41 protein-coding genes, 1 tRNA gene, 2 pseudogenes, 1 riboswitch and 1 other annotated feature are annotated in these 48,702 nt (G+C 33.3%); of the genes and pseudogenes, 2 read left to right on the top strand and 42 right to left on the bottom strand.

All coding sequences use genetic code 11. From position 1 onward, the window contains the following. The 14 genes from tuf to BO51_RS05460 form a co-directional block, all read right to left on the bottom strand. On the bottom strand, positions 1 to 1,018 hold a 1,018-nt coding region (gene tuf / locus BO51_RS05525; RefSeq protein WP_496484742.1), incomplete at its 3' end, for an elongation factor Tu. A gap of 65 nt (positions 1,019 to 1,083) precedes the next feature. Continuing rightward, positions 1,084 to 1,159, bottom strand: a tRNA-Thr gene (locus tag BO51_RS05520). A 47-nt stretch (positions 1,160 to 1,206) separates the two neighbouring features. Then, a complete protein-coding gene (gene sigH, locus BO51_RS05515) occupies positions 1,207 to 1,851 on the bottom strand; it encodes an RNA polymerase sporulation sigma factor SigH (RefSeq protein WP_496484740.1) in 645 nt (214 codons plus the stop codon). 20 nt (positions 1,852 to 1,871) lie between these two features. Continuing rightward, positions 1,872 to 2,411, bottom strand: a complete 540-nt coding sequence (locus tag BO51_RS05510) for an NYN domain-containing protein (protein WP_496484738.1) — start codon at positions 2,409 to 2,411, stop codon at positions 1,872 to 1,874. Next, positions 2,374 to 3,129, bottom strand: coding sequence for a 23S rRNA (guanosine(2251)-2'-O)-methyltransferase RlmB (rlmB, locus tag BO51_RS05505; protein WP_496484736.1), 756 nt, complete (start codon positions 3,127 to 3,129; stop codon positions 2,374 to 2,376). Before rlmB ends, BO51_RS05510 begins: the two co-directional genes overlap by 38 nt. 13 nt (positions 3,130 to 3,142) lie before the next feature. Beyond that, complete coding sequence (gene thyX / locus BO51_RS05500; RefSeq protein ID WP_496484734.1) at positions 3,143 to 3,913, bottom strand: FAD-dependent thymidylate synthase; 771 nt, start codon at positions 3,911 to 3,913, stop codon at positions 3,143 to 3,145. Beyond that, the gene (locus BO51_RS05495; protein ID WP_496484732.1) at positions 3,910 to 4,356 is read right to left on the bottom strand and encodes a Mini-ribonuclease 3; all 447 of its coding nucleotides are present in this window, start codon (positions 4,354 to 4,356) and stop codon (positions 3,910 to 3,912) included. Before BO51_RS05495 ends, thyX begins: the two co-directional genes overlap by 4 nt. After that, complete coding sequence (gene cysS, locus BO51_RS05490) at positions 4,341 to 5,741, bottom strand: cysteine--tRNA ligase (RefSeq protein ID WP_496484730.1); 1,401 nt, start codon at positions 5,739 to 5,741, stop codon at positions 4,341 to 4,343. Before cysS ends, BO51_RS05495 begins: the two co-directional genes overlap by 16 nt. 58 nt (positions 5,742 to 5,799) lie before the next feature. Further along, positions 5,800 to 7,281, bottom strand: a complete 1,482-nt coding sequence (gene gltX / locus BO51_RS05485) for a glutamate--tRNA ligase (RefSeq protein ID WP_496484728.1) — start codon at positions 7,279 to 7,281, stop codon at positions 5,800 to 5,802. Positions 7,282 to 7,296: 15 nt separating this feature from the next. Continuing rightward, a complete protein-coding gene (locus tag BO51_RS05480; protein ID WP_496484727.1) occupies positions 7,297 to 9,021 on the bottom strand; it encodes a proline--tRNA ligase in 1,725 nt (574 codons plus the stop codon). A gap of 48 nt (positions 9,022 to 9,069) precedes the next feature. Continuing rightward, positions 9,070 to 9,277, bottom strand: a binding site (T-box leader). 9 nt (positions 9,278 to 9,286) lie between these two features. After that, on the bottom strand, positions 9,287 to 9,784 hold the full coding sequence (gene ispF / locus BO51_RS05475) for a 2-C-methyl-D-erythritol 2,4-cyclodiphosphate synthase (protein WP_496484725.1): 498 nt from the start codon (positions 9,782 to 9,784) through the stop codon (positions 9,287 to 9,289). Further along, positions 9,781 to 10,518 carry a 2-C-methyl-D-erythritol 4-phosphate cytidylyltransferase gene (ispD, locus tag BO51_RS05470; protein ID WP_496484723.1) on the bottom strand — a complete coding sequence of 246 codons (738 nt, stop codon included), beginning with the start codon at positions 10,516 to 10,518 and terminating at the stop codon, positions 9,781 to 9,783. Before ispD ends, ispF begins: the two co-directional genes overlap by 4 nt. A gap of 15 nt (positions 10,519 to 10,533) precedes the next feature. Beyond that, positions 10,534 to 11,619 (bottom strand): PIN/TRAM domain-containing protein, encoded by a 1,086-nt coding sequence (locus BO51_RS05465; RefSeq protein ID WP_496484721.1) that lies wholly within the window; start codon positions 11,617 to 11,619, stop codon positions 10,534 to 10,536. A 61-nt stretch (positions 11,620 to 11,680) separates the two neighbouring features. Next, positions 11,681 to 12,169, bottom strand: coding sequence for a CarD family transcriptional regulator (locus tag BO51_RS05460; RefSeq protein WP_496484719.1), 489 nt, complete (start codon positions 12,167 to 12,169; stop codon positions 11,681 to 11,683). A 217-nt stretch (positions 12,170 to 12,386) separates the two neighbouring features. Between BO51_RS05460 and BO51_RS05455 the strand changes: the two genes are divergently transcribed. After that, complete coding sequence (locus tag BO51_RS05455; protein ID WP_496484717.1) at positions 12,387 to 12,791, top strand: nucleoside triphosphate pyrophosphohydrolase family protein; 405 nt, start codon at positions 12,387 to 12,389, stop codon at positions 12,789 to 12,791. Positions 12,792 to 12,809: 18 nt separating this feature from the next. Here the strand turns inward: BO51_RS05455 and radA are convergent, their stop codons facing one another. From radA to BO51_RS05345, 22 genes and pseudogenes are all read right to left on the bottom strand, one after another. After that, the gene (gene radA, locus BO51_RS05450) at positions 12,810 to 14,177 is read right to left on the bottom strand and encodes a DNA repair protein RadA (protein WP_496484715.1); all 1,368 of its coding nucleotides are present in this window, start codon (positions 14,175 to 14,177) and stop codon (positions 12,810 to 12,812) included. A gap of 15 nt (positions 14,178 to 14,192) precedes the next feature. Continuing rightward, positions 14,193 to 16,628, bottom strand: a complete 2,436-nt coding sequence (locus BO51_RS05445) for an ATP-dependent Clp protease ATP-binding subunit (RefSeq protein ID WP_496484713.1) — start codon at positions 16,626 to 16,628, stop codon at positions 14,193 to 14,195. A 13-nt stretch (positions 16,629 to 16,641) separates the two neighbouring features. Beyond that, positions 16,642 to 17,658, bottom strand: coding sequence for a protein arginine kinase (locus BO51_RS05440; RefSeq protein ID WP_496484711.1), 1,017 nt, complete (start codon positions 17,656 to 17,658; stop codon positions 16,642 to 16,644). After that, positions 17,642 to 18,145, bottom strand: a complete 504-nt coding sequence (locus BO51_RS05435; protein WP_496484709.1) for a UvrB/UvrC motif-containing protein — start codon at positions 18,143 to 18,145, stop codon at positions 17,642 to 17,644. The genes BO51_RS05440 and BO51_RS05435 overlap by 17 nt, the downstream gene beginning before the upstream one ends. A 9-nt stretch (positions 18,146 to 18,154) precedes the next feature. Next, the gene (locus BO51_RS05430; protein ID WP_496484707.1) at positions 18,155 to 18,616 is read right to left on the bottom strand and encodes a CtsR family transcriptional regulator; all 462 of its coding nucleotides are present in this window, start codon (positions 18,614 to 18,616) and stop codon (positions 18,155 to 18,157) included. Between the two features lie 67 nt (positions 18,617 to 18,683). Then, positions 18,684 to 19,463 (bottom strand): transglutaminase-like domain-containing protein, encoded by a 780-nt coding sequence (locus tag BO51_RS05425; protein ID WP_496484705.1) that lies wholly within the window; start codon positions 19,461 to 19,463, stop codon positions 18,684 to 18,686. Between the two features lie 13 nt (positions 19,464 to 19,476). Continuing rightward, a riboswitch (cyclic di-GMP riboswitch) is annotated at positions 19,477 to 19,550 on the bottom strand. Positions 19,551 to 19,672: 122 nt separating this feature from the next. Beyond that, a complete protein-coding gene (fusA, locus tag BO51_RS05420) occupies positions 19,673 to 21,742 on the bottom strand; it encodes an elongation factor G (protein WP_496484746.1) in 2,070 nt (689 codons plus the stop codon). A 156-nt stretch (positions 21,743 to 21,898) separates the two neighbouring features. Beyond that, on the bottom strand, positions 21,899 to 22,381 hold the full coding sequence (locus tag BO51_RS05415) for a YfcE family phosphodiesterase (protein WP_496484703.1): 483 nt from the start codon (positions 22,379 to 22,381) through the stop codon (positions 21,899 to 21,901). Continuing rightward, positions 22,359 to 22,976 carry an RdgB/HAM1 family non-canonical purine NTP pyrophosphatase gene (gene rdgB / locus BO51_RS05410; protein ID WP_496484701.1) on the bottom strand — a complete coding sequence of 206 codons (618 nt, stop codon included), beginning with the start codon at positions 22,974 to 22,976 and terminating at the stop codon, positions 22,359 to 22,361. Before rdgB ends, BO51_RS05415 begins: the two co-directional genes overlap by 23 nt. Continuing rightward, positions 22,973 to 23,713 carry a ribonuclease PH gene (gene rph / locus BO51_RS05405; protein ID WP_496484699.1) on the bottom strand — a complete coding sequence of 247 codons (741 nt, stop codon included), beginning with the start codon at positions 23,711 to 23,713 and terminating at the stop codon, positions 22,973 to 22,975. Before rph ends, rdgB begins: the two co-directional genes overlap by 4 nt. Positions 23,714 to 23,776: 63 nt before the next feature. Further along, positions 23,777 to 24,298: a DUF2179 domain-containing protein gene (locus BO51_RS05400; RefSeq protein ID WP_496484697.1), complete on the bottom strand. Its 522-nt coding sequence runs from the start codon at positions 24,296 to 24,298 to the stop codon at positions 23,777 to 23,779. Between the two features lie 50 nt (positions 24,299 to 24,348). After that, on the bottom strand, positions 24,349 to 25,665 hold the full coding sequence (locus BO51_RS05395; protein WP_496484744.1) for an N-acetylmuramoyl-L-alanine amidase: 1,317 nt from the start codon (positions 25,663 to 25,665) through the stop codon (positions 24,349 to 24,351). Positions 25,666 to 25,941: 276 nt separating this feature from the next. Then, positions 25,942 to 26,295: pseudogene (locus BO51_RS05390) on the bottom strand (copper amine oxidase N-terminal domain-containing protein); the annotation flags it as partial. Positions 26,296 to 26,544: 249 nt separating this feature from the next. Further along, entirely contained in the window at positions 26,545 to 27,540 is a 996-nt protein-coding gene (locus tag BO51_RS05385; RefSeq protein ID WP_496484695.1) for an AIR synthase family protein, read from the bottom strand. An 81-nt stretch (positions 27,541 to 27,621) separates the two neighbouring features. Further along, entirely contained in the window at positions 27,622 to 29,658 is a 2,037-nt protein-coding gene (locus BO51_RS05380) for a methyl-accepting chemotaxis protein (RefSeq protein ID WP_496484693.1), read from the bottom strand. Positions 29,659 to 29,755: 97 nt separating this feature from the next. Further along, a pseudogene (locus tag BO51_RS05375) lies at positions 29,756 to 29,971 on the bottom strand (DsbA family oxidoreductase); the annotation flags it as partial. A 155-nt stretch (positions 29,972 to 30,126) separates the two neighbouring features. After that, positions 30,127 to 31,377: a dicarboxylate/amino acid:cation symporter gene (locus BO51_RS05370; RefSeq protein ID WP_496484691.1), complete on the bottom strand. Its 1,251-nt coding sequence runs from the start codon at positions 31,375 to 31,377 to the stop codon at positions 30,127 to 30,129. Positions 31,378 to 31,422: 45 nt separating this feature from the next. Further along, positions 31,423 to 32,853 carry an Asp-tRNA(Asn)/Glu-tRNA(Gln) amidotransferase subunit GatB gene (gene gatB, locus BO51_RS05365; RefSeq protein ID WP_496484689.1) on the bottom strand — a complete coding sequence of 477 codons (1,431 nt, stop codon included), beginning with the start codon at positions 32,851 to 32,853 and terminating at the stop codon, positions 31,423 to 31,425. Next, positions 32,853 to 34,292, bottom strand: coding sequence for an Asp-tRNA(Asn)/Glu-tRNA(Gln) amidotransferase subunit GatA (gatA, locus tag BO51_RS05360; protein WP_496484687.1), 1,440 nt, complete (start codon positions 34,290 to 34,292; stop codon positions 32,853 to 32,855). The genes gatB and gatA overlap by 1 nt, the downstream gene beginning before the upstream one ends. Before the next feature lie 13 nt (positions 34,293 to 34,305). Then, positions 34,306 to 34,590, bottom strand: coding sequence for an Asp-tRNA(Asn)/Glu-tRNA(Gln) amidotransferase subunit GatC (gatC, locus tag BO51_RS05355; protein WP_496484685.1), 285 nt, complete (start codon positions 34,588 to 34,590; stop codon positions 34,306 to 34,308). After that, positions 34,587 to 36,599: an NAD-dependent DNA ligase LigA gene (gene ligA / locus BO51_RS05350; protein ID WP_496484683.1), complete on the bottom strand. Its 2,013-nt coding sequence runs from the start codon at positions 36,597 to 36,599 to the stop codon at positions 34,587 to 34,589. Before ligA ends, gatC begins: the two co-directional genes overlap by 4 nt. Before the next feature lie 9 nt (positions 36,600 to 36,608). After that, on the bottom strand, positions 36,609 to 38,831 hold the full coding sequence (locus BO51_RS05345; protein WP_496484681.1) for an ATP-dependent helicase: 2,223 nt from the start codon (positions 38,829 to 38,831) through the stop codon (positions 36,609 to 36,611). A gap of 178 nt (positions 38,832 to 39,009) precedes the next feature. Here BO51_RS05345 and BO51_RS05340 point away from each other — a divergent pair, with 178 nt between their 5' ends. Then, a complete protein-coding gene (locus BO51_RS05340) occupies positions 39,010 to 39,912 on the top strand; it encodes a GGDEF domain-containing protein (protein WP_496484679.1) in 903 nt (300 codons plus the stop codon). Positions 39,913 to 39,932: 20 nt separating this feature from the next. On the opposite strand, the gene BO51_RS05335 is transcribed toward BO51_RS05340, so the two are convergent. The 6 genes from BO51_RS05335 to BO51_RS05310 form a co-directional block, all read right to left on the bottom strand. Further along, positions 39,933 to 41,321 carry a glycosyltransferase family 2 protein gene (locus BO51_RS05335; RefSeq protein WP_496484678.1) on the bottom strand — a complete coding sequence of 463 codons (1,389 nt, stop codon included), beginning with the start codon at positions 41,319 to 41,321 and terminating at the stop codon, positions 39,933 to 39,935. Positions 41,322 to 41,337: 16 nt separating this feature from the next. Further along, the gene (locus BO51_RS05330) at positions 41,338 to 42,474 is read right to left on the bottom strand and encodes a HEAT repeat domain-containing protein (protein ID WP_496484676.1); all 1,137 of its coding nucleotides are present in this window, start codon (positions 42,472 to 42,474) and stop codon (positions 41,338 to 41,340) included. A gap of 9 nt (positions 42,475 to 42,483) precedes the next feature. After that, a complete protein-coding gene (locus tag BO51_RS05325) occupies positions 42,484 to 43,644 on the bottom strand; it encodes a response regulator transcription factor (protein ID WP_496484674.1) in 1,161 nt (386 codons plus the stop codon). Between the two features lie 5 nt (positions 43,645 to 43,649). After that, positions 43,650 to 45,773 carry a hypothetical protein gene (locus BO51_RS05320; RefSeq protein ID WP_496484672.1) on the bottom strand — a complete coding sequence of 708 codons (2,124 nt, stop codon included), beginning with the start codon at positions 45,771 to 45,773 and terminating at the stop codon, positions 43,650 to 43,652. Between the two features lie 28 nt (positions 45,774 to 45,801). Beyond that, positions 45,802 to 47,703 carry a type I glutamate--ammonia ligase gene (locus tag BO51_RS05315; protein WP_496484670.1) on the bottom strand — a complete coding sequence of 634 codons (1,902 nt, stop codon included), beginning with the start codon at positions 47,701 to 47,703 and terminating at the stop codon, positions 45,802 to 45,804. Positions 47,704 to 48,111: 408 nt separating this feature from the next. Beyond that, a complete protein-coding gene (locus tag BO51_RS05310; RefSeq protein WP_496484668.1) occupies positions 48,112 to 48,420 on the bottom strand; it encodes a YerC/YecD family TrpR-related protein in 309 nt (102 codons plus the stop codon). Positions 48,421 to 48,702: the final 282 nt, after the last annotated feature.

Below are 48,702 nucleotides of genomic sequence, written 5' to 3'. Positions count from 1 at the left end.
CTGTTGTTCCAAAGAAAAATTGTGGTCTGTATCCGTTGAAGAATGGTGTGTGTCTTCCGCCTTCTTCTTTGCTTAATACGTATACTTCTGCATCAAATTTCTTGTGGGGTTTTATTGTCTTTGGTTTTGCTAGTACTTGTCCTCTTTCGATTTCGTTCCTTTGTACTCCTCTTAATAGTACTCCTATGTTGTCTCCTGCTTGTGCTTCGTCTAGTAGTTTCTTGAACATTTCTAGTCCTGTTACTACTACTGTTCTTGATTCTTCTGTTAGTCCTACTATCTCTACGCTTTCTCCTACTTTGATTGTTCCTCTTTCTACTCTTCCTGTTGCTACTGTTCCTCTTCCTGTGATTGAGAATACGTCTTCTACTGGCATTAGGAATGGTTTGTCTATTTGTCTTTGTGGTTCTGGAATGTATTCGTCTACTGCTTCCATTAATTCTATTATCTTGTCTCCCCATTCTCCGTCTGGATCTTCTAGGGCTTTTAGCGCTGAGCCTACTATGATTGGTGTGTTGTCTCCGTCGAATTCATATTCGTTTAGTAGTTCTCTTACTTCCATTTCTACTAGTTCGATTAATTCAGGATCGTCTACCATGTCTGCTTTGTTTAAAAATACTATTATCTTTGGTACTCCTACTTGTCTTGATAGTAGTATGTGTTCTCTTGTTTGTGGCATTGGACCGTCTGCTGCTGATACTACTAGTATTGCTCCGTCCATTTGTGCTGCTCCTGTGATCATGTTCTTTACATAGTCAGCGTGTCCTGGGCAGTCTACGTGTGCGTAGTGTCTTTTTGGTGTTTCATATTCTACGTGTGATGTTGAGATTGTTATTCCTCTTTCTCTTTCTTCTGGTGCTTTGTCTATGTTGTCGTAGCTTACGAATTCACCTGAACCATATCTTTTATTTAATACTAATGTGATTGCTGCTGTTAGAGTTGTTTTGCCATGGTCTACGTGTCCTATTGTCCCTATGTTTACATGGGGTTTTGTTCTTTCAAATTTTTGTTTTGCCATTTTATTATTCCTCCTTGAATTTTTAATATTTTTATAGAAAACTCGTCCTAGTGTGTCTTACTTTTTGGAGCCCGCGACCGGATTTGAACCGGTGACCTCTTGCTTACCATGCAAGTGCTCTACCTACTGAGCTACGTGGGCTTACAGTATTTAATTGTACTATAAAATTAAATTATTGTCAATACCAGTTAACTGTTTATCGGTCTTAGATAAGTTTCAATTTTCTTTTTTATTCTTTGCAATGCATTGTCTACTCTTTTTACTTTGCAATTCAGCTTATTTGCCATTTCACTATACGAATGTCCGTCGATATACATTAGAAATATTTTTTTCTCAAAATCACTCAAAAGCGCATCAATTTTCTTTTCAATATTTCTTATTTCTTCTTGCAAAATGTAAATTTCTAAGGGATCGCGATTGTTTAATGAAGATATCACCTCTTCATATTTCCTGTCTGTTTCTTGGCCAAATATTTCTCTATTTAGTGAAACATAATTATTAAGTGCTCCATTTTTAGGTCTATTTGCAGCATTAAAAGCTGTGATTATTTGCCTTGTGATGCAAATATTTGCAAAGTACTTAAAAGATGTGAATTTTTCATGATTAAATGATTTTATAGCTTCGTATAATCCAATTAAGCCTTCTTGGATTATATCGTCTTTATCAGCTCCGCAAATATAGTAATTTTTTGCCTTGTATTTTATGTTTTCAGCGTATTTTTTTATTATAAACTCAAGCGCTTCTTTGTCTCCTTCTTGCGCAAGCTTTACTATTTGTTCATCTGTCATCTTGAAGTAATCAACCAAATTGCCGCTCTTGATGTTTAAATCCATTAAGAAGCCTCCTGAAGTTGTTAATCTTTTTCCCATTCTTTTAATGCTTTTTTTAATACATCTTCTAACTTTCCAACTTGAATGTCATTTTGCAAGTTCATCTTTTTACGCTTTCTCTCAATAGTCTTTTTAGCATTTTCAATTTCTGCTTTCAGTTCAAGCGCAGATATTCGTATCCCTCCTTTTTGCATGATTATGTCTTGCTCTATCCGGTCAGATGTAGCTACTGTAACTTTTTTCACTCTGCCAATATCATCGAGAATTCTTTCAATGTAGTGGTCTGCCAACTCATTTTCCTTAGTGTAAACTACTTTTACGCCTTTGTATTCATCTACAGTTGTGATGTTGCCTTTTACCATGTAAGCGTCAAATACAACAGTTATGTCTATGTTTGAGTAGTGAAGGTATTCTGAAAGGATTTCTAGCAATCTAATTCTAGCATCTTCTAAACTGATCTTAGATAGTTCTTTTAACTCTTCCCATGAGTTTATTATATTGTATCCATCAACATATAGGTATTCTTCATTCTTTGCTTTCATTTCTCTGTCTTTCCACTTCATAAATCAATACAGCAGCTGCCGCTGAAGCATTGAGTGACTCAATGTTGCCTTTAATAGGTATCTTTACCAATCCATCACACTTTTCTCTGACCAGTCTAGATATTCCTTTCCCTTCAGCACCTATTACCAACCCTACAGGACCTCTTAGGTTTGATTTATAATACAGGCTCTCGCCAGCCATATCAGCTCCATATATCCAAAGTCCCTGTTCTTTTAACTCATCTATTACAGTGGATATATTGGTGACTTTTGCTACTCTCATGTAAAGAGCCGCTCCTGCAGATGTCTTTAACACAGTCTCATTTATTGTTGCTGCCCTTCTCTTAGGTATGATAATGCCATGTACTCCAGCACATTCTGCAGTCCTTATTATTGCACCTAAATTATGTGTGTCTTCTATGCAGTCTAAAATCACAACGAAAGGGTCTTCTTTCTTTTCTTTGGCGTATTCTAATATTTCGCTTATTTCACTGTATTTATATCCCGTTACTAATGCAACTACTCCTTGATGAGCAAGTCCATTTGCGAGATAATCCAACTTCTCCTTTTCTACATATTGAATGATGATATTTCTTTCTTTTGCTTGATTTATTATCTTAATTATAGAGCCTTTGTTTTCTCCTTTTAGAATATAGAGTTTGTCAATTTGCTCATCGGTTTTTAACAATTCAAGTACTGGGTTTCTGCCAACTATATAATTTGTATTTTTCTCGTCCATTTTCTATCTCCATTTAACCTATATTGTTTAGTTCGCTAAAAAACTGTCTTACTTCGTTTATCTTGCCACAAGTCATATTTCCCTCTTTGCAAGGTCCATTTATGCAATTAGGTCCTGCATTTTTAAATAATACTGGATATACTTTTTTCACTTCTTTTAGCATCTCTATAGCCAGATTTCTTATTTCCCATTGAGCTCTGTTACATGTTCTTAAAGTAAAGAAATTCATGAGACTCCTAGCATTCATGGTCATCACTATTTTAGTTTCACAAGCATTTGGAAAGAGATATCTAGCGTCTTCTATCGCTTCTTTCTCTGCTTTTGATTTAGCTTTTTTTTCACTTAAGCCTTCAGATATGTACTGGCTTTTCTTTTTTTCAGTTAGTATTTGTGATATTCTATTATATGCTTTTTGGTCTTCTTCCATCATTTTTAAAAATATTTCACTAGCCTCTTCATCTTCTGAAATGCTTGGTGGAATTATGTACTCAAATTGATCTAGTTTGACATATCTTTGAGATTGTTGAGAATAACTTGCTAGCCTGTGTCTTACAAGCTGATGTGTTAATACTCTAGAGACACCTTCGATGCCAAATGTAAAACTCACATGCTCTATAGGACTTTCATGTCCTAAATCAACAAGCATATTTAAGAAAGATTCAACTTTTTCTTCATCTTGATTCTCTTCGATTTCTGTTATCCCAACTTGTGAATAACAGAGTTTTGCAGCAGAAGCAATCAATTTTTCTCCATCCGGTGTGTATCTTAACAATTCAACTTTCATTTCAATGCTCCTTCACCTAAATCAAATATTTTTAAAAATATCTCCTCAATCCTTTCAAATTGACCTTTCAGATATAAATATCCAAATAAGCATTCCAACCCTGTAGCGTATTTATAATCAATGAGTTCAGTATTTTTAGGGGAGGAATTAATTTTAGCATTCCTCCCTCGTCTTATTATAGAGAGCTCTTTTTCGTTAAAAAAACCCTCTAAAGATTTAACTGCGCTAGCTTGTGATGTTGCCCTGACATATTTTCTGGCTTTTTCATTTAATTTATTTACATTTAAGTCAACTTCTAAAATAGTTGTTCTTACCATTAGTTCATATACAGCGTCACCTATATACGCTAATTGAAGTGGATGAAGTCTTTCCACATCTTCTAAATTTAAGTTTGAATTCAATTGTCTAAAGATGTTTAGAGTGTTTTTCAAATTCTCTTCCATTTTACACCGTCTTTTGTATCCTCAAGGATAATTCCTTTATTCTTCAATTCGTCTCTTATTTCATCAGCTTTAGCAAAATCTTTATTTTTTCTATAATTGTTTCTTTCCTCAATTAACTTTAGGATATCCTCTTCTAATATTTCATCTTTCTTGGATAGAATCCCTAAAACTTTATTCAGCTCCATAAACACTTTATATGCGTATTCCAGTGATTCTTTAGATTTGGTTTCGTCAAGATTTTGATTTATATACCTTACAAGCTCAAATATTGAAGCTATTGCATCTGCTGTGTTTATGTCATCTTCCATGCTTTTTATAAATTTATCTTTAAAATAGTCTACATTCTCTTTAACTTTTAGATAGTCACTTGTTTCAGTTGATTCGATATCGCTCTTTTGAATACTGTACTCCAAATTCTTCTTTGCATTATAAAGCCTATCTAAAGCACTTTTTGATTGTTCCATTGCTTCTTTGCTAAAATTGATTTGAGATCTGTAGTGAGCAGATAACAAGAAGAACCTTAAAACTTCTAAGTCATAGTACTTCTTTATATCTCTTAGCGTGAAAAAGTTTCCCAAGGATTTAGACATCTTTTTATTGTCGACTGTAAGCATTGCATTGTGAAGCCAATATCTCGCAAATGGTTTTTCTGTCAGAGTCTCAGATTGTGCTATCTCATTTTCATGATGTGGAAATTGTAAATCTTCTCCTCCTGAGTGAATGTCTATTGTTTCACCTAATAGAGCTCTTGCCATTACTGAGCATTCAATATGCCACCCGGGTCTGCCTTTTCCCCATGGGCTATCCCATGAAGGCTCACCTGGTTTTTCCTTCTTCCACAGAACAAAATCCAATGGGTTTTCCTTGTCTTCATTTATTTCAATTCTCGCACCACTTATGAGCTCATCAATGTTTTTTTTGCTTAATTTCCCATAATCTTTAGCGCAATCTATTCTAAAGTATACATTTCCATCAACTGCATACGCTGCATCTTTCTCGATCAACCCTTGTATGAATTCTATCATCTTATCGATGTATTCAGTTGCTCTGGGGTGAAGAGTGGGATATTCATATAAATTCAGCTCTGTCGCATCTTCTATGAAAGCATCGATATAGGTTTGTGCTATTTCTTTAGTGTCTTTCCCTTCTTCATTTGCTTTATTTATTATCTTATCATCTATGTCAGTAAAATTGATGACCATTTTTACATCTAAACCTTTATATATAAAATACCTTCTTAAAGTGTCAAATACGACTAATGGTCTAGCATTTCCAACATGTATATAGTTGTATACAGTAGGGCCACAATTGTACATCGTAACTTTTCCTTCGACAAGTGGTATGAATTCTTCTTTTTTTCTGGTAAGGGAATTGTAAAGCTCCATAAATATCCTCCTATGTTTAGTCCTAGTAAGTCCTCGATGTTAATCATATTATATAATATCATGATAGTTTTTCAATAACTTTTCTTGCTCTTCTAATTATCTTGTCTTTCCCTAATAAATACAATATATTTACTAATTCAGGCCCGTGTTCGCTACCTGTCAGTGCAACTCTAGTGGGCATGAACAAGTTCTTCCCTTTTATGCCAGTCTTTTGCTGTATTTTTTTCATAAATGTCTTTGCCTCTTCTAAATCAAATTTCTCAATGTTGGAAATCTCTTCGATTATAGCATTCATTATAATTGGAGTGTTTTCATTGTTTAAAAACTCATTGAACAGCTCTTCTCCTATTTCGATTTCTTCCGAAAAAATAAACTTGGATTTTTCAGGTATCTCACTTATAGTAGATATGTTTTCTTTTAATGTTTCTACTAAGCAATCGATCCATTCTGTATTTTCATGAGCAAATCTCTCATCAATTAGGTCCTCATTTATTAAATATGGAATAGCTAGTTCTCTTATTCTCTCAGTAGATGAACTTCTTATATAATGTCCATTTATCCAATCTAGCTTATCCAGATCAAATATGCCGCCTGTCTTTGAAACCCTTTCAAAAGAGAATTTTTCTACCATTTCTTCAAGCGACATGATTTCATTGTTGTCTTCTGGACTCCAACCGACTAAAGCCAAATAGTTTACTAAAGCTTCAGGCAAATATCCTTTATTTCTAAAGTCTTCTACCGAAACATCGCCTTGTCTTTTAGAGAGTTTCTTTCTATCTTTATTTAGGACTGTAGGCAAATGAACATATGTGGGTTTTTCCCATCCAAACGCCTCATATAAATACACATGTTTTGGAGTAGATGGTAGCCATTCTTCACCTCTAACAATATGTGTGATGCCCATTAAATGATCGTCTACCACTACTGCAAAATGATAAGTAGGGTACCCATCCGATTTTAATAGAACTTGGTCATCCATGTCTGAAGTATTTATTGTTATATCGCCTCTTACAATGTCATAGAAATTTATGTCTCTATTGTGAGGCAGTTTTAACCTTACTACATATTCTTCTCCATTTTCCACTCTCTTTTTAGCTTCTTCTAGTGGGATGTTTCTACAAAATCCATCATACCTAGGAATTTGCCCACTTATTTTTTGTTCTTCTCTAACTTTATCTAATCTTTCCTTTGTACAAAAACAATAGTAAGCATGTCCATTTTCAATTAATTCATCTACGTATTTTTTGTATATGTCTAATCTCTTAGATTGAATGTATGGTCCAAAATCTCCTTTTTCAACAACTTGTCCGTTTTCTATAAACACTCCTTCATCATAGTTTATGCCTGCCCATTGAAGAGAATTAATTAAGTTTTCAATTGCACCTTCAACAAATCTTGTCTGATCTGTATCTTCTATCCTCAAAATAAATTTCCCATTGTTTTTCCTAGCAAATAAATAATTATACAATGCAGTTCTCAAACCACCTATATGAAGATAACCTGTAGGGCTTGGTGCAAACCTTACTCTTACATTATCCATTTTAGTCCTCCTTGATTATTTATTTAGTTCAAATCCTTCTTCTCTAAATGCTGATAATATTCTATCATAAACATCTTCTGCTTTTAACTCTTCTTTTTCATTTGATTTTCTCAGTGAAAATTCGACAATTCCATCAGAAGCAAGCTTTCCTACTGTTATTCTTGCAGGAATTCCGATTAGGTCACGATCATTAAATTTTACACCAGCACTTTCATTTCTATCATCAAGCAATACTTCTATTCCTTTATTGCTTAATTCATTGTAAAGTCTTTCGCCCAAAACAACTTGATCTTCTTTCTTAGTGTTCACTATAGTGATTATAACATGATATGGCGCAACTACAAATGGCCATATTATTCCATTTTCATCGTGATACTGCTCAACAATTGCAGCTACAGATCTGGATACGCCCACTCCATAGCTCCCCATCACGAATTCTCTTTCCTTTCCATTTTCATCCAGAAATGTCGCATTTAAACTCTTAGAGTATTTAGTGCCAAGTTGGAATATATTCCCTACTTCAATTCCTCTGTCTATATGAAGTTTATTTCCACAATTTGGACAGGTATCTCCTTCTTCTACCAGCAGTAAATCATCTACAACCTCTGCTACAAAGTCCCTTCCGTAGTTTACATTTTTTAAGTGATGATCAGTTTCATTTGCGCCTACTACTATATTTCTCATCTGAGTTATTCTCTTGTCAACTATAAGCCTAGCATCTTTAAGACCAAAAGGGCCTGTGAAACCTTTATCTGCGTTAGTTATCGCTTTAATAGTGTCTTCATCAGCCATCTCTAGTTCATGCTCAGCTATCTTCAAATAATTTATTAGCTTCGTTTCGTTTAATTCTCTATTTCCTGGTATTAACACTACAATAGGTTTATTTTCCGCTTTGTATATTATTGCCTTTCCAAATTTACTCTTGTCAATTTTTAAAAAGTTTGTCAAATCTTCTATGGTTCTGATTTCTGGAGTATAAATTTTTTCAATATCTAATAGGGCTTCATCATCTTCAATGTTTATGACAACGTCAGCCTTTTCATCAGTTGCAGCATAGTCGCAAGATTTGCAATATGCTATTCTTCCTTCTCCAACTTCGCTCATCGCCATGAACTCATGAGAAACTTTCCCGCCCATTGCTCCTGTGTCGCCTTGGACGACTTTATAGTTCAATTTGAGTCTTGTAAATATTGCATCGTATGCATCCCACATTTTTTGGTATGATATTTTCATGCCTTCTTCGTCAACATCAAAGCTGTATGCGTCTTTCATGATAAATTCTCTTGCTCTAATTAGCCCAAATCTTGGCCTTTTTTCATCTCTGTATTTAGTTTGAATTTGGTAGATAATTAACGGAAGTTGTTTGTAAGAGTTTACTTCATCTTTTATTAGATTCGTAAAATACTCTTCATGCGTTGGCCCTAGACAAAATTCCCTTTCGTTTCTATCTCTTAGTTTAAACATCTCAGGTCCAAAATTATCCCATCTACCTGACTTTTCCCACAATTCTCTTGGCTGGATTGCAGACATCAATAACTCTTGAGCTCCCTTATTATCCATCTCTTCTCTTACGATACTTTCTATTTTCCTAATTGTCCTATACCCTAATGGTAGATATGAATAAACACCACTCACCAATTTTCTTATCATACCCGCTCTCAATAAAAGCTGATGACTTGGTATTTCAGCTTCAGCAGGAACTTGCCTTAATGTTGGCATATAAAGGTTTGACATTTTCATCGCTATACTCCTCCTCTTTCACTAAATAAAAAGACCTTTCATCTTCAAAAAAGAGACGAAAGGCCAAATCCGCGGTACCACTCTTGTTAATCCAATAATTCATTGGATTCACTCATAGGCTATAACGAGCCAAACGTTTAAGCTTTCGCTAAATGCTCTAGGTTGGGTTCATCAATTATTGGGCAAGAAACTTTCCAGCTATAAGTCTCCTCTCTGTATGCCATAATCGATTACTATTCCCTCTCATCGCTACTATTTCTATAGTCTATACAAAAAATTTTTTATTGTCAATATCTTTTTCTAGCAAGCATACGCAATAACTCGTCATTCCTTCTTCTCTACCCTCAAACCCCAGTTTTTCAGTGGTTGTAGCTTTAATGCTTATATTTTCAATTTCAGTATTTAGAGTTTTTGCTATATTCTCTCTCATCTGTTGAATATATGGCGATAGTTTAGGGTTTTGGGCTGCTACAACCGCATCGATATTTCCAATTTTATAACCATTATTTTTCATAATATCATATACTCTTTTTAAAAGTATCATGCTGGATATATCTTTATAAGCCATATCTGTATCAGGGAAATGCTTGCCAATATCTCCTAACGCTAATGCTCCAAGTATAGCATCCATTATGCTATGGACAAGCACATCAGCATCTGAGTGACCCAACAGCCCTTTTTCATGTGGTATATTAACTCCTCCAAGTATCAGCTCTCTATTCTCATTGAACTGATGAACATCCATGCCAAAACCTATTCTCATAGAGCACCTCCGTATTCACCATTGTCTGCGTTCAAATTCATGTTCTTTAAAATTGATTCAGCAATAATTAAATCGTCTGGTGTGGTTATCTTAATATTGTCATAACTCCCCATTATCATTTTTACGGGGTGACCATATTTCTCAACTAGCGAACTGTCATCTGTGGCAACTATACCTTCAAGGCTAGCATATTCATAGCCTTTTATCAACAAATCAGTTTTAAAGCACTGAGGTGTTTGTGCGGCCCAAAGCAAAGCTCTATTAGGAGTATGGTGCACTTGATTATTGGCGTCTACCACTTTAATAGTATCTTTGACTGGAACTCCGATTACGCACGCTCCAAATTCAATTGCTCCTTCAATGCCTTTAAGTATCAATTCTTCTCTCAAAAATGGCCTAGCTCCATCATGAGTTAACACTATATCTGATTTTTCACTTAACGCCAATATTCCATTGTAAATTGAGTCTTGTCTTTCTTTTCCTCCTTTTACAATATTGGTGACTTTAGTGAAACCATATTTCTTGATTATTTCTTTCTTGCAGTATTCAATCTCGGTTGCTCTCGCTACTACTATTATCTCATCTATGAATTTTGATTTGTCAAACTTTTCTATTGTATGTGCTAATATTGGTTTGTTGTCAATCAAGATAAATTGCTTGTTTATCCCACTACCCATTCTATTGCTCATGCCCGCTGAAGCTATGATAACAGATACAAAATTACCTTTATACATTATCTCACCTCTATCCTATCCTTTCGGTTTTGCAAAAATCATTCTGCCCGCTGAGGTTTGAAGTACAGATGTAACAATGACATCGAGATTTTCCCCAATGTATTTTCTACCAGATTCGATTACAATCATAGTTCCATCATCTAAATACGCTAGCCCTTGGCCAGCTTCTTTCCCATCTCTCACTACTTGCACTGCCATCTCTTCTCCAGGTAATACAACTGGTTTTACAGCATTTGCTAGATCATTTATATTTAGCACTTCTATGCGTTGAACTTCTGCAACTTTGTTCAGATTATAATCATTGGTTATGATTTTGCCTTTTAGCATTTGAGTGAGTTTTAATAATTTAGAGTCCACTTCTGCAATATCTTCAAATTTTTTGTCATGAATAATGATTTCTGTATCCAATTCATTTTGAATTCTATTTAAAATGTCAAGCCCTCTTCTGCCTCTATTTCTCTTTAAAGCATCTGATGAGTCTGCAATATGCTGAAGTTCTTCTAATACAAATTCAGGAATAACAAGTGGTCCCTCAATAAATCCAGTCTTAACTATATCTGCTATTCTACCATCAATGATCACACTAGTATCAAGTATTTTTGGCGTAGCTTTTACTGATTTTGTCTTATCTTTTGCACTCTTTCTAATATCGCCATCTTGGGAGAAGTTTTTTAAACTTATATTTATGTCATCCATTTTTTTAGCTGGAATCCTAACTCCCAAGTATCCAAAAAATATATACAATAGCACTGAGCCAGCAAGGCCTATGTATGGGATTTTTATCATATACAAAGGTTGACTCAATAAATATGCTATCAGGAGTCCTATTATCAGACCAATTGCACTAAATGCAATGCTCTGAATTGTGAATTTTTGAAGTTCATTTTCAATTCTCTTTGCTAGGTACTGAGCAAATTGTATGAATTTAGGGGATAAAAAATAAAATATAATTCCATTAACGATAATAAAAGAAATAATTGCAATAATTGAATTAGTACCAGTAAATCCTATGACATTTAGATTTTCCAACAAGCTGTAAATAAAAAAGCCCAACACCATTCCTACTGATGTGATGATAGCTTTAACAATTTTTTCTACCATCCTACCACCTCCTCATCTTAAAAGTATTATACTTTTAATTTCCTCAAGTTTCCAGTTATTTTTAAATTTCTTCATTAAAAATAGCATCATCGACTAGTTTCTCTATCTCATCAACAGATAAACTCGAAGCAAGCACTAATTCAGAATAAAGTATTTTCTTTGCATCATTTAACATTTTTCTCTCGCCGGTTGAAAGCCCTTTTTCCTTATCTAAAATGCTTAAATTTCTAACAACTTCTGCTATTTGATTAATATCTCCCGTCTTAATCAAATCTAAATTTGACCTATACCTTCTATTCCAATTATCAGGCATCTTTGATTTCTTATCCTTCAATATCGAAAAGACAACTTCTATTTCTTCTTTTGATATTATATCTCTTACGCCAACATCTTCTATATTTTCGACTGGCACCATGACCTTCATGTCTCCGATTGGCATTCTCAATATATAATACTCTCTTCTTTCTCCCAACACCTCTTTTATTTCTAAATCCTCTATGACTCCAGCTCCATGCATTGGGTACACAATTTTATCGCCAATTTTAAACATTGAACTTCCTCCTTAAATAAAGTTTACTATTTAATTATAAACTAATCTATGGATAATGTAAAGTTTATATGTTATCATATTTGTATGTAGACAGTCAATTATTTTTTTATTTGATTAAAAAATTCTTTAATTTCAAGAAAATTTAAAATCTTATTTACATAATGTTTGACAAAAAGCAGTTCATTTTCTTATAATAGTAATAAGAAAGGGTGGTTTTATGGATACAATTGAAGAAAAAAATATAATAGATGAATTACAAGCTTTATCTAGCCAAGTTTCAATACGACACAAAAGCATATTGGATATAATGACTAAACTTGATGAGTATAATGCTAGAATCAATAGAGCAGTTGCAAAATCGGTCACAAATTGTGGTTGTATTGAGATAGTAGCAAAAAAACAGGATTTTGAATCAGATACATTGGAAGAATTAGCTCAAAACTTAGATTCACATGTCAGAGGAAATATTTGTAGTGTGTGTAAAGAAAAATTGGAGGAAGAAATAGGCACATATATTTTTTTCTTGAGTTCTTTAGCAGAGACTCTTGGTTTTGATCTTTCTGATACAATAAAAAAAGAGCTTGAAAGAGATAAAATACTTGGGATATACACGATGAAATAATAGTGGGGCAATACCCCACTATTTAAAAAAATCGTTCAATACATCCTTTAATAATTTTCTTTTTATAATTTTTAAACTGTTAAACTTAGTGTATATTTTCACCTCATCAGCTACATACGCTTTTTTAATTCCCATCCTCTCAGCCTCTTTAAGCCTAGGCTCTAAGGATGGTATTTTTTTTAGTTCCCCTGTCAATCCAACATCCGCTAGAAATACAGTATCCGTATCTATCGGAATGCCATGGCATGAAGAGGCTATGCTGATTATTGTCGCTAAATTTGAAGCTTGATCTTTTAATTTAATGCCACCAGTCGTCTTAATTACTACATTTTTATCGTATAAATTTATTCCTCCACGTTGCTCTAGCACTGAAACTAAAGTATTTAACTGATCTCTCTTTAAAGTATCGCTTATTCTAGAAGGATATGGTGTAAATGAGTGCGATACCAAGGACTCAATTTCTAATATTATTGGTCTTGTGCCTTCCTTTACAACTGTCAATGTGCTGCCAGATACATTGTCATCCTGGCTTCTTTTAGTCATAAAAAATTCACTCGGGTTATCTATTGATATCATGCCTTTTTCAGTCATGCTAAAGAAACCAATCTCTCCTGTTGAACCATATCTATTTTTAGTTGAAATCAAGCTTCTTAGTTCTTCTCCAGACTCGCCTTCAATCATTAAAACGCAATCAACCAAATGCTCTAGTGCCCTTACTCCAGCAAGCTCATCTTCTTTAGTCATCTGTCCCACAATAAAAACTACTCGCGGTTTTTTGCTTTCTTTTGCTAATTTCACTAGCTCATAGGCGCATCCCATCGTTTGAGTAGGTGAGCCAGCTCTAGAAGGAAGTGCTTCTTCTATAGTGAATGTTTGAATACTGTCGACAATTATGAATTGGGCATCTATCTTTTTTACAGTTTCAATTATTTCATCTAACCGATTGTCTGAAACTACAAATAAATTTTCATTTATATTGTCTAATATTCTCAACGCTCTTGATTTTATTTGAGAACTCGACTCCTCCCCAGAAGCATATAGGACTTTTAAACCTTGTGCTGCTAGTAAATTTGCTACTTGCAATAGAAGTGTCGATTTTCCGGCGCCAGGTTTTGCGGTGAGTATAGTCACTGAATCTCTGACTATACCTCCGCCCATCACCCTGTCAAATTCACTTATATTAGTCTTAATTCTTTCACTATTTGTAGCATCGACATCAATTAGTTTTGTTGGAACACTCTCGAGTTTCTGTTTATTTTTCTTTGGCATATCTGTTTGCACAATTTCCATAGTCCCAAATTCATTGCATTGTGGACATTTACCTAAAAATCCAACCATCTCATAACCACAATTTTTGCATTGATATACATTTGATCGCTTGGCCACCTAAATATCCTCCAATTATTGTTTTACCGCTATTCTATTGAAAACTAAATTCTCACCATCATAGTTTATTTCAACCTCGTCATCAATATGAATGTTGCCTTTCAATATTTCTTCTGCGAGTCTGTCTTCTATCATTTTCCGAATTGTTCTTTCAAGTGGTCTTGCGCCAAATACAGAATCAAATCCTTGTTTTGCAATATACCTCTTTGTGTCTTCTGAAATTTTTATCTTTACGCCTAATTTGCTTAATCTTTCTTCCAATTCTTTAACCATCAAATCAACTATTGCGTAAATTTGATCTTCTTCAAGCCCGTGGAATACTATTACTTCATCTATTCTATTTAAGAATTCAGGTCTAAATGTTTGTTTTAGCTCTTCGGTTATTATTTCTTTCATCTTTTCATATTCTTTTTTATCTGATTCTTCTCCTGTTGAGAATCCAAGAATATTTTGTTTTTTAATAGATGTTGCTCCTACATTTGATGTCATTATGATAACTGTGTTTTTAAAATCGACAGTTCTTCCTTTAGAATCAGTCAATCTGCCTTCGTCGAGTATTTGCAGAAGCATATTGAATACATCAGGATGTGCTTTTTCTATTTCATCAAACAAAACTACTGAATAAGGTTTTCTTCTCACGGCTTCAGTGAGTTGTCCACCTTCTTCGTATCCAACATATCCTGGAGGAGATCCAACTAGCCTAGAAACAGAGTGTTTCTCCATATATTCACTCATATCTATTCTTATCATAGCATCTTCGTCGCCAAATAGAGCTTGTGCCAATGCTTTTGCTAGATAAGTCTTCCCTACACCTGTAGGCCCAACAAATATAAAGCTACCTATTGGTTTATTAGGATCTTTTAAGCCCACTCTAGCTCTTCTAACTGCTCTTGAAACAGCTTCAACCGCTTGGTCTTGTCCTACTACTTTCTTGTGAAGTTCTTTTTCCAAGTTTAATAATCTTTCACTTTCCTCAGTTGACATATTTGTCACTGGTACCCCAGTCCATTGGGATACTATCTCTGCTATTTCATTGTATCCTACAACTAGGTTGGTTTCATGTCTCTTCTTTTCCCATTGGATTTTCTTGCTTTCCATTTCTTCTTTTATCGTCTTTTCTTCATCTCTTATCCTTGCTGCTTTTTCGAAGTTTTGTGTGTTTATAGCCTCTTCTTTCTCATGTTGCAATTCTTCAAGCCTATTTTCTAATGTCTTTAATTCCAATGGAGCAACATAGTTGTTAACTCTTAACTTAGACGCTGCTTCGTCGATCAAATCAATCGCCTTATCTGGTAAAAATCTATCTGTAATATATCTATATGAGAGTTCAGCGGCTGCTTGTATAGCTTCATCAGTGATCTTTACACCGTGATGAGCTTCGTATCTATCTCTTAAACCCTGAAGTATTTTAATTGTATCCTGAACACTTGGTTCTTCAACCATTATAGGTTGTAATCTTCTTTCCAATGCTGAATCTTTTTCAATATATTTTCTATACTCATCGATTGTTGTAGCTCCGATTATTTGAAGTTCTCCTCTTGCGAGAGTTGGTTTCAATATATTTGATGCATCTATTGCGCCTTCAGCAGCTCCTGCGCCGACAATTGTATGAAGCTCATCTATGAATAGTATAACATCTCCAGCTTCTTTTAATTCTTTCATGACAGCTTTTAATCGTTCTTCAAATTCTCCTCTGTATTTTGCTCCAGCGATGAGTCCAGGTAAATCTAGTGTCAATATTCTCTTATTCTTTATCACATCTGGAACATTTCCCTCAACTATCTTTTGAGCTAAGCCTTCAATTATTGCAGTCTTACCAACTCCAGGTTCACCAATTAGCACGGGATTATTTTTAGTCCTTCTGCTTAAAACTTGAATTACTCTTTCTATTTCCTTAGATCTGCCTATGACAGGATCAATCTCTCCATTTTCGGCCATTTTATTTAAATCAACGGTGTATTTTTCAAGATTTGGTGTTTCCTTCTCCTCTTCAGCGCCCTTATTGTAGTTCGATGGATCTGTTATCTTTGTGACAATTCTTTGAGCCAACTTCTGAGGATCTACTCCTAGCCTTTTCAAAATTGTCGTTGCAATCCCTTCGCCTTCTACTATCAATGCCAATAAAATATGCTCAGTTCCAACATAATTATGCCCTAAATTTCTAGCTTCTTGAAAAGATAATTCAAACACCCTCTTTGTCCTTGGAGTGTATCCTAATACTTCAGCGCCTTCTTCCCCCATACCTACTATAGTGTATACTTCACTTCTGATCTTGTCTAAAGTAACTCCAAATTCTTTTAAAGTTGTAGCAGCAAGTCCTTGATCTTCTGCCATCAACCCTAGCAATAAATGCTCTGTGCCTATATAATTGTGATTAAATTTCTTAGCTTCTTCTTGTGCCAATAATATGGCTTTCTGCGCACTTTCGGTAAATCTTCCATTCATTCCCATATGATAACCTCCATTATCTAAAGTATTCTCTAATTATATTGGCTCTCAAAATATCTCTTTCAGTTCTATTCATAGCTTTATTGGATTTATTTTGAATGTTGCCTGGTTTTATGTCTAACATCAATTTGATTAAATTCTCATATTTTTCGCTTTCTATTAAGCCTAAGTCATATCCTAGCTTTACAATCGATATCTGCTCCATTGCTTCATTAGATGTGATCATTCTAGCATTTTGTAAAATTCCAAGTGCTCTATAAACTTTATCCTCGAGTTCAAGTCTTTTGTTTTCCAATATAAAATTCCTTGTGTTTTGCTCTCTGTTTCTTATCTCTGTAGCTATTTCATCAATTTTTTTGATTATCTCTGATTCGGTTTCCCCTAGTGTCAGTTGGTTTGAAACTTGATACAAATGGCCTACAGCTTCAGTTCCTTCTCCATATATGCCTCTTATCGTCAGTCCAATTCTCTTTAAAGCATCCATAAGGCCCATAATATATCCCGTAATTGTCATTGCTGGCAAATGAAGCATCACAGATGCTCTTAATCCAGTTCCTACATTCGTAGGACAAGATGTTAAATATCCATATTCAGCGTGAAATGCATAATCCAATTTTGATTCAAGCAAGTCATCTATATTTTCACATTCTTCCCATGCTTCATTTAGTCTTAATCCTGGAAAAAGTGTTTGCAATCTCAAATGGTCTTCTTCGTTGATCATTATAGTAGCTTTTTCATCATCTCTTAAATAAAAAGCGCTCTTACCTGTTTGCTCGACTAAACCCGGACTGATTAGATGGTCTTCCATAAATCTCATTCTGTCACGTGGTTCTAATTGCTCAAGATTATAAAACTTATACTCTCCATTAGGAAAAACATCTTCTACGGCATCTCTTATTTTATTCAGAGTGTTTTCAGCTTCTTCCTTGGAAGAGTATAGCGGGAAAGTATCATTTTTTAAATTCCTTGCAAGTCTTATGCGCGAGCTGATTACAACAGGGTCGTGCTGATTATCATTAATCCATTTTGTCATTTTTATCACTCCCGCTAGCTAGCTCTAATTTGCTCTTCAAATCTTTTATTTCGTCTCTCAGTAGTGCAGCTTTCTCATACTCTTCATTCTTGACAGCTTTGTCGAGCTCAGCTGTTAATTTATCTATATCCATTTCCATTTTCAACAGCGGATATGCTCTTTTCGGCATTTTACCATTGTGTTTAGTATGCCCATGTATACCCTTTATTATATTCTTTAAATCATCACCAAATGCATCGTAACATTCTGAGCAGCCTAATTTACCAGTAGATCTAAATTTTTCATAGCTTAATCCGCAATTTGGACATGTTACATCAGGTGCTGAGTAAATGCTGCTAAATAATTTATGAAGTGGAAATTTATTGATTAAATCTTCTTTATACCCAGCTGCACAAATCTCGCACAGATGATGTTCTTCGACTTTTCCATTAATCACAGACTTATAATGTATCTTTGCTTCTCTCTTATTGCATGATTCACAAATCATATTATCCCTCTATTCTACAAGTATTAATATTATGTTTTTTAAAATACTAGCTCTCAATCTATTTCTGACATTTACTTCTGTTTCAAAAGCTCTATCACTAATCGCTGCTTTAATTATATTTGCTTCCTTCTTTGATATAAGACCCTCTTCACAAAATGTTTTTATGATATCATTTGCCTTAGCTTCTGTTATCGAATCGCCAATTAAATCATTTAATATATGCTCAAAGTTAAAACCATTATTCTCATTTAAATCAACCTTTACTATTTTTATATACCCACCGCCGCCTCTTTTACTCTCAATATAATAACCTTTATACGGTGTAAATCTTGTGTCTAATACATAATTTATTTGAGAAGGGGTGCAATTAAAATAGTTAGCTAATTCATTTCTTTGAATTTCAACAACTCCATTCATTTCATCAATCAAGTTTTTAATGAATTCTTCTATGACATTACTTAAACCTGCCATGATAGTCTCCCTCCTGACTTTGACTTTCTTTGTCTTTTGTATTGAAAAATTAAGCCTTTCGGCTTAATTAATACTCTCTAACTTTATTGTAGTCTAAATCCGACTTAAACATTGAAACCTTAAGCCTCTTGCTAACATATGCACTGTCATATGTAGTATCGACGACTTGCCATTTACCATCTAGATAAACTTCATTCCATGCATGGTAATTTTTAAGATCATTTTTGTATCCTTTGACAAGTTTGCAAGGAATACCCTCTGATCTAAGGATAGCCGCAAACAGTGCGGAATAATCATAGCATATGCCTTTTTTTTCACTCATTATTGTGCTTAAATCAGGAACATAATCATCTGGCAAATTCTTTATTTTTACTTTATCGTATTTAATGTTCTTTACTATATAATCATAAGCAGCTTTTACTTTTTCCTCATCTGTAGTTTTGTCGACAACTATTTCTTTTGCTAGAGCAAGAAGTTCTTCATTGCCTTCCCAAATTACAGGTTGGGATGATGAAAGATAAACATTTTCAGGTTCTTCATTAATATTTAAATATACTTTATTGAGAACACTGTATCTATTTCCCTCTATATTTCTTAATAGCTTGACTTCATAAGTTCCTTTGCCGAATTGAATTGGCAAATATTCAGTTTGGTTCTTTAAACTATAATAATACTTGTTATTGCCATATTGAACCATCAATCTCATTCCATTGCCGTATTCATTTGATTCAACCTTTATTCTATTTTCCAAAACAGTTAGGTTGAAATCTGAGCTCGCTGAAACCACCCCGTAAAAGTTAAAAATTATAAATAAGCACACAAACATACAAACGAGCTTTTTATACACAGTAAACTCTCCTTTCGGTAACTGGCTGCCTTTTAAGGCCCTATAGCTTTGCGTCCCTATCTTTCAATAGGTTTGCCTTTATCGTTTGACAGTTTACAAAACAAAAACTCTTTTGTAATTGTCACAGTAATTATACCACAATTTATATAATTAAATCAATTATTTTTTATTTATATTAATGAAAGAAAAAAGGTGGGAATTCCCACCTTTTAATGATTCTCTTTTTCTTTTTTTGCTTGTTCAATTATTTTTTCTGCTATCATTGCAGGGACTTCTTCATATCTTGCAAATTCCATTGTAAAACTTCCCCTAGCTTGAGTCATAGCTCTTAAGTCAATAGCGTACTCAAACATCTCAGCATGAGGTGCTTCAGCGACAATCTTTTGACTGCCGTCTGGGAGTTGTTCCATCCCTAGAATTCTTCCTCTCCTCTTGTTCATGTCTCCCATTACATCGCCCATGTATTCTTCTGGGATTACTATTTCCACTCTGACTATAGGCTCTAATAAAACAGGTTTTGCTGCTTCCATCCCTTTTTTGAACGCCAATGAAGCCGCTATTTTAAATGCCATTTCGTTAGAATCAACTTCGTGATAGGATCCATCATATAGTACAGCTTTTATATTAACAACAGGATATCCAGCTAAAACTCCGTGCTCCAAAGATTCTCTTATACCTTTTTCTACTGCTGGCCAGAAATTTCTTGGTACAGAACCTCCAAATATTTCTTCAGCGAATACAAATTCTTCTTCACATGGCTCAAACCTCATATGAACATCGCCATATTGCCCAGCTCCACCGGATTGTTTCTTATGTTTGCCTTGAACAGATGCGGTTCCCTTTATAGTTTCTCTATAAGCAATCTTAGGGTTAGTTAATACGACATCTACTCCAAAATTTTGTTTTAGCTTATCTACTATAACTGCTAATTGGACATTTCCTTGACCTCCAATCAGCAATTGCTTGGTTTCCGAATTTCTCTGTATGACAAATGTAGGATCTTCTTCCATTAATTTTGCTAATGAAGCTGAAATTTTTTCTTCATCGCCTTTATTTTTAGGGTCTATTGCCATGAACAGTGTAGGCTGAGGATAACTAATTGTTTCGTATACTATAGGATTATTCTTATCACATAATGTATCTCCTGTTTGAGTAGAGTTTAGCTTTGAAGTTGCACCAATGTCACCCGCAATAATTTCAGTAGCTTCGATTTGGTTTTTGCCTCTTAAAAAGAACAGTCCTCCCAACTTCTCGCTCTTCTCCTTTGTAGAGTTGAATACTTCAGTATCTTTTGTGATTTTCCCTGACAGTACTTTAAAAATAGAGATTTTCCCGACAAATGGGTCTGCGATTGTCTTAAATACTATAGCAGAGAAAGGTTCATTTACATCTATCTTTCTCACAATCTCTTTGTCATTCCATCTTCCTGTTACACTTTCCAAATCTGCAGGGGAAGGCATGAATTTAATGATTAAATCCATCAAAAAGTCCGCCCCTATTGTTTTTTCCGCTGACCCTAATATGAGTGGTACCAAATCAGTTGATTTGACGGCTGATTTTATCCCTTTTTCTATTTCTTCAGGGGTAAAGTCTCCACCATCAAAGTATTTTTCCATTAAAGCTTCGTCTGTTTCTGCTATTTTTTCTTTGATTTTTTCTTTGATTTCTTCTACTCTTTCCATTTGATCATCTGTAAGTTCTACTTCTTTTCTAGTTTTTCCAGAGTATTCATATGCCTTTTCATCTATTACGCTGACAAAGCCTTTGAAATTTTCAGCTTCACCAATGGGAAATGCAAAAGGTACAATTTTGTCTCCAAAAGTAGATTGTAAATCTTCAACTAATTTATCAAAGTTGATGTTTTCTTTATCCATCTTATTTACAAAAATCAGTCTAGGTGTCTTATATTTTTCTACGTTTTTCCAAGCTTTCTCAGTACCTACTTCTATCCCAGATGATGCATCTACTAACAATACCGAGCTCTCAGACGCCCTTTTGGCACCATACATTTCACCAATAAAGTCAAAATATCCAGGTGTGTCAAGTAAATTTATTTTTATATTATTCCACTCAACTGGAATTACAGAAGTAGCTATTGATACTTTTCTTGCTATTTCTTGTTTATCAAAATCTGACATTGTGTTTCCTTCTGTTACTTTCCCTTGTCTAGTTGTAACTCCTGCTTGAAATAGGAGAGCTTCAGTTAGTGTTGTCTTGCCATTGCTACTGTGTCCCAATAAAGATACATTTCTAATCTTGTCTGTTGAATACGATTTCAACATGCATTCCCCCTAACTAGAATTTTATTTAAAAGTAAACTACTTTTTAAATCAAAACACAAATCAAATAATTCCACGCTTTTAAATTATAACACGAATTTTCTAATTAATCAAAATATAATTTTTGTGAGTTTTCTAAAAATTATGCCTATGACTTCATTTTGAAATATTTCTTATATCAGCCCAAATATGTTCATTTGTTACATCCAATACTGCAAAAGTCTTTTTATAATCTCCCCCTCTTGGGAAAGTTGGACTACCAGGATTTAAAAATAGAATGTCTTCTAATCTATCTATTGATGCAATATGTGTATGGCCAAAAAATGCTGACTCAGCGCCTTCTTTCTCAGCCAATGCCATGAGTTGTCTTAAGTCTAATTTTACGTTTTCTTTATGGCCGTGCACTAAGATCATTCTATGTCCAAGCATCTCCACAATTAGTTTATCTGGATAATTTGCATAAAAATCGCCGTTGCCTCGAACAATGTATTTTTCAGCAATGTTTAATCTCTTTGCTATTTCTTCGCCATCTTCTACATTGTCTCCTAAAAAAAACAACGCATCAAAATTCTCATTTGCTACTGTTTTTACCAATGGTGATATTCTTCTATGGGTATCACTTGCCACAAGTATTTTCATTTTCATCACCTAATAATTTGATTAAAATTTCTCTTAAGTTTTCAATCGCTTTTCTTCTGTGGCTTATTTCATTTTTCTGTTTGCTGCCCAATTCTGCAAATGTTTTATCAAAACCATCTGGCTGGAAAATAGGGTCGTATCCAAATCCATTTTCTCCTCTTACTGTTGTCAATACCTTTCCAAAGCATCTGCCTGAAGCAATAAATTCTTTTTTATCCTCTGTGATTAAGCAAATAACAGTTTCAAAATACGCATTACTTTCTTCTCCATTTAATTTTTTTAAAAGCAATTCCACATTTTTCTTATCGTTGCCATCTTCCCCTGCGTACCTTGAAGAATATACGCCTGGCTCTCCATTTAGTTTTTCTACAAAAAGCCCTGTATCATCAGCTACAACTAGATAATCAGTGTACTTTGATATTTCTCTTGCTTTTTTCAAGCTGTTATCGATGAGTGTTTCTCCATCCTCAATTACCTTTAAATCTTCTAAGCCTATTTCATCTTTTGATAAAATCTCTATTGGTAAATCGCTTAAAATATCTTTTATTTCATTGACTTTGTTTTTATTATCTGTTGCTAATACCAATTTTCTCATTCTTTTTCACCTATATATTTATTTATATCTCCGAATATGCTCTTTTCTAATTCAATAATTTCATTGTTCCCTTTTGTAGCTAAATCTAAAAGCTCATTCAATTCATTCCTTGAGAATGATTTGCTTTCTCCAGTTCCTTGTATTTCAACAAATTCGCCCTTGCCTGTCATTACAACATTCATGTCAACCAAAGCTTTAAAGTCTTCTTCATAGCACAAATCCAATACCGGCCCATTCTCTATTATGCCTACGCTTACTGCAGCTAAATAGTCTGTTATTGGAAACTTTTCTTCATTGTTTTTAAACTGTTTATACAATGCATCTACCATGGCAATATATGCCCCTGTAATTGAAGCAGTTCTTGTCCCTCCATCAGCTTGTATAACATCGCAATCTATCCATACAGTTCTCTCACCAAGCTTCTTTAAGTCAACTATATTTCTTAAAGATCTCCCTATCAGCCTCTGAATTTCTTGATTTCTACCATCAATTTTACCTTTTACGGAATCTCTAACTTTTCTTACGGCTGTGCTAGCTGGTATCATCGAGTATTCGCTTGTTATCCAACCAGTACCACTGTTTTTTAAGAATATTGGCACCTTCTCTTCTATCATTGCAGTACATATAACTTTTGTATTTCCCACCTCGATTAATACAGATCCGTATGGATGCATTAAATAATCTCTAGTGATTTTTATTTTCCTCATTTCATCATTATTTCTATTGTCAATTCTCAAATTTATCTCTCCTCATTATTAAAATTATAATCATATTAAAAAATAAACCTCCAATAAGGAGATTTATTTTTTAATTACGTTAAAGTATCCACCTCTTATAGGGCTTATGTTGTTTACTGTTAAAAACGCATCTTTATCGATATTTTCAACGATTTCTCTTAGCTTTCTTAAATCTTTTCTGTTTAGTACAACATTAAATATTTCTCTGCTCCCCTTTAATCCTTCTCCTACAAGAACTGTCACTCCAAATCCATTAGCTCTTAATGCTTCTAGAAGTTCGTCTTTAGTATTTTCTCCAGGAATAATCTGTGCAGAGAGATTTCCTAATGCTATTTTGTTTTCTATTGTTATACCTACATAATTTCCCGCAGCGAACCCAAGGCAGTAAGCAAGTAAATTCAAAGGATTGTCTAAACTGTTTACAACTTTTCCAAGCACTGTAACATAAACTCCAACCTCGAAAAAGCCAATCGCAGCAGCTTGAATTTTTCTACCCTGGACAACCATAAGAGTTCTCACAGTAGAAAGCGAAACATCTAAAACCCTAGCAAAAAAAATGAGTGCATATCCCAAAAAAGCTCCCAATATTTAAATCTCCTTTCAATTAATAAAGGGAAGGTTTCCCTTCCCTTATTTTAATACTGTTTTAAATATTGTTCAACCCCATTTGCAATGCCTTGCACAACTTTTTCTTGGAATGGGTCTTGAATCAGTTTTTGAGCATCATCTGGATTAGTTAAAAATGCAGTTTCTATCAATACTGCAGGCATATTAGTCAGCCTCAATACTACCAAGTCTGATCTTTTCTTTATGCCTCTTGAATTAATTCCTGTTGCACTTACGATTGAGTCATGAATGGATTTTGCAAAAGGATATTGGTCAATTGTTTTATAGCTGCTTTCTGTTGCAGGGCAGTAAAGAACTTCCAGCCCATTTACTGAATTTAAAAGAGTCGAATTGCAGTGTATGCTAATAAACAAATCGGCGTTGATATTGTTGGCAATTTTAGGCCTTTCATATAAGTCTATATAAGTGTCTGTGCTTCTTGTCATAATGACATTGTATCCCTTTTGCTTTAACGCATTCTCTAATTTAAGTGCTATGGATAAATTTATGTCCTTTTCTTTAAACCCTAAAATAGATAGAGCACCAGGGTCTTTTCCACCATGCCCAGCATCAATTACTATTGTCTTTCCTGATGGATTTGTAGGAATAGTATTTTCTGATCTCGCATTGAGCTTAAAGAAAGAACTAGTTGAATCTACGTTGTAATTGATCTTTCTGTTAAAATTTATTATGATAATAGCTGTATTTTGGGTTTTCTCAATTTCTATAGTATTAATAAAGTTATCATTGATATTGTATTTCCCTGTGGGTATATCTACCAATCCATTTTCGAACGAGAGTATCAATTGATTGTTTACATCTATATAATCGGTTATTACACCGCTTGATGCAATTGCAGGTATGCTCAAATCAAAAGAAGAAGCATCAGTTTTATATGCGATATAATTAAACAATGTGTTCTCTGGTACTAAATAAAGTTTATCATCTTTAGTGACTATATTTACCTTTGGATTTACTCCTGAGTTTATATCCAACACAACTCTCACTATTTTATCATCAGGAGAATAACTTGAATCAGGCGTAAATTGAGAAACCCTAACCGAATTAATAAATCCAAGTTTGTAGTCAAATGTTTGATATAAGTTTCCTAATAACGTTGAATCCTTTATGTCCAATACATATCTTGTAGGATTTTCTAATAAAAAGCTTTTGTAATCTTTCCCATTTATTCCTTTAATTACAACTGCCTCTTTACCATCTATAAAGCCCAAGCTAATGTCTGATATATTATTTATCGTTGGAGCTGGTTTATTGGACTCAAATGATATAATCAATGATTTCCCATCTGCTGAAGTGCTTAAAATTTGCTTGCCCTCATCGTTCATCATCAATGTCAAACTCACTTTATATGGATCTGGAGGAATTGAGGATTGCTGACATAATATTTTTTGAATGAATGTTCCACCTATTTCATTTTCAAATATGGTCTGGCTGTTTCCTCCAATATTGAGTTTTGTATTGATAAATTCGATGTTGTATTTCTTATTTAAGGAATCATAGGATACTTCATAATCTAGTTTTTGATCACTATCTATGGCAATTTGATGGTTTCCATTTGCATCATAAACAGTCCTTATATTAGTTATATTTGCTACAGTTGAAGTGTTTATTTGCGCAGTGTAATTCTTGGAATCCCATAAGACCTCATATCCTAATACTTCTGAAATAAATCTAACGGGCACCATTGTTCTTGCATCAAGTTTCCCATCGGTATTATATGTAACTAATTTAGGTATGGAGTTCTTGTCTAGGATTCTTTCGACACCATTTACTAAAACTTTATTGCTGTCTACCGTTAAAATAACAACAGTCGGACCGTCTACTACAGTGATCGTCTTTGTCTTATCTTCCCATCCTACAACTGCTCCAAAATCTTCTGCTACGAATCTTATTGGCACTAGAGTCCTATCTCCTAATACAAATGACGGAACTTTAGAATCTAACTTGTTCCCATCTAGTAGAACAGAAACTTGCCTGACTTTTAAGCTGCTCCCATCTATTCCAACAGTAAAAAATTCACTCGCGTATGCACTCTTGTTAAAAATCAATAAAAACATAATTAGAATTAAAGCAATATGTCTCTTCTTCATGTCTATACTCCTTCCATCCCTTAATCAATCACCAACCTCTATCTTTAAGTTTATATATATCACTTTAATATGCAGCTTTCAAGCAATTTAGCAATTTGTAATGATAATGTAACATCATTTTATCTTTTTAAGAGCTTTATAAAGTTCATCGCTTTTTGGAGAATCTATTGGGTTTTCTACCCCTCCTGTTACTGAAACTATCCCTTCTTCTGTTATTTCTCCAATACAAGTTGCCAATATATTCTCCTTTTCTAATGAAAGAATTAATTCATCTGATTTTTCACTGGGAACTATCATAAGCATGCTTCCGCTTGATATCAGCTTAAATGGGTTTATCTCAAATGCATCACATATTTTTCTTGTGGCTTCTAATACAGGGAATTTATCTTGATAAACTCTGATTCCTTTTTTTGTTGCGTTTGAAGCTTCCCAAATAGCCCCATATAACCCGCCCTCAGTTATATCATGCATGTACAAAGCTCCATTTTTTATTCCAACTGTCCCTTCTTTTACCACGGATATGCTGTTGATAAGCTCTTTAGATAGTTCGATTTCCTCTTTGGTTAAAATCTCAAAAGCTTTCTCTCCAAGCTCGTTTACTAATATGTTGGTTCCTTCCAATCCTAGCCATTTAGTGACGATCAATTTGTCACCTATCTTTATATTTTCATAGTTAGGCAAATATTCTTTTTTTAACTTGGCTAAAACCGTTGAGTTTATAATTGTTCTATTTACAGCATCTGTGATTTCCGTATGTCCTCCAATGATTTCGACTTTTTCATCCTTTGCAGCATCAGATGCTTCTTGCATTATTAAGTCTATTTCTTCTTTTGATATTCCAACTGGACATAAAAGTGTTATCAGCAATGCTACAGGTTCGGCTCCCTTAGTTGCAGCATCATTTAAAGTTACGTATACAGCGAGTTTACCTAGATTTTTTGTAGCACCTGTTATTGGATCTGTGCTCACAACACAATAATCATCGCCAAAGTCAACAATTCCTGTGTCTTCACCAACTTTGGAGCCCACTAAAACTTCTTCTCTCTTATATTTAATATTATTTAGGACTATCTGTTCTAATACTTCATTTGGTAATTTGCCAATTTCCAATGTCTACTCCTCCTTATGCTTATTAATGATCATAAAGTTATTATACACTTATATAATGAGAAAGAGCTAGATAATCTAGCTCTAAATCTTAAATATTTCTATTAATTTACTTAATTCACTTGCCAATCCTTTTAATTTATCGGCATATTCTAAGAAGTTGCTTGTTACTGCCGTCACTTCTTCTGTAGAAGCAGAGAGTTCTTCTGTGCTTGCGCTAATTTCTTCTGACACAGAGGAAATGCTTTGCGTATTATCTAATATCTCATTCTTGTTGGATTCAATAATCACAGTTTCGTCAGCTATCATATTCATTTTCTCTCTTAATAAATCAAGCGAAACTTTGATCTCATTGAATATTCGTTTGGTAAATTCTACTGAATTCTTTTGGTCATTTACTGCATTTGTAGCTTCATCCATGGCATCAACCGCTAAGTTTGAACTATTATTTACATTTTGGATCAATTTTGCTATGTCTTTAGTTGCACTGGCGGATTTTTCAGCTAATTTTCTGATCTCTTCAGCCACGACAGAAAATCCCCTGCCTGATTCTCCAGCTCGAGCTGCTTCTATAGCAGCATTTAAAGCTAATAAATTTGTCTGTTCTGCTATTTGTGATATCGTGTCTGTAATCACATTTATTTGTTTAGCATTCTCTTTGACTTCGTTTATTATTTTATTTACATTTTGTGATGATTTTTCAGTATTGAGAGCTCTATCTTCCAATAGATCAACTTGTTCCAGTCCATTGTTGCCTAGAGAATCTAAGTTTTGCACTAGCTCGTTTATTTTAGTTATACTGTCAACTAGACTATCTAAAGTGTTGGATAGCTTTTCAATGTTTTCAGAGTTTTTATCGATGTCGTTTGCTTGTTCTTCACTTCCCCTAGCTATTTCATAAGTAGTTGATGCTACTTCATTCATAGCTGAATTAACTTCTTTTGTCATATCGTAAATTAAGTCAGATGTTTTAAGTACAGTATCAGAAGATTCTTTTACTCCTTCTATTGTCTTTTTTATATTCTTTATCATGCTATTGAAGCTATCTGAAAGTTCTCTAAACTCGTCTTGAGTTTGTATGTCTGTTTCAATTGATAAATTACCATTAGAAGCTTCTTTGAATGCCAATCTCAATTTTGTAACATTCTTTGATATATATTTCCCGAGTAAAAATGCAGCTACTCCAGTGATGATTATCGCTATTATTATCGTAATGGCTGTTGTATAAAGCATAGGTCTTGTCTTTGACAAAAATTCCTCTGCGGGGATTTGTGCTATTATCTTCCAACCAGTTTTTTCATTTGTCGTGTATGAGTAATATACGCTTTTACCATTTTCATCTTTACTTTCAACAATTCCAGCCTTGCTAGAAAATATTTCTTTAGAATTTGGTCTTTCTCCAATTGTATTTGTTCCTATCTTTGATTTGTCTTTATAGACTAAATTTAAGCCGTTGTTATCTGTTATGAAAATTGTTCCCAAGTCACCAACTCTTAAATTTACCAATTGATCGGTAAATACTTTTAAATCTATATCTACTCCAACAGTTCCAACTATCACCCCATCTTTTTGAACGGCCTTAGCTGCTGTAGTTATTAATTGTGCATCTCCTTGTTCAACGTAGTTTAGATATGGCTCAGACCAATTCACTTTTTCTTTATTCTCAGTTGCAGTTATGTACCAATCTCTTACTGTTGGGTCATAGTCATCAAGTGGCTCAACTGGGAAAATAGGCATTCTCTTGTCCATTGTGCCAAAATACACCGACAATATGTTAGGGTCTATGTTTTTTATTTTTTCCATTTCTTTTAAGAGATTATCATATTGTGTTTCATCTTCAAAATAGCTTAAAGTGAATGAGTTTTGAGATAAAAGCAACATCATGTCTTCTATTTCCTTCAAGTAGTTAGTTATACTCAAATTTACATATTCTAATGTTTGAGAACTTGAAGATTTTATTTGATCTTCTAATTTCGAACTAGAAATATAGTAACTTGCTACCCCTGATACAAGTAGTGAAAACACCGTAACAACTATCATAATCACTCTAACTCTGTTGCTTAGTGATTTGAATTTGATGCCTTTGTTTTTCTTTTTTGTTTCTTGATTCTTTAAGTCCATAAATATACTCCTCCTAAATTGTTATCATACTTTATATATCGTATTATTTTCTGTATATTTAAGTAATTTAAAACAATTTTAGAGGAGACTTTATCTACTATAAAATATTCTCTTGGTTTGCTAGGCTTATCAACTGTTTTCTTAAATATTCTTTTTTCTGGGCCCCGGATATTAGGTATCTTTCATCTATTACAAGGCTTGGAACACCTGTTATTCCCCATGCTCTAGCAAGCTCTAAATCTTTTTCAACTAATTGCTTTGTCTTTTCATCACTTAACAATCTATCAAATTCTTTTTCATTTAAGCCAATATCTCTAGCACATAATTGCCTTAACCTAGGCGATAGTGCGTAGCACCACGCTCATAAAACATCGTGGAAAAAATCAATTTTTAACTTCTTAATATCCACTCCTCCTTTCGAAATATATATACCCTTTCGCAAGTAAAAAGAAGCTGAAAATCAGCTTCTTAAGAATTAAATATATTCTCATTCAATTCGTTTTCTTGCCTTGCAATAATTGTGGTACATACTGCATCCCCAGTAACATTTACTGCAGTTCTCCCCATGTCTACTATTCTATCTATACCCATAATAAGTCCAATGCCTTCGAGCGGCAACCCTACAGATTGAAGTACCATGGACAGCATAATCGTTCCTGCACCTGGAACTCCAGCTGTACCTATCGACGCTAATGTCGCAGTTAAAACTATAGTTAACATAGCAGAAAATGAAAGGTCTACGCCGTAAACTTGCGCTACAAAAAATGCTGCTACCCCTTGCATTATTGCAGTACCATCCATATTTACTGTCGCCCCTAAAGGGATAGTAAAAGAAGCAATGTCTTTGGATACTCCTATTTTGTTTTCGCATATGTCTAAAGAAAATGGAATTGTTGCAGAACTACTTGCAGTAGAGAACGCCACAAACGTTGCTGGCGAAAACTTTTTAAAAAACTTTGTCACGCTTAATTTGCCTAGACCTCTCAGAAGCAGCCCATATACTACAATCATATGTATTACAAGGCCTAAATACACTACCAATATGAATTTTAATAAAGGTATCATGGCAGAATATCCAGCAGTGGAGAAAGTCTTAGCAATTAACCCAAATACCCCAAAAGGTGCAAACAACATTACAATTTCTACAAGCTTCATCACAACTTCATTGAGTTCATCGAATAATTTTAACACTGTCTTCGCTCTATCTCCCAACATAGATAGAGCCACTCCTGTAACTAATGCAAATATGATTATCTGAAGCATATTTCCATTAGCCATAGCAGCTATCACATTGTTAGGTATCATCTCATAGAGTACTTGTATAAGCGGTGTCTTTTCGGCTATTGTCACTTCGACAGAAGAAATGCTACCCATGTTTAATCCATATCCAGGTTTTAAGAAATAACCTAATGCCAAAGCTAGTGTTACAGCCAATGCAGTTGTTGTAAGGTAAAACAAAATGGTTTTTACTCCAACTCTTCCCAATTTCTTAACATCTCCCATGTTGGCAGCCCCATTTACTAGTGAAACAAATACCAATGGTATAACCACCATCATGATTGCTCTTAAGAAAACTTGTCCTAAAAACTGAAATACTCCATTGATGAGAATGGTTTCCTTAAACGTTGAACTAGGTAATTGATATACAATTATGCCAACAATCAGTCCAAATGCCAATGATGTTAAAATTTTAGCGGTTAAGTTTCTCTTTTTAGCCATGTTGAACCTCCTATCATTTTATATAATATCAAAATAAATGGAAATTTAATTTCCATTTATTTTGTCTATTAGTATCTTATTAGCAGTGTTGGGATTTGCTTTACCCTTAGTCTTTTTCATTATTTGTCCCATTAAAAACCCTAATGCTCTGTCTTTGCCATTTTTAAAATCTTCAATAGATTGTTGATTTTCACTTATTACTTCATCTATTATCCTCTCAAGTTCATCTTCATCGCTAATTTGTATTAGTCCATGTTTCTCGATTATAGAGGTTGCAGTTTCATTGGTTTCTAACATTTCTCTCAGAACTTTTTTAGCAGTATTGTTGTTGATTTTACCTGATTTAACAAAGTTTAATAATTCTGCTAATGACTGCGCAGTTAAATTTAGTTCTGATATCTCTTTATCTTCTTCTTTTAATCTTCTCAAGACATCTGTCATAATCCAATTGGCAGCTAATTTGGAGTCACCTATAAGACTTGCTAGTTCTTCATAAAAGATGGATAATTCTTTTGACTGGGTCAATACCGATGCATCGTATTCAGTAATTTTGTATTGTTCAATAAATCTTTTTTTCTTTTGATCTGGCAATTCTGGCATAGACGATTCTATCTGTTTTATCCAATCATCTGACAGATGTATTGGCTTTAAATCTCCTTCAAATTGATATCTATAGTCTGACGCTTGGAATTTTTTCCTCATTAAGATAGTTTCACCAGTAAGTTCGTTAAATCTTCTAGTCTCTTTCTCTGTGTTTTTCCCGCTTTTTAACAATTCAATATGCCTTTTTTCTTCATACTCTATCGCTTTAACTACTGATTTAAATGAGTTTAAGTTTTTAATCTCTGAAATATTAGACTTGATATTATTTTCCTCATCAATTACATTTATGTTTACATCACATCTTAGAGAGCCTTCTTCCATCTTTACATCTGAAACTCCGATGTATTTGATAGTATTCTTTAACTTCTCTAAGAACAGTCTCGCTTCTTCTGCTGAGTTTATATCAGGTTTTGTGACAATCTCTATCAAAGGAACGCCGCTTCTATTGAAATCTAGTAATGTTGTTCCATTGTCTGTGTGAATTTGCTTCCCTGTATCTTCCTCAATGTGAATTCTTTCTAGCCTTATTTTTTTAGCACCTTCTTCTGAGTCTATTTCCAAAAATCCACCTTTGCATAGAGGAAAATCAGATTGTGATATTTGATATCCTTTAGTCAAGTCCGGATAGAAATAGCTCTTTCTGTCCATAATAATAGTTCTATCTATCTCGCAATTAAATGCTATACCTGCCATTATCGCATACTCCACAGCTTCTTTGTCCATGACTGGCAATGCTCCTGGGAGTCCTAAACATACTGGGCATACATTTGTATTTGGCATAGCTCCAAATTCATTCTTGCAATTACAAAACATCTTTCTTTCCGTCATCAGTTCAACATGTATCTCAAGACCTACAAGAGTTTTATAGCTCATTATTTAGCACTCCTTTCATAACCATAAGCTGCGGTAAATAACTTCTTCTCATTAAACCTATTTGCCGTTATTTGCAATCCTACTGGCAAATTATCAACTTCGCCCATTGGAACACTTATGGCACATAATCCAGCTAGGTTGACTGGAACTGTGTAAGTATCAGCTTTGTACATATCCACCGGAGAATTGATTACTGAATCAAATGGAAATGGCAGTATAGGGGATGTGACAGATAAAATCACATCAAAATTTTGGAAAACTCTATCATAATCGTCTTTGATAAGAGTTCTTATTTTTAGTGCTTTTTTATAATGCTCATCTTTATAGCCTTGAGAAAGAGCATATGTTCCCATCATGATTCTTCTCTTTGTTTCTTCTCCAAACCCTTCAGTTCTAGAGTTTATATAAAGTTCATCCAATGTATTATATTCTAATGCTCTATGCCCATACCTTATTCCATCAAATCTAGATAGATTTGTGCTAACTTCTGCGGTAGAAATCAAGTAATAAGTTTCCAACGCGTATTTCAAATAAGGCAATGAAACATACTCAATAATTGCGCCATTGTTCTCGAAAACCCTTAATTTGTTTTCAAAAATCTCTCTTATCTTTTGATCTCCCTCTACTCTGAGTTCGTCGTATTCTTTAGGCAATGCTATTCTTAAACCTTTTAACGATATTTCTTCAAAGTTAATATCTTCTAAGCTGTATTTTTTGGAAGATGTTGCATCAAGCGGATCAAAACCAGCTATGCTCTTAAGTGCGATGTAAGCATCTTTTACATCTTTTCCAAAAACCCCAACTTGATCTAATGAATTCGACATCGGTACAACTCCGTATCTAGAAACTAGGCCATATGTTGGTTTTACCCCAACGACACCACAGTAACTTGCGGGTTGCCTTATTGACCCTCCAGTATCTGTTCCCAAAGAAAATGCAGCTTCTTGTGCAGCTATTGCAGCAGCAGAGCCTCCCGACGATCCTCCAGGAACGACTGATTTGTTTCTAGGATTTTTTGTTGGTCCGAAATATGATGTTTCTGTAGATCCCCCCATTGCAAATTCATCCATGTTTGCTTTACCTATAATAATTCCATCTTCTATTCTAATCTTTTCTATCACAGTTGCATTATATGGAGGAACGTAGTGTTCAAGCATTTTAGAAGCACAAGTAGTTCTCAAATTCTTTGTCATTATATTATCTTTTATGGCTACTGGAAGTCCAGCTAAAATTCCGACTTTCTTGCCTTCCATGATCTTTTGATCAACTATCTTTGCTGACTCTAATGCTCTTTCCGCGTCGATTGTTATAAAAGCGTTGATTTCATCTTCAACTTCGTCTATTTTCTCTAAAAAAGCTTCGGTTACTTCATAAGAAGATATTTCTTTTTTAAGTATTTTTTCTCTCAATTCCCATGATTTTAAACTAGTTATATCCATTGCTACACCCCTTTTATTCAACTACTTTGAGTATTTTAAAGTAACCATATTCTGATTCGGTTGTGTTTTTAAGAACCTCTTCTCTGTTGAGAGTTTGGTCTTTATCGTATTCTTTGAAAAAACCATTTTCATCGCTAATTCCATAACAAGGTTCAACACCCTCTGTGTCAACAGAATTTATGTGATGAACGAAATCTAGAACTAGAGAGAATTTTTCAGTGAAGCTTTCTAATTCATCATCATTAAATTTCAACTTCGCTATTTGAGCAATATTTCTGACCTCTTCTTTGCTTATCATTGCACTGTCTCCTTTCTTAAATAATCATCAATTATTGATTTTATTTTATCTTCATCTATTATCTCAATCCCTAATGCTTTAGCTTTATCTAATTTGCTTCCAGGATCAGTTCCAACAATAACATAGTCTGTTTGCTTAGTAACTGAGCTTAGCACTTCTCCTCCCATATTTCTAATTATATCAGAAAGCTCGGATCTCTTTATACCTTCTATACTTCCTGTTATTACGACTTTTTTGCCAGTAAATATGCCTTCTTTTTTATTATCTTCAACAGATTTTATGAGTATTCCTTTAGATAATAATCTTTCTAAGCTGGATTTAATCTTTTCATCATGAAAAAATTCCAAAATATTATTGGCTACTACATCTCCTATATCTTTAATGGATATAAGCTCATCATATGTTGCATTCATAAGTGCTTCGAGAGATTTAAAATGCTCTGCCAAATCCCTAGCTGTTTTTATGCCAACATTTGTGATTCCGAGTGCATATATAAAAGAATCTAATGTGACAACTTTGCTTTTCTCAATTGCATTGAGCAAATTTTTTGCCTTTTTATCTTTAAATCCATCTAATTTCAATAGATCCTCATAAGTGACATCATATATTTGAGATAACTCTGTAATTCCTAAATTATCCACAAACATCTGAGCGGTTTTCTCATTAAAACCTACTATATTCATTGCATCTCTTGAAGCAAAATGGACAAGTCTTGAAACAAGCTGAGGTTTGCAAGAAATAGAATTTGGGCAGAATATGTGGACTCCATCTTGAATTAGTTCGCTACCACAAGCCGGACAACGAGTTGGTTTTTTTATTTCTTCAGTTGGTTCATCTGTCGGCAAGCTCCCAAGTATCTCAGGAATTACATCGTTTGACCGCCTTATCAACACTCTTCCGCCAAGTCTTATTTTCTTCCTCACTATATCGTCATAATTGTTTAATGTAGCTCTTTTGACAGTTACTCCACCTATTTCAACAGGTTCTAATATGGCTGTAGGTGTAACTTTTGCAGTCCTCCCAACATTCCACTCAACTCCAATTATCTTAGTACTGACTTCTTCTGCTTCAAACTTATACGCAATTGCCCATCTTGGAAATTTATTTGTATTTCCTAATAATTCTCTGGTCTGCAAATCATTTACCTTTATGACCATTCCATCGGTTAATATATCCAAAGTTTTTCTGTGATCTTTTTGAAATTCAATTTCCTCTATTAATTCATCGATATTTCCATATAATTTAATGTAATCAAATACTGGAATTCTATTTTCCTTAATGAATTCTATCATTTCCATATGAGTTTTAAACTTAAAGTTCTCTATATACCCTACGTTGTAAAATAGTGCTTTTAAGTTTCTTCGCTTGGTTTCATTTATATCCAAATTTCTAAGAGCCCCAGCCGCAGCATTTCTAGCATTTTTTAATGGTTCTTGAGCCGTCTTATTGTACTCTTCCAAAGCGCTTAATGGCATTACTGCCTCTCCTTGTACTTCAAATTTATATTTATATTTAACTCTCAGAGGTATGGATTTTATAGTTTTTACTTGTGGCAGAATAACTTCACCTACTATGCCATTTCCCCTTGTAGCTGCTTGAACTAGGTTCCCGTTATCATATGTTAAGTTTATTGTCAATCCATCGAATTTATATTCGAGTACATATGATACATCTGGTAATTTTTCAGTATTTGAGTTGTTATATTCCTCTACAAATTGTTCTATTTTCTTTGCCCAGTTTCTCAGTTCATTGTAGTCTCTTACCTTATCCAAACTCCATAATCTCGATAAATGAGTATGCTTTTGAAACCCTTCTAAAATCTCAGAACCAACTCTTTGAGTAGGCGAGTATGGTAGCACAACACCTGTTTTCTTTTCAAGATCTGCTAGTTCATCATATAACTTATCGTATTCAATGTCACTTACCTTTGGCTCATCTAATGTGTAATAGTGGTAGTTTAAGTCTTCAATTATGGCAATAAGCTCTTCCATTCTCTTTAAATAGTCCATAAAGCCCTCCTATAATATGGTTATAGGTGCTACTGAATAGAGTAAAGTTTTAACTCCTCCTTGATCAAAAGCTATGGTGATTTTTTTGTCATTTCCTTCATCTTTAATCATTACAACCATCCCTACGCCAAATTTAGAGTGTTGCACTTTCATGCCTACTTCTATATTGTCCTTGTTTGTTTTAATTGGTTTGTTGGCCATTTGTTGATAATTTACTTTGTGAGAGTAATGATCTTTTGTATAATCAATATAATCTACCAATCTTTCTCTAGCTTTGTCTTCTTTTTCTTTCTTTTCACTTTTTATACTCTCATCAAGCTCTAGAAGATTTCCCATCTCTTTAATAAACCTTGATTGTAATGTATAATTGGTATTGCCGTAAATAGTTCTTCTTTTGGCGCTGGTTACAAAGAGCTTCTCTTTTGCCCTTGTAATCGCCACATAGCATAGCCTTCTTTCCTCTTCTAAATCATCCTCGCTTTCCAAGCTCCTTGATATTGGGAAAAGGCCTTCTTCCATTCCAACTAAAAATACTACTTTAAATTCCAGCCCTTTAGCACTATGCACTGTCATCAGCGATACAGCATTTTCTTGGTCATTTGTCTTGTCTACATCTGATAATAATGAAACAGATGCTAAAAAATCTTCCAAAGTGCCATTTGGATTTTTGTTTTCAAAATTAACCGCAACTGATAGAAAATCCTTTATGTTTTCAATGCGTGTCTTTGCTTCAATCGTATCCTCTTTTTCTAACTCTTGTATATATCCTGTTGAGTTAATCACTTCTTCTATAAATTCTTTTACTCCTAACAGCTCTTTTTTAGCAATCAATAGATTTATTTGTTGCAAAAAAGAATCGATGCTTTTTATAGCTCTTTGCGTCAAGCTAGCGTTAAGAATGTTTTTATCCAGCATTACCTCATATATGGATTCATTTTGTTTGTTGGATAATTCCTCTAAAGTTTTAATTGTAGAATCGCCTATTCCCCTTTTAGGCACATTTATAATTCTCTTAAGGGAGATATTGTCATTCGGATTTTGAATGAATTTAAGATAGGAAACTATATCTTTAATTTCTTTTCTATCATAGAACTTCAATCCTCCAACCACTTTATATGGAATTTCTTCTGCCATAAATGCTTCTTCAAATGGCCTCGATTGTACATTTGTGCGGTACAAAACAGCTATATCTTTGAGTTTATATCCCTTGTATAGCAAGTTGTTAATCTTATTGGCAACAAAATACGCTTCATCCTCTGAATACTCTAATTCAGCGTAAGTGACATCATCCCCATCTGTTTTGTCAGTCCAAAGGTCCTTATGCTTCCTGTAGTTGTTGTTTTTTATGACCTCATTTGCTATTTTTAGAATTTTTTTTGTGGATCTGTAATTCTGCTCCAACAATATGACTTTTGCTCCCTCAAAGTCTTTTTCAAAGTCAAGAATATTTGATATGTCTGCATTCCTCCAAGAATAAATAGCTTGATCTGAATCTCCTACTACACAAATCTTATTCTGTTTTGTAGTCAATAGTCTCACAAATAGGTACTGAATTTTATTAGTATCTTGATATTCATCTACAAAAATGAATTTAAACTTGTTTTGGTAATATCTCCTTATGTTTAAATTGTCATTCAATAATTCCACTGCTTTTATCAATAAATCATCAAAATCAAGAGAGTTGTATTCTCTTAATTTTTTCTCATATAATGCGTATACTTCACCAATGTTTCTCTCCCTAAAGTCCTTGTAGTTTTCATTTATGTATTCATCAGGAGTCACTCTTGTATTTTTCAAACTGCTTATCTTAGCTAATATTGAACTTTCCTTATAAGTCTCTTTGCTTAAGTTTAGTTCTCTCATGCATTCTTTGATAAGTGTGATTTGGTCATCCCTGTCATAAATAGTGAAGTTCGAACTGTAGCCTAATTTATCTATATCTTTCCTGAGCATTCTTACGCAGATTGAGTGAAAAGTTCCAATCCACATTGAAAGAACATCTACATCTATTAATTTCTCTACTCTTTCACTCATTTCTGTTGCCGCTTTGTTTGTAAATGTAATCGCCAAAATTTCAGAAGGTTTTGCCAAACCTTTATCTATTATATAAGCGATCTTATGAGTTACCACTTTTGTCTTTCCGCTGCCTGCTCCTGCCATAATTAAAAGTGGTCCTTCATTATATAAAACAGCTTCTTTCTGTCTATCATTCAGTCCATCTAAATAATTCATTTTTTCACCATCCCAACTAATCTAACAATAATTATATAGCATTATTAGTTTAATTTCCAATGAAAGTTAATCTTAAAAGTCCTTTATCTAACATATTAACATAATAAATTACTGGAAATATATTTATTGCAAAATTGTAACCGATTTAGTATAATCTGTCTAATAGGAGGAGATTTGATTGTTAAATGAATTGAACTTAGATGCTCTCATGTCTTCAATTGATACATTATCTAATATATACGACTCAATAAGAATTATTAATCCGATAACAAAAAAAGTCTACTACTTCAAATCAAATGTTGATGAAAAAGTATTGGATTATGCTCCATGCTATATGTTCTGGAATAACGGCAAAATATGTGAAAACTGCGTTTCTATGAAATCCTATAACGCTGAAACTACTAGCCTAAAATTTGAACAAAAAGGTAAAGATACATATATTGTGATGGCTGTACCTATATGGATCGAAAGAGAAAAAGTCATAGTTGAATTCATAAAAAACACTTCGGATTCTTTAACGTTAAAGGATGTCGAAAACAACTTAAATCTAAATTTGAATTCACAAATCAAAGATGTAAACAATGCATTGTCGATTGATCCAGTTACTGGTGCTTATAATCGCAACTATCTGGCGACTAGATTGCCTGCTGACATATATAACTCCGCTGTCAATAATTACCCTATTTCAGTTATCATGGCGGATTTGGATAACTTCAAATACATCAACGACACTTTTGGCCATTTGGCTGGAGATGAAGCGCTCAAGGTGTTTGCTAACTTAGCAATGATGTGCATTAGAGAAGATGATTGGATTGCGAGATTTGGAGGAGACGAATTTGTAATAATACTCCAAAACACAAATAAATCAAATGCTATTAGAGTAGCTGATAGAATAAGACATACACTCGAAAATAAAAAGATATTCTACAATGAAATGGAAATAAATATTACTGCAAGTTTTGGAATTTATGAAATCGCATTGGATGAAGTTACAGATGATTACAACAAGGCTATCGAAAAAGCAGATATAGAATTGCTAAAAGCTAAGAAAAATGGAAAAAATATAATTAGTGCAAAATGAGAGGATATGCATCCTCTCATTTAAAATTCTTTTCTTTTTATCTCTCCCCATTTATTTTTCAATTTATTATACCTAATTATTCCTTCTACCCTGTAATAAGTCATAAGTTGCCTAAATCCAAAGTTTTCCAATATTGCGTAAATCGATAGTATAATAATATGTTTCGGTTTAGGGTATTTGTGAAAAGTGTACTCTTCCAACAACAGTGCTCCCAAAGACAATATAATCCCATATAATACAGATGCACTAAAAAACAATATCATATATTTTAAATTCAAGATGCCAATAAAGTATGAAACAGGGATCAAAATATATCCTAATATCTCTACCAGTGGTCCGATCATCTCAAAAATCCAATAATAAGGCAGTGCAAAAATTCCTATTTGTTTGTAACTAGGATTGAATAACATGTTTTTATGTGAAAACAAGCTCTGCATTAAACCCACTTGCCATCTTCTTCTCTGTGTCCTCAAGCTCTTTATATTTTCTGGTGCTTGAGTCCAACAAACGGGATCTGGTATAAATTTTACTCTTAAATTCAATTTATTCTCTAATGAATATTTATGAATTTTTAAAACCAATTCCATATCTTCTCCAATTGTACGGGCGTATCCCCCGACTTTAATAAGAATATCTTTTCTAAAAACTCCAAAAGCCCCTGAGATTATTAGCAGAGAATTTATAGAATCCCAACCTACTCTACCAATCAAGAACGCTCTCAAGTATTCTACAATTTGAAACCTTGCCAGATGGCTCTTTGGTATATTGACATTTATAACTCTGCCATCTTTAATATCTGATCCATTTGCTATTCTGACAATCCCTCCTACAGCCGCGGTATTTTTATCTTCGATAAATGGCATTACTACTCTCACAAGTGCATCGGACTCTAATATAGAATCAGCGTCGATTGAAGATACTATTGGATATCTGGAAATATTAACACCAGCATTAAGCGCATCTGCTTTCCCTCCGTTTTCTTTGTCAACGACTATAAGATTTGAATATTTTTTGCTAGTATAAATCCCCTTAACTTCTTTTGTTAATATTCTCTTGTACATAGGTCTACTTATTTTTTCTAGCTCATAATTTAGTTGTAGCTCTTTCAATGTATTGTCTCTTGATCCGTCATTTACTACTACAACTTCAAACATTGGATACTTTAATGCTAAAAGCGATGCGACATTGCTTACTATGGTCTTTTCTTCATTATACGCTGCTACTAATATAGAAATTGGTATCATATTTTCAGAAAACACATAATTCTTGTAATCTGAATATTCCATTTTTTTTAGATATCCATATAAATTAAAAATCGACAAAATTAATTGTATAAAATATATGAAATTAATTGCAAAGACATAAAATATTATAAAAAAGTTAAATCCTAATACAAATCTCGTAATCATATAGATTTCTCCCATGTTATTGTTGATTAATGTATTTGGTTATTAAGTCAGTAAGTTTAGGCTCATCATGTTTTTTGTCATATTCAACAAGTTCGTCCCAAGTAAATTTTCTTTCTATAGAATCAATTATCGAATCTATAGCAAATTTATCATCTCCTAAAAGAACTTTTTTTACCGCTTCCAAACCACTTTCTAGGCTTATTATCGAATCAGAGGAATTTCTTCTCACAAAGAAGTTTTCATCTCTTACTAATTCTAATAAGGCTTCTATTGCTTTGGCATCATTTAATTGACCTAAAACTTTAGCAACTGTTGCTCTTAATTCCCAAGAATCACTCTTTGCATGTTTGATAATATCATCAATATACCTGTTATCTCCAATGTTTCCAAAAGCTCTAACTGCAGCTATTTTTTTCTCATTATTCGGATCATCAATAAATTTATAAATTTCATCTAACAAAATTGTGTTTTTAAAATTACCTGCAGATTTTATGAATACTGTAGAAATAAAATCGTTTTGTGAATTCATCAATTCTAAATAAACTCTCGTTTTATCTCCTTGAAATCCGTCAGCTATTTCGATAAGGCTTCTTTCACTAAGAGAAGTGCTTTCATCTATCATTTGAAAAGCGCGTATAAAATACTCTTCATCGCCGATATTGGAAATCGCCTTTAAACTTGTGTAGATTTGCTCAGGATTTGAGGTGTTTAGCATTTGTAAGATATGGTCTAGGGCTTTCTTATTCCTTAATCCTCCCAAATTTTTAATCGCTACTATTCTGGCATTTTTGTCTCTAGTTGAAAGTTTATTTATATGATAGTCTACTATCCCTATCTCCTCAGATAACTTTACAGTTTGCTCTAAAAAAGTGCCTTTAAAGCTATCTATATAGTGAATAAACTTTTCAGTTAAAATCTGAGCAGTCAAGTCAGATTTTAAAAATGACTTTAGCAATTCAATATCATCTTTGTTTATTTCATTTTGATCTATCTTGGAAATTATTTTATCAAGTAATGTTGAGATCTCGAATTCACTCTTATGTGATAGCTTTGATTTTCTTTTATCATTTAATCTCTCAAATATTAAATATACATAGAGAGATAATATCAAAACAATAAATATAACAATTGAATAGACTATAATGAGTTCCATTCTCTTCACCTAACCCAACATTTTTTCCAATCTCGCATCCAATTCAATGGGTGAGAATGGTTTAGATATATAATCAACCGCGCCTAAATTCAATATTTTATTTACAAGAGATTCGTTTTTTTGACCGCTTAAAATTATGACAGGGGTGTCTATTTCTTGTTCCTTTAGCTTTATTAAAAAATCGTCTGCATTCATGCTTTTAGTGTATAACTCAGTAATTACAAGGTCTGCTTTGTTTTCATTTAAAAAATTGTAAGCATCCAATAGATCATTAAATACGATAACATCATATCCTTTGTTCGTGTACCTGTACTTTAGTATATTTGTTATTATATTATCTTCATCTATCAACAATATTCTACTTGACTCCATTCTATCGGATTCTACTAATATATCTTTGTTGAAAATCTCATCTTGATTAAAATAGTAAAAGTCTTCAAGATTTACTTTGTTTGCATTGTTCTTCAAGTCTATAATTTTAAATTTCAAATTGATATTATGTGCATAGAAACAATCTCCATTGTAATATGTGGAAATGGTTTTTTTTAGGTTCTTTATAAAGTTATCTAAATCAAGATTAGTGTAAAAGGAAGCAAATGTGCTAATGTCTACTCTATAGGTCAAAAACGCTTTAATAAAATAATTATACGTTGAAAACAAATGATTTATGCTACTATATAACTCTCTATATTTTTTCTCTTGAAATTCAGTACTTCCTTGGTCAAAGAATTTCGTGATCAAGAGATATCTATTTTTTATGCCTAAAGGTTTGTTTTGCAATGACCTCAATAAAATATTCTCTCCAATATCTTTTCTAAAAATGTTTGAATTGAATGAATATATACTAAAGTAAGCAGATAGTTTTATGAGCTTGGCTAAATTGACAATTTCCCAAATGTCATTTATTCTTACAAAATTGAAATTTTCTCTCTCGCTTTGTTTTTCATTATCGTTTTTTGCTAAAACTATAATTGGAGTTTTGTTTTCTTTTATGACTTCAAGCAAATTAAGTTTGAGTTCATCAACCACTAAAGCCAAGGGACTGAATAACTTTATTGCTTCAAGAATCTCATTTTTAAGAAATAAGCATTCAATATTTTCTTTATGCAATTCTTCTGCTGTTCTTTCGTCAATGTCGCACTCACATAAAAATAAAATATAGTCTTTCATCTTTTTCACTCCAGTTCTTTCAAAGCTTTTTGAACAATATAATATGACTTTTTTAATCTCTCATGATAGGTGGGCATGTCCCATTTGCTATAATTATAGACAATTATATTTGTCTTTTTATCTTCGATCTCGTTCCTTGAAATGAATTGGAATGTAATATCATCTATGGTCGTTCCTTTTATATCATTTTTATACATATCGGATATAATTTCCTTATTTGAAGGGTCCATGAAATTAAAAAGCATCCAAGGTATTCTCAATTCTATAATATCTCCATTTATATAGAAGTCAGACAATGAATCAAATTCTGAATTAGTAGGGTTGCCAATCCCATATTTTAATTTGCCTGTTTCATATTTTTGCATTGGCAAATATATATCATCCTCAGGTAAATACAGTGGTCTATTCAGCGGGAGATAAATTTTATTGAAAATTCCATTGTTTTTGTTCTCATATACGATGTTTCTTTCTTCAAATCCTAGTTTATATGCATAAAGGTAATAATAAGGATCGTAATATGAATCTACTAAAACTCTTGAGTTTTCCTCTCCATCGATTACAATTAGAAAATCTGAGTATAAATCTAGTTTTAAGTCTAAATCTGTTGCATTTAAATTGCCTTGATTCTTTATAGTATCCACGGCTATAAAAAGCTTGTCTTTATATTGATTGAAATTATTTTTTATTATCTTTAGATATATATACCTTTCATCGCTATCAATTGAATACGATAATTCACTGTCTCCATGCGAAAGTTCTTGTTTCCAATCGCTCAAATCTCCATCATTGTATTTGATACTGTCTTCTGTTCCCGGGTCAAAGGATAAAAGGCCAAACACTTGCTCATTTGTTTGGATATTCGACCAATAAGCCCTCCTATCAGGATTGTCAAAATCCATTGTGTTCCAAGTCCTCTTAAACCACTCATCCTGCCACGCAAATATAAGCGCTCCCGCATATCCTGCCTGGTGAATATCATTCAGCATATTCACCAAGTATTCTCCCTGTTTTGTTTCCTCTACAAATCCTTGATTATATCCATTGTGAATGTTTACATGCGCCATCCCTCTTGAGCTTGGAATTCCAAATTCAGCGACTACAACTGGCATAGTATGTATTTTAATTAAATCTTCCAGATATGCTCGGTACGGATTTATTTTGCCGTTTTCATCCACATAATTAGCATATTCATGCTGATAATTCATAAAGTCAGGATAATATGGATAGATATGATATGATGCAAACATGCCAGGTAAAAATGTATCTTTCCATTTGATTTTTTCTACATTTACACTGACCATGTCTTCTGTCTCTAGAGGCTCGTTTGGATGTTTTAATGGATCTGTAGTGGGCCAATTTGATATGGCTATTGGCCTTTGCCTTTTATAATTATCAGTTTCGTATGCGATTGTTTTATCAGCAAGTTCGCATAAGAATATCTCAAATGGGGAAGCATTTTGAGTATATAAATAGTTTCCCGAGTAATTATCTGTCATTGAATTCTTTTCATTTGTGTTAATTACAAAATAGGGATCCCATTCAATTCCTAATATAAAGCCTATTACATAGTTTGATATATCACTTGTGTAAATTCCAGATGCCTTGCCTTTTTGTGCTGATAAATTGACATTTCCATGAATTACATCGACTAATGTTTGTGCTTCTTTGATGGTTTCATCTTTAATTTTTGGATTAAAAGCATCCATGTAAGTGTTAATATCTTCTTCATTCACCCAAAGGCCATGAATTAAATATAATGGTTTTTCACTATTTTTATTGAACTCCAAAAGAGCATCATAAAACTCTGGTTTCATTATTGTGTACACTCTTATAGTATTTGCATTCATCTCTAAAATATCATAAAACCATTTTGTGTAGTCATCTTTTGTTATACCAAATTCGCCTGGATAGTAGCCAGGTTTAGTAGCTCCTATATTGACGCCTTTTATAAATATCTTGTTAAATTCATTTCCATCATATATATAAAAATGCTTGTCATCTACTTTGGAGGTAAACCTGATTCCATCCTGCTCATAACTCTTTGAAATATAACTATAATGATCAACTAATAGGTAAAGAGGATAAACCAATATCAAAATAATTATTACTACAATAAAATATCTTTTCATGTTTGCCTCCAAATATAGATTAAAAACATTAAATATCTAGTAAGTTCATCTTGTACCTAGCATAAATTTCTTCTAATTTCTCCATTGTTTGATAAATTTCCTTTTGCAGTTCTGAAACCAATTCTAAATTTCTGTCAGCGATTGCTTCTCTGATTTGAGTGAATAAGCTTTTCTTATTTAGGCTGTCTTTCATCAATTCATTTTTAAGACGTTCTATTTCTGCCCAGTTTACAATATCTAACTCGTTTGATGTAGATATGTTGTGCAACATTTTAAAACTTCTGATTTCTCTAATGAAGTTAGGTATGATTCGATATTCAATTTCAGTTAGCCATTTGTCAATAATAGCTATCCTGTAGCTCTCGATGATCTCAGTGGTAAATACTTCTCCTTCATATAAAACTTTCAATTTTTCTTTTTGCTCGTCAAAAAACTTAACATTTTCAAAAACATTTGATGGCACTTTGCCAAACATTTTCTCTCTTTCATCGTCTGAATAATCATCAAATATGTTTTCTTCCGTCCTATATACCCTAAATTTTTCTAAATAACTACATTCCTCCCCATATTCTTTAGATAATTCTTTTAGCAAATTATCTTCGTCTAAGTTGCTAGTTAGAGCATAACTTATTCCATCAAGCATACCCATCAATACACTAGCTATGCATAAATATGTGTTTGTATGAGGATTTGGACTCCTTAATTCAAAATGAGTGGCTAATGGGTTCTCATTATCTCTAATTAACCCGATTAATATCGTTCTATTTCTTGATGGTGTGTCAAAGTCTTTTCCCAAAGATGTAGCTATGCAAATAGGTGCTTCAAATCCCTTTTTCAGCCTTTTAAAAGCTTCATTTGAAGAAGTTATAAATGGATTGATTATTTCATAATTTTTTAAAATTCCCATAAGTGCCCCATACCCAATTTTACTTAAAAAATGTTTTTTAGCTGGAGAAAACAAGTTGATGCTCTTACCATTTTTCAACTTAGCTATTACTCCAAAATGAGTATGTTCACCACTTCCAGCAACACCCGGTATAGGTTTTGCTAAAAAAGTCACATCCATCCCATTTTGTCTGAATACCTCTCTGATTATGTTCTTTATGAACATTTCATTGTCGGCAGTTTGAAGCGCATCATCGTATTTCCAATCAATCTCCAATTGCTCCATGATCCCAGATAATGAGCCATCTTGATTTAGTTTAGCTTTTACGCCGCCAACTTCTTTATGCCCCATTTCAGGATTTAAACCATATTTTTCCATTTCTAGCAAGGTGTTTTCAAGGGCTGTTCTAACCTCTGCTCTTGTCTTTGCCCAATACTGTTCATGCAGCTCTTGAGAGCTAGCGAGTTCTTCCAATTCCCTTTCGTACTCTGGAGTCTTTACCCAAAATTCAAGCTCAGTAGCAGATGTTATTTTAATTTTTTCAATTTCATCAAAATTGATGCCTAATTCATCAAAGTACTCAGATGAGTTTTTAATTATATTTAATATTTCAGACTCGAAAAAAGATGTTGCTTGTTTTAATATATATCTTGAGTCAACTGCAATGTTATCATGCAGTAAAAATACAGGGATTTTCAGTGTTCCAATTGGCAACTCGAGCTCCTCATCAAAATTATCGTAATTGTAGTCAACAAACCAATTTACATTCAAATCTACTTTCATGTCAAGTTTAGCATCGTTTAATGTTGCAATATTTGGAAGATAAACTGAGGATCCATCAGTTTGTGCAGCTGTTTTTTCTAAAAAATCATCAATGTTTTCTATAAACAAATTGATGGGTATTTTTTCATCAGTTTCATGTCCAATCAAATCCACTCCTGCTAATGAAACAAATTTGATTTGAGGATTTTCCTTAATTATCTTAATCAAATCTTTTTTATTATGTTTTTCAGGCTTTATACAATAGCAAATATCCTTATTCATTAAATCAGCTCCTTTAATAAATCATTTTTTAATTTTATTACGGCATGATTGTGTTGTCAAATGATTAGAATTGATATGGCTTCAGTTTAAAATTATATTTATGGGTAAAATTTAGCATAAAATCTTATTGCAGAACATAACTTTGGAATAGAATTTTATATAAGAATGACTAAAGACAAAATGTCTGCTGTAATTAACAACAATGTATTAGAGTAGCAAAGTAGTTCAAAAATAATAGGCCCCATTTGATAAGAGGCCAGTTATCATCAAATTTAATCAAATATACAAAAATTTATTGTGCAGGCTTTACAATCCAATCTAAAGAAATATTGTATGAATACAAAAATTATTTTGACACAATAATTTTTGATTCTTTTATTCCATATTAAATTGAGAATAACTTAAATATTACTTTTGGCTGTCTATGAGCCCCATTCTCTCAAATACTATCTTATAACCATCTGCACCATAGTTTAAAGATCTATTTATTCTACTAATAGTTGCTGTGGAGGCTCCTGTTTCTTCCTCAATCTCATTATAAGTCTTTTTAGCTAATAACAATTTTGCGACTTCGAATCTTTGAGCAATTGCCTGTATTTCTTTAATTGTGCAAATGTCTTCAAAAAATCTGTAGCACTCATCTAAATCTTCTAATAAAAGAATAGCTTTAAACAACTCGTCCGCTTGCTTGCTTTTTATCTTTGAATTATATGTCATTTCTTGTCCTCCTTGTACAATATAGTTATAATCAAATTACAGTTTTCCACTGTAATAATTATCAATTTCTTAAATAATAATATAGTCTTCTTTTCTAATCATTAAATACATTTCTTTGGCTTCTTATCTTAGCCATAAAGCCAGTTTATTTTGGCCTGAACCATGAACAATATTGTATAATTAATTTATGGATTTGGAGGTTGATGCAATTCCTCCTAGGACGCCTTTATGCGACTACCTGTAAAAAAGAGTATCTATCCATTCTCATAAGATTACATTATT

It is taken from the genome of Soehngenia saccharolytica DSM 12858, from assembly GCF_059568515.1.
Note: the sequence above shows the minus strand (reverse complement) of the source record. Positions and strands in the feature narration are given on the sequence as shown.

Bases quoted from the DNA above. Each gene is read 5' to 3' on its own strand.
- sigH (WP_496484740.1), bottom strand. From the start codon at position 1,851: ATGGATTTAAACATCAAGAGCGGCAATTTGGTTGATTACTTCAAGATG.
- BO51_RS05510 (WP_496484738.1), bottom strand. From the start codon at position 2,411: ATGAAGTGGAAAGACAGAGAAATGAAAGCAAAGAATGAAGAATACCTA.
- rlmB (WP_496484736.1), bottom strand. From the start codon at position 3,129: ATGGACGAGAAAAATACAAATTATATAGTTGGCAGAAACCCAGTACTT.
- thyX (WP_496484734.1), bottom strand. From the start codon at position 3,913: ATGAAAGTTGAATTGTTAAGATACACACCGGATGGAGAAAAATTGATT.
- BO51_RS05495 (WP_496484732.1), bottom strand. From the start codon at position 4,356: ATGGAAGAGAATTTGAAAAACACTCTAAACATCTTTAGACAATTGAAT.
- cysS (WP_496484730.1), bottom strand. From the start codon at position 5,741: ATGGAGCTTTACAATTCCCTTACCAGAAAAAAAGAAGAATTCATACCA.
- gltX (WP_496484728.1), bottom strand. From the start codon at position 7,281: ATGGATAATGTAAGAGTAAGGTTTGCACCAAGCCCTACAGGTTATCTT.
- BO51_RS05480 (WP_496484727.1), bottom strand. From the start codon at position 9,021: ATGAAAATGTCAAACCTTTATATGCCAACATTAAGGCAAGTTCCTGCT.
- ispF (WP_496484725.1), bottom strand. From the start codon at position 9,784: ATGAGAATAGGTTTTGGCATGGATGTTCATCAGTTCAATGAGAATAGA.
- ispD (WP_496484723.1), bottom strand. From the start codon at position 10,518: ATGTATAAAGGTAATTTTGTATCTGTTATCATAGCTTCAGCGGGCATG.
- BO51_RS05465 (WP_496484721.1), bottom strand. From the start codon at position 11,619: ATGGTAGAAAAAATTGTTAAAGCTATCATCACATCAGTAGGAATGGTG.
- BO51_RS05460 (WP_496484719.1), bottom strand. From the start codon at position 12,169: ATGTTTAAAATTGGCGATAAAATTGTGTACCCAATGCATGGAGCTGGA.
- BO51_RS05455 (WP_496484717.1), top strand. From the start codon at position 12,387: ATGGATACAATTGAAGAAAAAAATATAATAGATGAATTACAAGCTTTA.
- BO51_RS05445 (WP_496484713.1), bottom strand. From the start codon at position 16,628: ATGGGAATGAATGGAAGATTTACCGAAAGTGCGCAGAAAGCCATATTA.
- BO51_RS05440 (WP_496484711.1), bottom strand. From the start codon at position 17,658: ATGACAAAATGGATTAATGATAATCAGCACGACCCTGTTGTAATCAGC.
- BO51_RS05435 (WP_496484709.1), bottom strand. From the start codon at position 18,145: ATGATTTGTGAATCATGCAATAAGAGAGAAGCAAAGATACATTATAAG.
- BO51_RS05430 (WP_496484707.1), bottom strand. From the start codon at position 18,616: ATGGCAGGTTTAAGTAATGTCATAGAAGAATTCATTAAAAACTTGATT.
- BO51_RS05415 (WP_496484703.1), bottom strand. From the start codon at position 22,381: ATGAAAATACTTGTGGCAAGTGATACCCATAGAAGAATATCACCATTG.
- rdgB (WP_496484701.1), bottom strand. From the start codon at position 22,976: ATGAGAAAATTGGTATTAGCAACAGATAATAAAAACAAAGTCAATGAA.
- BO51_RS05395 (WP_496484744.1), bottom strand. From the start codon at position 25,665: ATGAACGATGAGGGCAAGCAAATTTTAAGCACTTCAGCAGATGGGAAA.
- BO51_RS05380 (WP_496484693.1), bottom strand. From the start codon at position 29,658: ATGGACTTAAAGAATCAAGAAACAAAAAAGAAAAACAAAGGCATCAAA.
- BO51_RS05370 (WP_496484691.1), bottom strand. From the start codon at position 31,377: ATGGCTAAAAAGAGAAACTTAACCGCTAAAATTTTAACATCATTGGCA.
- gatB (WP_496484689.1), bottom strand. From the start codon at position 32,853: ATGAGCTATAAAACTCTTGTAGGTCTTGAGATACATGTTGAACTGATG.
- gatA (WP_496484687.1), bottom strand. From the start codon at position 34,292: ATGGATATAACTAGTTTAAAATCATGGGAATTGAGAGAAAAAATACTT.
- gatC (WP_496484685.1), bottom strand. From the start codon at position 34,590: ATGATAAGCAAAGAAGAGGTCAGAAATATTGCTCAAATAGCGAAGTTG.
- ligA (WP_496484683.1), bottom strand. From the start codon at position 36,599: ATGGACTATTTAAAGAGAATGGAAGAGCTTATTGCCATAATTGAAGAC.
- BO51_RS05345 (WP_496484681.1), bottom strand. From the start codon at position 38,831: ATGAATTATTTAGATGGACTGAATGATAGACAGAAAGAAGCTGTTTTA.
- BO51_RS05335 (WP_496484678.1), bottom strand. From the start codon at position 41,321: ATGATTACGAGATTTGTATTAGGATTTAACTTTTTTATAATATTTTAT.
- BO51_RS05330 (WP_496484676.1), bottom strand. From the start codon at position 42,474: ATGGAACTCATTATAGTCTATTCAATTGTTATATTTATTGTTTTGATA.
- BO51_RS05325 (WP_496484674.1), bottom strand. From the start codon at position 43,644: ATGAAAGACTATATTTTATTTTTATGTGAGTGCGACATTGACGAAAGA.
- BO51_RS05320 (WP_496484672.1), bottom strand. From the start codon at position 45,773: ATGAAAAGATATTTTATTGTAGTAATAATTATTTTGATATTGGTTTAT.
- BO51_RS05315 (WP_496484670.1), bottom strand. From the start codon at position 47,703: ATGAATAAGGATATTTGCTATTGTATAAAGCCTGAAAAACATAATAAA.
- BO51_RS05310 (WP_496484668.1), bottom strand. From the start codon at position 48,420: ATGACATATAATTCAAAGATAAAAAGCAAGCAAGCGGACGAGTTGTTT.